The sequence below is a fragment of the Streptomyces sp. S3(2020) genome (assembly GCF_013044505.1).
In the GTDB taxonomy this organism is placed as follows: Bacteria; Actinomycetota; Actinomycetes; order Streptomycetales; family Streptomycetaceae; genus Streptomyces.
Window position 1 is genome coordinate 1 of record NZ_JABERD010000054.1, and the last position, 53,329, is coordinate 53,329.

The following is a 53,329-nucleotide window of genomic DNA, read 5'->3' on the forward strand; positions in this document are numbered from 1 at the left end:
GTGTCGGGGGTGTCGGGGGTTCGGGGGGCATGGTGAGAGAGGCGGTCGACGAGTCTGGTGGCGATCCGGTCCGCCGTCGTGGTGTCGGTCGCCAGCATGCTCAGCGCGTCGGCGGCCTCGGTGTCGTTCCGGCCCTCCACGATCAGGTCGACCAGGGCCGGGACCGCCTCGGCAACGCCCCGCGTCCCGAGCGCCAGAGCCGCATGGCCACGGACCACGGCGTCGCGGTTCGCGAGGGCGTCCCGCAGCCGGGCGGTGGCCTCCTCGCCGGGCAGCTCGGCGAGGGACCGGACGGCACGTTCCCGCACCGCGGCCACCGGTGAGCCGAGGGCCTGGGCCAGCAGGGCCGTGGCGCCGTCGCCCGATCGCGCCAGCGCCCAGCGAAGGGCTCCGGCGACGTTCGGCTCCGTCTCCCTCAGTACCGCCTCGACCAGGGCCTCCAACGGAATCTCGGCGGCCGAGGAAAGGGCCGCGCGCTGGCGGGCGGCGGCGCTCTTCGACCCCAGCGCCTGGAGGGACACGACGACCTGGAGGACGTCCTCCCAGCCGGCGGGCTCGGCGGCATCGATCCGGCGGAGCCGCGTCAGCAGCTCGGTCTCGGCCGCGATGCGTTCGCGCGTCTGGCGGATGAGGTCGTCGACGAGCGCGGAGGGCGTGAAACCGGGATCGTCCAGCGCGCGCCCGATCTCACGCAGAGACAGCCCCAGCGACCGCAGGCTCTCGATGTGGAAGATCCGCCGGATGTCGTCGCCGGAGTACTCCCGGTAGCCGGAGCCCGTCCGGCCCGAGGGCCGCAACAGGCCGAGCGACTCGTAATGCCTGAGCATGCGGGCGCTGACTCCGGAGCGTCGCGCCACCTCACCGATCAACACGCCTTATTGTCCCGCCGGGCCGGACCCGCCGAGGGCCACCACACGCTTCGCCTCCTCGATCGCGGACTCGAAACCGGCGTCCGGGTCGCGCAGCAGCCGTTCCGTGGCGAGGGCGTGCGTGCGCACCCGCCGGTCAGCGGCCGTCGTCGCGGCCCGCAGAGCGGGCAGTACGACCTCACCCAGCGCGACCAGCGCCCGGCTGAGACTCAGCTGCGTCTCGCGCCCACCGCGCCCGAGCTGTGTCACCAGCACGGCGGCCAACCCGGACTCCTCGCCGTCCGGCACCAGCACGACCGCGGCCCGCCAGGCACTGCGGGCGACCTCGTCGTCGGCGTCGCACAGGAGCTCCCGCGTGATCGCCGGCCACGCCTGCCGGTCCCCGATCTTGGACATTGTGTGCAACGCCTGACTCCGCGCCTGCGCACGCTCCGAACGCACTTCCCGCAGCAGCCCGGGAAGCGTCACGGACACCGGGTGCCGGGCGAGCGCCCACGTCAGCATGTCGCGGACGAAGAACTCGGGCTCGATCGCGCACCGCTCGATCAGCTTGTCGACGAAGCGCGCCTCCGGCGCCGTCCCCATCACCAGTGCCGCCCGCAGCCGCACGGACGCCCGACCGTCCTCCAGATGCCGAAGCGCTCCCAGCGCATCCGTCCCCTGCCCCGCCATGGTCACCGAGACCACCTCCTCGGCCACCAGTGAAGGCCTTGCCACGGTGTCAAGGTCAAAGCCCGAGCGGTCGACTTCCCGCCCTCAACGGTCTTGGGGCCGGGGTGATCGGCCAGGCGTCCCTGCTCACTCCGGATACGCGGGGCGCGTCAGCGGGCCGAGATCAGTAGAGCCACCGATCCAGAAGCCCGGGCCAGAGAAACCCCTCGTAGCCCTTGAAGGCAGCGGGGTCGATCTCCTTCAGCTCCTCGGCCAGTCGGTTCAGCTCGGCGAGAGCCTGCTCTTCTTCCTCCTCCGAGAGGTACTCCTCGGGGTCGTCCGGCTCGCTGAGAACCGCTGAGGCGGTGACGCGGCTGCCGTAGCGGTGAAGGACGTCGAGCCACACATCGACACCCGAGTCGGCGAACCATGCCTCCCCGTCCGGCATGACGAAGTAGACCGCCCCGGTCTCAGGCTCGACGCCGAACGATGACCGCTCGGCCGGCTCATCGAGGTCCGCCTGCTCGGTGAGCCGGTAGAGCGGGCCACGGGACGTGAGCAGGACCGGATCGACCTCGCTCTGGATCACGACCCGCTCGATGACACGCGGAGCCACCGGAATGCCCACGTTGACGAGCTGCACCTTCATGAAGTCCGGGATCCGCCAGCCGGCCACAACGTCCTCTCTGGCTTGCGTGACATGACTGAGACCGGCCCACTCGGTCAGGTCGTCGAACGTCGTCATAGAGCGATCCTCTTCGGTCGGCCGGGACAGCCCTTGGTCATGCGGACTGCGGCTGCCCATCAGACGCGATGGTGTTGCGGAGTGCCTCGACGGCACCATCGGCTTCCGTCAGGGACGTGGAGATCACCTCCCCGATCACCAGTGCCTGAACGATCACATCGTTCGCCTGACGGGCGCGAGCCATACCCATGATGATCAAGAGGGTCGACACGGCGAAGGCAAGAAGGAACAAGGGGGTTGCCCGTGCGGAGAGGGCAACAGCCAAGACGGCCACGCCGGCGCCGACATTGACGCGTAGGTCGGCCTCCGCCATCAGTCTGTCGTGATCGGCGTAGAGGGTTGAGTTCTTGGCATGGAGGCGTGTGCCCAACTGGCCAAGTTCCTCCAGGACATAGCGCAGGAGGATCCTCTCAGCGACATCACGATGCCGCTCCGACCTGTGGGACTCGAGCCACAGCAGGAGAGGGTTCGTACTCACGTGGGTTTGCAGATCCGCCCAAGCCTGTTGTGTCAGCAGTCCGGTGTCTGCGAAGGCTGGATAGCCGGCTGCAACCGTTGCCGATCGATACCGCATGAGGACAGGGCGCCCCTGAACGACGGGCCATCGGTCAGGGAGCACGTTGCCCGGCTCCCAGGCGTCGTTCGTCGGTTCACGAAGTAGTTGGTTCGCGGAGATGCTCACCACGCTCCCCACGATGTACGCCGTGAAGACGAGAGCGGCTCCAACCCCTGGTCTGCCGACCAGTTCCGCCAGGCCGTAAACCCTGCCGGTGAAGCCAGTGGCCTCGGCACGGCTCGGGAACCGATCGCCGAGGGTGACCCACAGCGTGAGCAGCCAGAGCACACCCGTGGCCAGAGGCGTGCGCAGTTCTCGGAAGCCGGGAAGTATCTGTGTGAGCACGCCCCCCTTGGACCAGGCATCTCGCAGACGCCCAGGATCCATCGTCAGGCCATCGCCGTCACGTGTTCCTGGGTTGTCTTTACCTTCTGCCGTGGCAGTGGGCCGAGCAGAGCGAGGGTGCCCGACGGCGCCCGGAACCTAGGGGAAGTGGCCCGTCATCCGCGCAGGTGCGCAAGAAGCTCGTCTCCAACGGTGTACGCGCGTTCCTCGGGCAGCAGCCGGGCGGCGGAGTCCAGGTCACCACCGCTGACGAGCGCGTGTATCTCGTGGGCGAGTGGGGTCATGTCGCGGATGGCGACCGTCCATTCGTCCGCATACCGTCGGACAGCCTCACCGGAGAGCCCGAGTTGCAGGGAACGGTAGGGCAGCGGCCGCAGATGCAGATCCCGCTCGGGGTCCCACTGCACGCGAGCAGGCGCACGCTTCAACTGACGCTGCCAAGCGGCCCGGTCGGGGTGGACCCCGTGCGTATAGCTCGACAGACACGCGTGCCGCAACGCCCACTCGAAGCCGTCACGGTCGATCTCGACAGCGAGAACGGTCTCCTGCCCCTCCTTCGTGGCCCAGCCGCAGCGGTACATCATCCACAGAAAGCTGGGCTTGATCCACGTCATCCTGTCCCGCTTCCACACGGCGGGGAAACGCCCGTCGCGGGCGGCCGGCAGACCGATTTCCGGGGAGTACGCCTGGTAGACGGTGACCGTGGATTGCGAGTGGGCCGCACGGATCCTGTGTTGCGGTTCTTCCATGGCGTACAGCGTGGGGTCGGCCGGTTCAGGCGGCCACCGATTTTCGCCCGCCGCTCGCCGCGCCGCCACCAACTCGCACGCGGTGTAGGTGTGGATCAGCCCACGACTGTTCCGGAATCCGAGAGGTCAGCGAGCAGGGCGCGCAACGGAGCGGTGTCCGGCGTGTCCGCGACGGCCGCGTCCACGGCGCTGTCCATGCCCTCCTCCCACGACTCGGGGAGGACCAGACCGGGCTGACCCGACCAGGCGATGTCCGGTTCGGCGCGGCCGGATTCGGTGAGGCGCAGGTGGATCATGCCCGCGAGAGCGTCGAAGACCCTGGGCCGGATGAAGTTGCGTGCGGACGCCCCGGTCAGCCGCGCCGCCTGATCCGGCTTGGGCAGGCGGTCGGCGACCTCCGTCCACAGCAGGCCGCGGTCGAACGTGTCGAGCAGGTCGACCGGCTCTCGCCTCCTCGCCGGTCCCTCCCGTCGTGGACGGAAGCGGTGCCGTGCCCGACGGCCCGGCACCGTATTCCTCAGTGCGGCAGTGTCGCCGGGCTGCCGCCGTTCGCCTCGTAGCCCGCCACCGCCAGTGCCCGGTAGACGGCGAACTCGGCCGCCGGGTCGGGCGAGAGGGTCCATGGCAGGGCGCCCACGTGGCCGTCGATGTGGATGAGCTGGTTCATGGCCTCCTGCCAGCGCTCGCCGCGGACCAGGAAGAAGACCAGCATGTGCCGCACATGCGCCAGCATCGGATCGTCCGCTCGGGCCGAGTGCACGGCGTGCAGCGCCCCGTGCATCGCCTTGGTGACGGTCTCGCTCTGGTAGAAGCCGCTGACCAGGTTCACCTCGGGCAGGTGCTCGAAGACCGCGAACAGGGGCATGCCGGCGAGGAGCGAGCCCTGCGGGGCGCGGGCCGCGGCCGCCTCCGCGAAGGACATCGCCAGCTCACGCGAGCCGTGCCACTTCTCGCACCAGTAGTGGAGCGCCGCCAGATGCGCGCCCATGTGCGTCGGGGCACGGTCCAGGATCTTCAGCCACAGCTGCTCGAACTCCGCCCGCGGATACGCGAGGCCACGGGCCACCGACAGCTCGACGATGTACGGGATCGGGTCACCGGGCGCCAGCAGCGCCGCCTCGCCGCACGCCGCCCTCGCCTCCTCCATGATGATCCGGAACGAGTCCGTGCCGGGCGTCGCCGTCCGCCACGCCTGCTGCACCAGGAACTCCGCGTGGATGGCCGCACCACCCGCGTCCTTGGGCTGCTCCGTCCGCCACACCCGCAGCCACTGGCCGCCCGGCGACTCGCTCACCCCGCCCGGCCGCTGCGCCAGCTCCAGGGAGGCCGCGCCCGCGAAGGCCTGCACCCGCTGCCAGCGCAGCTCACCCGCCGCCTCGGTGCCCGCCAGCAGCTGGGAGGCCGCCCGGTAGTCCTGCGTGCGCTGCACCAGGTCCAGGACGTCCAGCAGGTCCTGGTCGGGGCCGGGCATACGGACGTCCAGCTCCTCCTGCCGTACGAAGCCGTAGTCCGCGGGGTCCGCGGCGTCCGGGTGGCCCGGCGGGACCTGCTCGATCATGCCCCGGCGGCGCCGCAAGAACGGCAGCAGCACGAAGCCGAGCATGACCAGCGCCATCAGGACCCAGAGAATTTCCATGCCTCAAGCGTTCCAGACACCGCCGACAATTGGCCAACCCGATCCCGGGCCTGTGGAAAACCTCCCGCCCCGACTCCGCACGCCTGGGGACAAACCTCCCGTCCTCGCGCCGCGGCCTGGGGAAAACCCTTCTCCAGCCTCGCTGGGCGACGCCTGCCCCGCGAGCGGACTACCCTCGGTGCCCATGAGCGACAGGCACATCAGTCAGCACTTCGAGACGCTTGCCATCCACGCGGGCAACACGGCGGACCCCCTCACCGGTGCGGTCGTCCCGCCGATCTACCAGGTCTCGACCTACAAGCAGGACGGCGTCGGCGGTCTGCGCGGCGGCTACGAGTACAGCCGCAGCGCCAACCCGACCCGCACCGCCCTGGAGGAGAACCTCGCCGCCCTCGAGGGCGGCCGACGGGGCCTCGCGTTCGCGTCCGGACTGGCGGCCGAGGACTGCCTGTTGCGTACGCTGCTCAGCCCCGGCGACCACGTGGTCATCCCCAACGACGCCTACGGCGGCACGTTCCGGCTCTTCGCGAAGGTCGTCGCCCGCTGGGGCGTCGAGTGGTCGGTCGCCGACACCAGTGACCCGGCCGCCGTACGGGCCGCCATCACCCCGAAGACCAAGGCCGTATGGGTGGAGACCCCCTCCAACCCGCTGCTCGGCATCACCGACATCGCCGCCGTCGCGCAGATCGCCCGGGACGCCGGCGCGAAACTCGTCGTCGACAACACCTTCGCCACGCCGTACCTCCAGCAGCCGCTGTCGCTCGGCGCCGACGTCGTCGTGCACTCCCTGACCAAGTACATGGGCGGCCACTCGGACGTCGTCGGCGGCGCCCTGATCACCGCCGACGAGGCGCTCGGTGAGGAACTGGCGTACCACCAGAACGCGATGGGCGCGGTCGCCGGGCCCTTCGACTCCTGGCTGGTGCTGCGCGGCGCCAAGACGCTGTCGGTGCGGATGGACCGGCACAGCGAGAACGCGACCAAGGTCGCCGACATGCTGACCCGCCACGCGCGCGTGACGAAGGTGCTCTACCCGGGTCTGGAGGACCACCCCGGGCACGAGATCGCCGCCAAGCAGATGCGGTCCTTCGGCGGCATGGTCTCCTTCCAGGTCGCGGGCGGCGAGGAGGCGGCCGTCGAGGTCTGCAACCGCGCCAAGGTGTTCACGCTGGGCGAGTCCCTGGGCGGCGTGGAGTCCCTGATCGAGCACCCCGGCCGTATGACGCACGCGTCGGTCGTCGGCTCGGCCCTGGAGGTCCCCGCCGACCTCGTACGCCTCTCGGTGGGCATCGAGAACGTCGACGACCTGCTGGAGGACCTCCAGCAGGCGCTGGGCTAGTCGCCCGAAGGCTCACCAGCCGGTCAGCGGTGGAGTCGTCTCCGACGGCGGCTCCACCCACGGGCGGACCATCATCGCCCAGACCACGAACGCCACGCCGGCCGTGAACATCAGGAACCACATCAGCCGTAGCGCCGCCCGCCTGCGCCGCAGCATGCGGCTGCCGCGGCGCACCACCTCGTCGTGGAGCTCCGGTGGTACGGAGGACGGCGCCTGATCCATGATCCGCCGTACGGCGGCCTCGCGCTCCGGCCGGTTCACGACGCCACCACCTTCGCGCCTCCCACCGCGGGGGCGGGCCCCCGAGGCGGGTGCAGCAGCGTCGCTGTCGCGCGGTCGCAGATCGCGCGGACGCGTTCCGTGGCCAGTCCCAGCAGGGCGGCCGTCTGCTCCTCGGCGACACCTTCGTAGAGCCGCAGGACGAGGACGAGGCGCTCCTGCGGGGCCAGCGCGGCCAACGGGCTCGACGGGTGCGGCCGGGCGCCGCCCAGACCGCCGTACTGGTGCCAGGCACCGCGGGCGAAGCGGGTGGCCAGGTACTGGCGGGTGCGGTCGTACGGGTCCTCGCCGCGCAGTCCGTCCCAGCACGCGTACGTGTGGGCGAGCGCCAGCGTCAGCAGGCGCCGCGCGCGTGGGTTGTCGTCCGGCGCCTCCGCCGTCAGCAGCGTCGCGGCATGCAGCAGCCGCCCGGCGGCGCCCGCGACGAACGCCTTGAACTCCCGGGCCCGGCGGGCGTCTTGGGACGCATGCCGTCGTCGCACCGCGCCTCCCGCCTGAGGGCGACCTATGAGGGAACCGGGGGCCCGCACCGCGTACGGATACGCAACCGTGTACGAGTTAGGGACCCGATCTCATATGAGGCCAGGGGTGGCCTTTCGGTCAAGAGCCGCGCACTCGTCGAGAGCCGGGCAGTGTGAGAGCCGCGCACCCTGAGAGCGGTCGTGCCACGCGCGCGTGAAGGATGCTCAGGACGCCGACGGCGCGTCCGCGCCCGGCAGACCCTGGGCCGCCATCCGGGAGGAGAGCGCGGTGTTGAAGCGCGTGAGGAGCGTGCAGAACGCCTCGCGCTCCTCCGGTGCCCAGTCGTGTGTCAGCTCGGCCATCAACTGACGTCGGGAGGAGCGCACTTCCTCCAGCCGCGACAGCCCACGCGGGGACAGCTGGAGCACCACCGCGCGGCCGTCCTCCGGGTGGGAGGTGCGCTTGACGAGCCCGGTGTCCACGAGCGGAGCCACCTGACGGGTGACCGTCGACGAGTCGATGCCCATGCTCGCCGCGAGCGCCTTGACGCCCATCGGGCCTTCCTTGTCGAGGCGGTTGAGCAGCAGATACGCGGCGCGGTCCATGGAGTTGCGCACCTGCCCGACCCCGCCGAGCCGGGTCTGTTCGGCACGCCGGGCGAAGACCGCCACTTCGTGCTGCAGCGTGTCGAGGAGACCGGTGTCACCGACGGTCGTCATGTCCATCGACATTTCAGGTGTTGTGGGCATGGCCGGGGGCTCACTTCAGATAAGGGGTGCTGGGTTGGGGGACAGGGTACGCGGCCGGAAGGCGGGCCGTACCGGCGCTGCGGAAACCGGTCTCGGAGGTTGGTCACAGCGGCCGCTCGCGCCTGTGAACTGCGATGCTTGTGTCATGAGCTATGGCACGGCTGACTCCTTGCACTATCTGCGGCCCGTCACTCTCGACGATGTGCGCGGCGCCCAGAAGATGCTCATGGGGGTGGCGCGGGTGACCGCGATGGAGGGCAGCCGGCACCTGTCCCAGCTGGTGGGCTCACCGGTGCACTTCAAGTGCGAGAACCTCCAGCGCACGGGCTCGTTCAAGCTGCGCGGCGCATACGTCAGGATCGCCGGGCTGCTGCCCGAGGAGCGGGCCGCCGGGGTCGTCGCCGCGAGCGCCGGCAACCACGCGCAGGGCGTCGCGCTGGCGTCGTCCCTGCTCGGCGTGCGTTCCACGGTGTTCATGCCGAACGGCGCCCCGCTGCCGAAGATCAGCGCCACCCGGGAGTACGGCGCCGAGGTCCGGCTGCACGGGCAGGTGGTCGACGAGACCCTGGCCGCCGCGCGGGAGTACGCGGAGCGGACCGGCGCGGTGTTCATCCACCCCTTCGACCATCCCGACATCATCGCCGGTCAGGGCACGGTCGGCCTGGAGATCCTGGAGCAGTGCCCGGAGGTGCGCACGATCGTCCTCGGCATCGGCGGCGGCGGTCTCGCGGCCGGGGTCGCGGTCGCGGTGAAGTCGATCAGGCCCGATGTGCGGATCGTCGGCGTCCAGGCGGCGGGCGCCGCCGCGTACCCGCCCTCGCTGGCGGCCGGGCGACCGGTGTCCATCGAGAACCCGGCGACGATGGCCGACGGCATGAAGGTCGGTCGGCCCGGCGATGTGCCGTTCGAAATCATCGGCGAGCTGGTCGACGAAGTGCGTACGGTGTCGGAGGACGAGCTGTCCGCCGCGCTGCTGCTGAGTCTGGAGCGGGCCAAGCTGGTCGTCGAGCCCGCCGGGGCGAGCCCGGTCGCGGGGCTGTTGAGCGATCCGGGTGCCTTCGAGGGGCCGGTCGTGGCGGTGCTGTCCGGCGGCAATGTCGACCCGGTGCTCCTGCAACGCGTACTGCGCCACGGGATGTCCGCGCAGGGCCGCTACCTGGCCGTACGGCTCAGGCTGACGGACCGGCCGGGCGCCCTGGCGACGCTTCTCGGGGTGTTGTCAGTGGTGGACGCTAACGTCCTCGATGTGAGTCACGTACGGACCGACCCACGGCTCGGGCTCACGGAGGCGGAGGTGGAGCTGCATCTGGAGACGAAGGGTCCGGAGCACTGCGCCGAGGTCGGCCATGCCCTGCGGAACGCGGGCTACACGGTCATCGACTGAGCCGCCGGAGCACCGAACTCCCAGCTCAGGAGCTTCTCCATCACTCGTTCGGGTAAGTCCGTTGAGGGACGCGATACATCGCGTTATGGTGTGTCTCACGGCCGGATCGCCGCCGTCGCTCCGCCACCCATCAGGCGGAACGAAACGTACAAAACTAGGCTTTTCGAAGAATCCCCGACGACGTGGAGACTCATATGCCAGGCGCCATCTATGCCGAAGGTCTGGTGAAGACCTTCGGCGACGTAAGGGCTCTGGACGGCGTCGACCTCGACGTGCCGGAGGGCACCGTCCTGGGCCTGCTCGGGCCGAACGGCGCGGGCAAGACGACCACCGTCCGCTGTCTGACGACCCTGCTGCGACCCGACAGCGGCAAGGCGGTCGTCGCGGGCCTCGACGTGCTCAAGCACCCCAACGAGGTGCGGCGCTCGATCGGTCTGTCCGGCCAGTTCGCGGCGGTCGACGAGTATCTGACCGGCCGCGAGAACCTCCAGATGGTCGGCCAGCTCTACCAGATGAAGGCCAAGGACGCGAAGGTCCGGGCCGGCGAGCTGCTCGAACAGTTCAACCTCGCGGACGCCGCCGACCGCCCCGCGAAGACCTACTCCGGAGGCATGCGCCGCCGCCTCGACCTCGCGGCCGCCCTCGTCGTCTCCCCGCCCGTGATGTTCATGGACGAACCGACGACCGGCCTCGACCCACGCAACCGCCAGCAGCTGTGGGAGGTCATCAAACAGCTCGTCTCCGGCGGTACGACCCTGCTGCTCACCACGCAGTACCTGGAGGAGGCCGACCACCTCGCACACGACATCGCGGTCGTCGACCACGGCCGTGTCATCGCCCGCGGCACCTCCGACCAGCTCAAGGCCCGCACCGGCGGCGAGCGCGTCGAGGTCGTGGTGCACGAGCGCGAGCACATCCCGACCGCCCGGGAAGTCCTCGCCGGGTTCGGCAAGGGCGACACCACCGTCGAGGAGCACACCCGCAAGCTCACCGTGCCCGTCACCGGCGGCGCGAAGCTCCTCGCCGAGGTCATCCGCGAACTCGACGTGCGCGGCATCGAGATAGACGACATCGGCCTGCGCCGCCCCACCCTCGACGACGTCTTCCTCTCCCTGACCGGCCACCACGCCGAGGCCGAGGACGCCAAAGAGGCCAAAGACGCCGAGGGCGCCAAGGATCGCCGCCACAAGAAGGAGGCCGGCCAGTGAGCGCCGTCACCGACGCCGTACGCGTCACGCCCGCCACGAACCCGATCAGCCAGTCCATCCGGGACTCGCTGGTCGTCGCGAAACGCAACCTGATCCGTATGTCCCGGATCCCCGAGATGGTCATCTTCGGGCTCATCCAGCCGATCATGTTCGTGGTGCTGTTCAGCTACGTGTTCGGCGGCTCCATGAACATCGGCGGCACCACGGACCCCTCGGTCTACCGAGAGTTCCTGATGGCCGGCATCTTCGCCCAGACCGTCACCTTCGCCACCGCGGGCGCGGGCGCCGGAATCGCCGACGACATGCACAAGGGGCTCATCGACCGCTTCCGCTCGCTGCCCATGGCGCGCGGCGCGGTGCTCACCGGGCGGACCCTCGCCGACCTGGTGCAGACGGCACTCACGCTGTTCGTGCTGGCGATGGTCGCCCTGCTGGTCGGCTGGCGCACCCACACCAGCATCGGTGAGGTGCTCGGCGCCTTCGGTCTGCTGCTTCTGCTCGGGTACGCCTTCACCTGGGTCGGCGCCCTGATCGGACTCTCCGTGCGGACCCCGGAGGCGGCCACCTCGGGCGGGCTGATCTGGCTCTTCCCGGTCACCTTCGTGTCGAACGCGTTCGTGGACTCCAGCCAGATGACGCCCTGGCTGCGTCATGTCGCCGACTGGAACCCCTTCAGCGCCACGGTCCAGGCCTCCCGCGAGCTCTTCGGCAACCCCGGGGTCTCGACGTCCGACGCCTGGCCCATGCAGCACCCGGTGTGGGCGTCGCTGATCTACTCGATCCTGATCGTCGTCGTCTTCAGGACGCTGGCGGTGCGGAAGTACCGGTCCGCGACCGCATGACGAGACCCCCGGCGCCGGTAAGGCGCCGGGGGTCTGTCGGGGCGATGCGGGGGAAGGGGATCAGGCCCTGTAGGGCTCGGCCTTGAGGATCTTCACGGAGGCCTTCCTGCCGTTCGGCAGCTCGTACTCCGCATCCTCGCCGACCTTGTGGCCGAGCACGCCGGAGCCCAGCGGGGACTGCGGCGAGTAGGTCTCGATGTCGGAGCTGGCGTACTCGCGGGAGGCGAGCAGGAAGGTCGTCGTGTCGTCCTCGTCGCCGTCGAAGGCGATCGTCACGACCATGCCGGGCGCCACCGCGCCGTCGGTGGACGTCGGGGCCTCGCCGACCTTGGCCTTCTCCAGGAGCTGGGTCAGCTGGCGGATGCGGAGCTCCTGCTTGCCCTGCTCTTCCTTGGCCGCGTGGTACCCGCCGTTCTCGCGCAGGTCGCCCTCCTCGCGCGCGGCCGCGATCTTCGCGGTGACTTCCTCGCGCGCGGGACCAGACAGGTACGCCAGCTCTTCCTTGAGCTTGGTGTACGCCTCCTGCGTAAGCCAGGTGACGTCTTCGCTGGTCTGGGTCACAGGTGCTCCTCGTAGGTACTGGGAATACAAAGCATCGCCCTACCCAGAAGAATGTTCCTTCACGGATGGGCGAAACCACGAGCCTAACAATTCAGCGGCCCGAGGGGGAGGACATAAGCCGTCAGAATCACGTCAACGCAGGTCAGCGTGTACGTAATGCGGGCTGTGCAGGTCGGAGTCAGTCGGCGTGACAGCCGAGGAGCTCCGCGGTCGTGCCCGGTGACGTCGTGCGCAGTGTGACGAGCCTGTCGATACGGGTGGCGTCCCCGTCGAAGCGGAAGTCGGCCCGGCCGACCTCGGCACCGCTCTCCGCCTGGGAACGCACGGTGCAGTAGCCGCTCGCGCCGGCGTCCTTGCGGACCTCCAGATGCACCTTCACGGCGTCCTGCTCCTGCTCGAAGCTGATCACCTCGGCGCTGATCTTGTTCTGGCCGACGTAGTAGTAGGCGAAATAACCCACCAGCGCGAGCAATAGCGCCCCGAGTACGGCACCGGCGATCTTGAGCTTGTGGTCGGCGCGCTCGTCCGAGGAGCGGCCGTAACGGCCCTCGGGCAGTCGCGTGCTCGCCGTACTCATGATCGTCCTCTCGGCAGGAAGCCGGACCGAAGCCGGACCCCGGAATTATTCGTCCCCCGATTCGGTCACTATAGAAGCCCCGATCGCCCCGGTTGACACCAGGGGCGCCGACTTACCGAGGATTGAGTCTTGACTGACCAGCTGCGACTGATGGCCGTCCACGCCCACCCCGACGACGAGTCGAGCAAGGGCGCGGCCACCATGGCGAAGTACGTGTCCGAGGGGGTGGACGTGCTGGTCGTGACCTGCACGGGTGGGGAGCGCGGCTCCATCCTCAATCCGAAGCTGCAGGGCGACAAGTACATCGAGGAGCACATCCACGAGGTACGCAAGAAGGAGATGGACGAGGCCCGCGAGATCCTCGGCGTGGGGCAGGAGTGGCTCGGTTTCGTCGACTCCGGTCTGCCCGAGGGCGACCCGCTGCCCCCGCTCCCCGAGGGCTGCTTCGCCCTGGAGGACGTCGACAAGGCGGCCGGCGAGCTGGTGCGGAAGATCCGCTCGTTCCGTCCGCAGGTGATCACGACGTACGACGAGAACGGCGGCTACCCGCACCCCGACCACATCATGACCCACAAGATCTCGATGGTGGCGTTCGAGGGTGCGGCGGACGCCGAGAAGTACCCCGAGGGGGAGTTCGGCCCGGCGTACCAGCCGCAGAAGCTCTACTACAACCAGGGCTTCAACCGGCAGCGCACCGAGGCGCTGCACAACGCGATGCTGGAGCGCGGCCTGGAGTCGCCCTACGGAGAGTGGCTCAAGCGCTGGAGCGAGATCGAGCGCACCGAGCGCACGCTGACCACGCACATCCCCTGCGCCGACTTCTTCGAGATCCGTGACAAGGCGCTGATCGCGCACGCCACGCAGATCGACCCCGACGGCGGCTGGTTCCGGGTTCCGATGGAGGTCCAGAAGGAGGTCTGGCCGACGGAGGAGTACGAGCTCGCGAAGTCCCTCGTCGATACCTCCCTCCCCGAGGACGACCTCTTCGCGGGCATCCGGGACAATGCCTGACATGAGCGCAAGCGTGAGCCTGGCAATGACCCACTTCGCGACCTTCGCCAAGGAGGTCGACGAGGACAAGGTCACCCCCGGCGTCCTCGGTTTCATCGTCTTCGCGGCGATGGCCCTGGCCGTGTGGGTCCTGATGAAGTCGATGAGCAAGCACATGGGCAAGGTCGACTTCCAGGAGTCCCCGGAGACGGAGCCCACCACGGCCGACGCGAAGGCCACCGGCCGGGCGGAACCGCAGAAGGGCTGACCCACCGCACTCCCGGTGACCGGGAGTGCGGGACCCGGCGGAACGCGGACCTCAGCCCCGTACCGAAGCCACCGGCACCCCCATCACCTCCCGGGCGTGGCGGTTGGGGACCATGCCCAGGCGCCAGGCCTGCCAGCCGGCCTCCAGGTTCACGCCGCGTTCCAGGAGCAGTTGGTACGCCTCGACGTAGTCGTCGAGTTTCTCGTCCCGGAGCGGATGGCCGGTCCGGCCCAGTTGGGACAGGTCCTCCTGGGCCACCGCGGTGCCGACCTCGACGCCGCCCGGTGCCGCGTACGGCAGCAGGGTGCAGCGCAGGAAGCGGGCCCAGTCCTCGCCGCGGCGGTCTCCGTACGAGGTGAAGAGGCCGATCGCGTCGTCGCACAGGGTCAGTGCCTGCTGGGTGCGGGTGTTGCCGGCGTCGACCACGGCCAGCTCCAGACACGTCCAGGCCTCGCCGTGGGCGACGCCGATGCGCTGGAAGTCCGCGCGCGCGTCGACCAGGAGCTGGCGCGCGAAGCCCGAGTTGCGCAGGGAGCCCGTCTGCGAGGCCCGCTGGTCACGGGTCACCCGGGCCGAGTGGTGCCGGGCGCAGGCCAGGCCGTACACGTCCCGCATCCGGGAGAACATGGTCCTCGACCGCTCCAGCTCCCGTACCGCCAGGTCGAGGTTGCCCGTCTCCTCCAGCGCCTGGCCCAGGTAGTACACCGTCCACGCCTCGCCGCGGGCGTCCTCGTTGTCGCGGTGCCGGGACGCCGCCTGGCGCAGGCCGTCCACCGCGGGGGAGGGGTCGCCGGCGACCAGCCGGGCGCGGGCCAGCTGGGTCAGGGCCCACGCCTCACCACGGGTGTCGCGGGTGCGGCCGTACAGATCCAGGGCCGTGCGCAGCTCGGTCTCCGCGCGCGGGACGTCGCCCATGCGCAGGCCCAGCTGCCCGAGCTGGAAGTGGGCCCAGGCCTCGCCGTGCACGGACTCGCCCGCGCGGTGCAGGACCAGGGACCGGGTGAGGAGGTCCATGGCCTCCGCCACCCTCGCCCGGTCGCGTTCCACCGCCGCCAGCGCGTGCATGGTCCAGGCGCGGTCGGTGGCCAGTTCGGGGGCCGCCTGGAGGTCCAGGGCCTCGTGGAGCTTGGTCGCGGCCTCCGTCAGATTGCCCTGGTGGTGGAGGGTGATGCCGAGGGAGCACAGGGCGCGGGCCGCGCCCGCGTCGTGATGGGCCTCCATGTAGAGGTCGACCACCGAGGTCAGGGTCGTACGGGCCTTGTCCAGCTCACCGAGCTGGCGGGCCGCGATGCCGGTGCGCCACTGGACCGACCTCAGCAGCAGGCCTTGGTCCACCGCCTGCGCCAGTTCGCTGATCTCGCCCAGGCGGTAGAGGTCACCGCGGAGCAGGCAGTAGTCGCACAGGGCGCCCAGGAGGTTGAGCACCGCGCCCTGGTTCACGCCCTCCGCGTGCCGCAGGGTCGAGGTGATGAAGCTCGACTCGTCGTCCAGCCAGCGCAGCGCCTCGTCCAGGGAGGTGAAGCCGTGCGGACTGAAGCGGTCCGAGCGGGTCGACATGTTGCCGTCGACCAGGCGCAGGACCGAGTCGGCCAGCTCGGCGTAGTTCACGATGAGACGTTCCTGCGCGGAGTTGCGCTCCGCCGGTTCCTCCTCGTCCAGGAGGCGGGCCTGGGAGAAGGCGCGGACGAGGTCGTGCAGGCGGTAGCGGTCCCCGCGGACATGGTCGATCAGGCCCGCCCGGGACAGCGCGACCAACTGGCGGGTGGCCTCGGCCTGGTCGGTGGCCAGGAGCGCCGCGGCCGCCGCCGCGCCCAGGGACGCCCGGCCGGCGAGGGCCAGGCGCCGCAGGAGACGGCGAGCCGTGTCCGACTGGTCGGTGTAACGCAGCCACAGCACCCGCTCGACCGGCTCCACCGGACCGTACGCCCCCAGATCCGAGGCGAGCACGCGCGGTGAGCGCGGGCCGAGGGACGAACCCGCGACCCGCAGCGCCAGCGGCAGGCCGCCGCACAGCTCCCGTATCCGCTCGGACGCATCGGCGTCGTACGGGCCCGACGCGTCCTGCGCCGCCGCCCCGAGCAGTTCCTCCGCGCCCGCCGCGTCCAGCGCCTCGACCGGCAACTGGTGCACCCACGCGGGCAGATCGGCGGGCAGGTCCAGAGAGGTGCGGGCGGTGACCAGCACCAGGCTGTCGGAGCGCTCGGGGACCAGGGTGCGGACCTGTTCGGGGTCCGAGGCGTCGTCCAGGACGATCGTCACCGGCAGCCCCGTCAGGTGCTGGTGGTACAACTCGCCCAGCCGCTTGACCTGTTGGTCCGGTGAGGAGCGCTCACGGAAGAGGAGCTGCTCGCGGGGCGCGCCCAGCCGGTTGAGCAGATGCAGCAGGGCGTCCCGCGTCGACAGCGGCGGTTCCTCCGGGCTGTCGCCGCGCAGGTCCACGACGCAGGCGCCGCGGAAGTAGTCCTTCAGGTCGTGGGCCGCATGGAGCGCGAGGGCGGTGCGGCCGCTGCCGGACGAGCCGTGCAGCACGACCACCGTCGGCCGGGTCTCCGTGCTGGCCCGGGCCGCCTGCACCCACTGCCGGATCCGCCCCATCTCCTGCCGCCGGCCCGCGAACGCGGCCACCGGCTCGGGGAGTTGACCGAACGACTGCTGGAGCAGGTTCCGGCCGCGCGCCGCCGCGCTCTTGTCGGCGCCCTTCAGCCGCGGCCCGGTCTTCTTCGGCCCCGTCGAGGCGCTCAGCACCCGCTGCTGGTCGAGGAACGGGCGGATGCCGCGTACCTCCAGCGCCGTCAGCCACGCCAGCCGCAACTGCTCGGGCCCGCCCGGCTGTCCCACCGCGCCCGCCTGATGATGCGCGGCCGGCAGATGCGCGCCGGCGACCTTCACCACGGTCGCCGCGGCGCCCACCACGCCGACGGCCGCGCCGGCACCGAGTGCCGTGCCCGCGCCGGTACCGAGCGCCAGGTCCGTGACGACGGCGGCGAGGGCGGCGACGCCCGCCACCATCAGCGGAGTTCCGCCGCCCTCCTTCGCGTACCGCTGTCCGAACGTGAGCTGGCCGGCCGCCGCCTCGTCCAGCGCGCGCGTGTAGGCCTCGTACTCCTCCGCGGAGCTCTGCGCCATGGCATCCAGTGCTCCCCGTCCTCGCGCCATCAGCACCGGCCCGTCGGTACGCCCGCCGGAGCGCCGCACCTCCTCCTCCACGGCCCGTGCCAACAGCCGCTCGGCGTCCACCCGATGGCTGTCCCGCATGTCACGTCCCCCTCCGGTGACAACTCCTTTGCCTATGAGTGTCCTTCGGGAGGGGCGTGAACGCGAGAGGGCCGCGATCAACGGATCCGGTGCGGTGACCTTGAGATCACTCGATCGTTTCTGTGACTGTCGGGCGAACTGTCGAATGGGGAGCTGTGAGCCAAGGGGCGGCGAACGAGCCGACGGAATGGATTCCGGTGGCGTCCTACGCTCGTACGTCGGAGGACTTCCGGCAGCGGGACGGACACGGGGTGCGCCACCAACTGCGGATCAATGAACGGACCGCCCACCAGCAGGGCTGCCGAATCGTCGCCGTGTACGTCGACAACGGCCGCAGTGCTTCCAAGGAGGGAGTGGTGAGACCCGGATTCGACCAATTGGTCGAGGACTTGGAGCGCGGGTGCACCACGGACGGCCAGGTTGTCGAGGGGGTCGTCTGTGTGGCGGACGACCGGCTGTATCGCCGAGCGGAGGACCTGGCGCGGTTCTTCAGCGCCCTGACCCGTCAGCCGGGACGTGTCCACATCGATCCGCGAGGTGTCCGGGACCCGTACTCGCAAGAGGGGCTGCTGCAAGCCGTGCGATCGCTGGAGGCGGCAGAGACCGAGACGCGGGTCAGGAGTCAGAGGCTGACGAACTGGCACTGGGCACGGGCCGCCGAAGGCGTTCCGCACAGTGGACCACGTCCCTTCGGGTGGAAGGACGACAGGATCACCGTGCACCCCGTCGAAGCGCCACTCGTCGAGAAGGCCATCGCCGACCGTACGGGCGGGCGAACGGTCAGTGCCATCGCACTTGAATGGTGCGCCCTCGGTGTGACTGGAACACGGGGTGGCGGGCCCAATCCGCAGACCGTCACACAGATCATGACCGCGCCCAGAGTGTGCGGCTATCGCGCCAACAGAGGTGAGCTTCTACTGGTGCCGGAAACAGGGCACCCGGTGCTCGGGCAGTGGCAACCGATCGTGACGCCGGACCAGTGGCAGGCGGTGTGTGCGACCTTCTCCCCAGGCAACCTCTACATGCACAGGGGTAGCGGAACTCCCAGACTCACCGAGACGAGGGCTGCTCCCCGTCATCTGGCCAGCGGCATCCTCAGGTGTGGAGCGAACCGGCAGGACGGCACGGTCTGCCGTGGCCGGTTGTGTGCTCAGAAGGGGAGAAGTCGGAGGAGTCCCTACGTCTACTCCTGTCGCGAATGCAGACGGTGCAGCATCAGTGGGCCGTTGGCCGACGAAGCGCTCGAGCGGCTCCTGTTCTCCGAAGCGGCGGGACAAGCGCAGCCGTCCGAGGCCGTTCGGCGTCGCTGGCACGCCGGGGAGATGGATCTCCAGGAGAAGCGAAAGATCATCGCGACGGTGTTCACCCGCTGTGATGTCCGGCCGGGTGTGAAGGGCGAGCCTTCCTGGGACTTCTCACGAGTCGAACCCGTGTGGTGTGGAGGGCATCTCCGTCCCCCAGTCAGTCCGGGCTCTCAGGCAGGATGGACCCATGCCGAACCGACTGGCCAATGAGACATCCCCGTACCTCCTCCAGCACGCCGACAACCCCGTCGACTGGTGGCCCTGGTCGGAAGCGGCCTTCGCGGAGGCGCGACGCCGAGATGTTCCGGTGCATCTGAGCGTCGGGTATTCCAGCTGCCACTGGTGCCATGTGCTGGCGCGGGAGAGTTTCGAGGACGAAGCAGTCGCCGCCTACATGAACGCCCACTTCGTCAACATCAAGGTCGACCGCGAGGAACGCCCCGACATCGACGCCGTCTACATGGAGGCCGTCCAGGCCGCCACCGGGCAGGGTGGCTGGCCCATGACCGTGTTCCTCACCGCGGACGCCGAACCCTTCTACTTCGGCACGTACTTCCCGCCCGAGCCCCGGCATGGCATGCCGTCCTTCCGGCAGGTTCTGGAAGGTGTGCACAGCGCCTGGAGCGACAAGCGCGGTGAGGTCGCCGAGGTGGCCGGGAAGATCGTGCGGGATCTCGCCGGACGGGAGATCGGCTACGGCGACGCCCAGGCACCCGGCGAGGAGGAGCTCGCCAAGGCGCTGCTCGGACTGACCCGGGAGTACGACCCGCAGCGCGGCGGATTCGGCGGGGCGCCCAAGTTCCCGCCGTCCATGGTCGTCGAGTTCCTGCTGCGGCATCACGCCCGCACCGGATCCGAGGGCGCGTTGCAGATGGCGCAGGACACCTGCGAGCGGATGGCCCGGGGCGGGATCTACGACCAGCTCGGGGGCGGGTTCGCCAGGTACTCCGTCGACCGAGAGTGGGTCGTGCCGCACTTCGAGAAGATGCTCTACGACAACGCCCTGCTCTGCCGCGTCTACGCCCACCTCTGGCGCACCACCGGCTCCGAACTGGCCCGCCGGGTGGCCCTGGAGACCGCCGACTTCATGGTGCGCGAACTGCGCACCCCGGAAGGGGGGTTCGCCTCCGCGCTCGATGCCGACAGTGAGGACGGCAGCGGCAGGCATGTCGAGGGGGCCTACTACGTCTGGACGCCCGAGCAGCTCACCGAGGTCCTCGGTGCCCAGGACGCCGAACTCGCCGCGCACTACTTCGGCGTCACCGAGGAGGGCACCTTCGAGGAAGGCGCCTCCGTCCTTCAACTCCCGCAGCATGAGGGTGTGTTCGACGCCGGGCAGATCGAGTCCGTCAAGGGGCGGCTGCTCGGGGCGCGGGCCCAGCGCCCCGCTCCCGGCCGGGACGACAAGGTCGTGGCCGCCTGGAACGGGCTCGCGATCGCCGCGCTCGCCGAGACCGGCGCGTACTTCGACCGGCCTGACCTCGTCGACGCCGCGGTCGGGGCCGCCGACCTCCTCGTACGGCTGCATCTCGACGAGCAGGCGCGGCTCTCGCGTACCAGCAAGGACGGTCATGTCGGGGCCAACGCGGGGGTGTTGGAGGACTACGCCGATGTCGCGGAAGGGTTCCTCGCCCTGGCCTCCGTCACCGGTGAAGGGGTCTGGCTGGAGTTCGCCGGCTTCCTGCTCGACCACGTCCTCGCACGGTTCGTGGACGCGGAGTCCGGTGCGCTGTTCGACACCGCCTCCGATGCCGAGCGGCTGATCCGGCGTCCGCAGGACCCCACCGACAACGCGGTCCCTTCGGGATGGACCGCCGCCGCGGGCGCCCTGCTGAGCTACGCCGCCCAGACCGGTGCCGCACCCCATCGCGCCGCCGCCGAGCGGGCCCTCGGGGTCGTCAAGGCGCTCGGGCCGCGGGTGCCGCGGTTCATCGGGTGGGGGCTCGCCGTCGCCGAGGCGCTGCTCGACGGGCCGCGGGAGGTCGCGGTCGTCGGGCCCGCGCTCGACGACCCGGGCACAAAGGTCTTGCACCGTACGGCACTTCTGGGCACCGCGCCCGGTGCCGTGGTCGCCGTCGGGGCGACGGGGAGTGACGAGTTGCCCCTGCTCGCCGACCGGCCCCTCGTCGGCGGTGAACCGACCGCGTACGTCTGCCGTAACTTCACCTGTGACGCCCCGACGACCGACCCGGACCGGCTGCGCGCCGCGCTGAGCGGCTGAAACGTCTTCACCCTGCCGTCATCCGGTGTTCGGATTCGCCCCTAAGTCACCACACTCCTCCGAAACATACTATTTATTGGAACAGATCCCACAGTTCACAGATCACCCATAACCTCTCCACAGTGATCACGGCGGATGTGACGGACCGTCGTGACAGGGGGTTTTCGGGATCTGGGGGGATCTGTTGCTGACGTCTGTCTTCATCGCCGCCGTCTCGCTCGCCTTGTTCTGGATGGCGGCGTTCACCCTGTGGTGGCAGATGCACGCGTGGCGTACGCCCGAGGTGCTCGCCTCCACCCGGTTCAGCAGGCCGGACGGCGGCGAGCACGTGTCGTTCTCGCTGCTGCTGCCCGCGCGGCACGAACAGGCCGTGCTGGACCACACCATCCAGCGGCTGCTGGAATCCAGCCACACCGACTTCGAGATCATCGTCATCGTCGGGCACGACGACCCGGAGACCACGGCGGTGGCCGAGCGGGCCGCGGCGCGTGACCCCCGGGTCCGTGTCGTCGTCGACACCCACGAGAAGAAGAACAAGCCGAAGGCCATGAACACGGCGCTGCCGCACTGCCGCGGCGATGTCGTCGGGGTCTTCGACGCCGAGGACCAGGTCCACCCCGAGCTCCTCGCCCATGTCGACCACGCCTTCAGGACCACCGGGGCCGACGTCGTCCAGGGCGGAGTGCAGCTCATCAACTTCCACTCCAGCTGGTACAGCCTGCGCAACTGCCTGGAGTACTTCTTCTGGTTCCGCTCCCGGCTGCACCTGCACGCGCAGAAGGGGTTCATCCCGCTCGGCGGCAACACCGTCTTCGTACGGACCGACACCCTCAAGGAGGCCGGGGGCTGGGACCCCGACTGCCTCGCCGAGGACTGCGACCTGGGCGTACGGCTCTCCAGCGTCGGCAAGAAGGTCGTCGTCGCCTACGACTCCGACATGGTGACCCGGGAGGAGACCCCCGGCTCGCTCATGTCGCTGCTCAAGCAGCGCACCCGCTGGAACCAGGGCTTCCTCCAGGTCTACCGGAAGGGGGACTGGAAGCAACTCCCCGGTCTGGGACAGCGGTTGCTCGCCCGCTACACCCTCATGACGCCGTTCCTCCAGGCCTTCTCCGGTGTCGTCATCCCGCTCAACGCCGCGATCGCGCTCTTCCTCGACGTGCCCGTCGGCGTCGCCTTCATCACCTTCCTGCCGGCCGTCACCGCCCTGGTCACCTTCGTCTTCGAGGTCGTCGGACTGCACGACTTCGGCAAGCAGTACGGCCTTCGCGTCCGCTTCGTCCACTACCTCAAGCTCGTCGTGGGCGGCCCCTTCTACCAGGTGCTCCTCGCCGGGGCCGCCGTCCGCGCCGTATGGCGTGAGCAACGCGGCCGGACCGACTGGGAGTTGACCACTCATGTCGGCGCGCATCTGAACGAGACACCGGCAATCCGAGAGGACGTCCCTGCGTGACCTCCACCCTCCCCGCGGTGACCGCTCCCCAGGTCCCCGCGCAGCGGCAGCCTGCGCCTGAAGCGCGTTCGACCAGTCGAACGACGCCGTCGGTGCGCCCCGACCTCCTCCTCTGCGGTGTGCTCCTCGTCGCGATCCTCACCGTCCAGGGCTGGAACATCGCCGACTACCCGACCCTCAGCGACGACGAGGGCACCTACCTCGCCCAGGCCTGGGCCGTCCAGGAGGGCAAGGGCCTGGCCCACTACACCTACTGGTACGACCACCCGCCGCTCGGCTGGATCCAGATAGCCCTGCTCACCTGGATACCGAAGATGCTCAGCCCCGAGTCGATGACCGTCGGCTCGATGCGCGCCACGATGCTGCTGATCAGCGGGATCAGCGCGGTCCTCGTGTACGTCCTCGGACGCCGGCTCTCCCTGCCGCGCTGGGCCGCCGGGCTCGGCATGGCCCTGTTCGGGCTCTCCCCGCTCTCCGTGGTCCTCCAGCGGGAGATCTTCCTCGACAACCTCGCGGTGATGTGGACGCTCCTCGCGTTCACCCTCGCCGCGTCCCCGAGCCGCCACCTCTGGCACCACTTCGGTGCGGGCATCGCCGCCGCGACGGCCGTCCTCACCAAGGAGACGATGCTCGTCGTCCTGCCCGCGCTGCTGCTCACCATGTGGCGCCACAGTCACCGGGACACCCGTAAGTTCGCCCTCACCGGCGCGATCACGGCGTGCGCGCTGATCGGCTTCGCGTACCCGCTCTTCGCCCTGCTCAAGGGCGAGTTGCTGCCCGGCAGCGGGCATGTGTCGCTCTGGGACGGGGTCAAGTACCAGATGACCAGGCCCGGTTCGGGCTTCATCCTCGACCAGGGGTCCGGCTCGCACGGGGTGCTCCAGTCGTGGCTCTACTACGACCGGGTCCTGCCCCTGGGCGGTCTCGTCGGCGCGCTTCTGCTGCTGGTCACCTGGCGCTGGTCGGTGACCGCCCGCGCGCTGGCCGGACCGGCCCTGACCGTCGCGATCCTCGCCGCGCTCGCCCTGCGCCCGAGCGGCTATCTGCCCGCGATGTACGTCATCCAGGCCCTGCCGTTCCTCGCGCTCGTCCTGGCCGGGGGCACCGCCTCCGTCGCCCACGCCGTCCTGCGCAGAAGCCACCGGCTGCCCCGGGGAGGCCGGTACGCCCTCGCCGCCGTCCTCGCGATCGGCGCCGGCGCCTATGTCGTACCGCGCTGGTACGACGGCGACCGCACCGCCGTCACCGCCGACGCCAACGCGCCCTACCAGGCCGCCTCCAAGTGGCTGGCGACCGAGGTGGAGCGGCCGGAGAAGGCGCGGGTACTCGTGGACGACGCGCTCTGGCTGGACCTGGTGCACGCCGGGTACCGGCCGGGGCTCGGCGCCATCTGGTTCTACAAGGCCGACCTCGACCCGGCGGTGACCAAGACGATGCCGAACGGCTGGAAGGACCTCGACTACGTCGTGGCCTCCCCGACCGTGCGGCGCGACGCGGCCGACCTGCCCAACGTCAAAGCCGCCATCCAGCACTCGACGCCGGTCGCCGTCTTCGGCACCGGTGCGGACCGGATCGAGATCCGGCAGATCCAGACCGTCTCCGGAGGCGTTCGATGACCCACGAGTACACCGCGCCCGTCCCGGACGTACGGGCGACCGAGATCCCCGAGCCCGGTGCCGTCACCATCGTCGTGCCGACGTACAACGAGTCCGCGAACATTCGTCAACTCCTGCGTCAGATCACCGAGTCGGTGCCGTCCCGGCTGCCCTGCGAGGTCGTCTTCGTGGACGACTCCACCGACGACACCCCCGAAGTGATCTACGAGGCCGCCAAGGACTGCCCGTTCCCGGTGACCGTGCTGCACCGGGACGAGCCGGTCGGCGGGCTCGGCGGGGCGGTCGTGGAGGGAATGAAGGCGGCCGGGTCGGACTGGGTCGTCGTGATGGACGGCGACTGCCAGCATCCGCCGTCCCTGGTACCGGAGTTGGTCGCGACGGGAGAGCGGGCGAACGCCGGGCTCGTCGTCGCCTCCCGGTACATCAAGGGCGGCAGCCGCGCCGGGCTCGCCGGCAGCTACCGCGTCGCCGTGTCCAGAGCGGCCACCTGGCTGACCAAGTCCCTCTTCCCGCGCCGGCTGCACGGCATCAGCGACCCGATGAGCGGCTTCTTCGCGATCCGCCGCAGCGACATCACGGCCGACGTCCTGCGGCCCCTCGGCTACAAGATCCTCCTCGAACTCGCCGTCCGCAGCCGCCCCCGCGCGGTCACCGAGGTGCCCTTCGTCTTCCAGGACCGGTACGCGGGCGAGTCCAAGTCCAGTGCCCAGGAGGGGCTGCGCTTCCTGCGCCACCTGGTCGGTCTGCGCACCGCCTCGCCGGTCGCCCGCATGGTCGGCTTCGGCCTGATCGGCGCGACCGGCTTCGTGCCCAACCTGCTCGGGCTGTACGTCCTCACCGTCCTCGGTATGCACTACGTACCGGCCGAGATCCTCGCCAACCAGCTCGGCGTCGCCTGGAACTTCCTGCTGATCGAGCATCTGCTGTTCCGCGACCGCCGCCTCCACCGGCGCTGGTGGGACCGCGCAGGGCGGTTCGCCCTGCTCGCCAACGCCGACCTGGTGCTGCGCATCCCGCTGATCGCGCTGTTCGTGCACCGGTTCGGGATAGGCGTGCTGTCGGCCACCGCGCTCGCGCTGGTGACGACGTTCGTCCTGCGCTTCGTCGGGACCGAAGCGCTGGTCTACCTGCCGCGCAGAAACAGGAGCCGCACCGTATGAAGCTCAGACGGAGAACCGCCCTGCTCGGAGTGGGCGCCCTCACCGCCGGCCTTCTTCTGATCACACCTCAGCCCGCCTCGGCCGCCAACCTCATCCAGAACCCCGGCTTCGAGACCGCCGGCACCGGCGACATGCCGTTCTGCTGGGAGAAGTCCGGCTGGGGCGACAACGACTTCACCTTCACCACCACCTCCGACGCCCACTCCGGCTCCAAGGCCATGAAGGTCGAGCTGACCCGCCGGGCCGACGGCGACCGCAAGGCCCTGATCACCGAGTCGACGGCGTGCGCCCCGGTCGTCACCGCGGGCAAGCAGTACGACCTGAGCCTCTGGTACAAGTCGACGACCCCGGACACGGCCCTCACGCTGTTCCGGCACGACACGACGGCCGGCTGGCAGTACTGGACGGACCTGAAGACCCTGGAGCTCGCCGGGAGCTGGACCGAGGCGAGCGTCCGCACGCCGGAGGTCCCCACCGGTACCGACCGCATCACCTGGGGTGTCTCCGTCTACGGCACCGGATCCGCCACCACCGACGACTACACCATGGAGCAGGTCGCCGACCCCGTCCCCGTACCGCAGTGCACGGGCACCGCCGAGCAGTGCGCCAACGGCCGCTGGGACGTGCTGCCCACCCAGAACCCGGTGCGCTCCATGCACTCCGTCGTCCTCAACAACGGCAAGGTGCTGCTGATCGCGGGCTCCGGCAACAGCGAGGAGCAGTTCAACGCGGGCACCTTCACCTCGGCCGTGTACGACCCGGTCAACGGCACCTACAAGGTGATCCCCACCCCGAAGGACATGTTCTGCTCCGGGCACGTCCAGCTCCAGGACGGGCGCGTGCTGGTGATGAGCGGGAACAAGGCGTACCCCGTCGCCGGCGGACACGGCTACGAGGGGTTCAAGGACTCGTACGTCTTCGATCCGGTCACCGAGACTTACAGCAAGACCAACGACATGAACGACGGCCACTGGTACCCGTCGGCGACGATCCTCGGCAACGGTGACGTCATCTCCTTCGGCGGGCTGCGCGAGGACTCCACCGGTTCGGTGACCGCCGAGCTGTGGTCGGACGCCGAGCAGAAGTGGCTGGAGCTCTGGAAGGTCAACCAGACCTGGTCGTACTGGGGTCTGTACCCGTCGATGATCCTGATGCAGGACGGCCGTCTCTTCTACTCGGGCAGCCATGTCTTCGGCAACAACATCCCGGGCACCGGCAGTGCGATCTACGACTACGACGCCAACACGATCACACAGGTCCCGGGGCTCCAGAACAAGGACGAGCGGGACCAGTCGGCGAGCGTGCTGCTGCCGCCCGCGCAGGACCAGAAGGTCCTCACGATCGGCGGCGGCAACATCGACTCCAACCCGGACGCGAACCGGCTGACCGACGTCATCGACCTCAAGCAGGCCGGCCCGTCCTATGTCGCCGGGCCCCCGCTCCCGCAGGGCACGGTCGACGTCGGCAACGGCAAGCAGGCGCAGACCGGCAACCAGGGCAAGATGTACGTCTCCGCCGTACTGCTGCCCGACGGCAAGGTGCTGGAGACGGGCGGTGCGCTGCACAACCGGGCGGACCCGGTGTACGAGTCGTCGATCTACGACCCCGACACCAACACCTTCGACCCGGTGGCCGCCGACCCCGAGGCCCGCGGCTACCACTCCTCGGCGTTCCTGCTGCCGGACGGCCGGGTGATGACGACCGGCGACAACCCGGGCAACGGCACCTGGAACCACAACGTGTCGATCTACACCCCGCCCTATCTCCTCAAGGGCGCGCGTCCGGCGATCACTTCGGTCATCGACACCGAGTGGACCTACGGCGACACCCAGCGGATCACCGTCGACCGGCCCATCGCCAAGGCCGAGTTGATCCGCCCGGCCGCGGTGACGCACTCCTCCGACCCGAACCAGCGGTTCGTCGATCTGCCGCTGTCGGTGGACGGCGACAACGTCGACCTGAACGTGACGAGCAACCCCGACCTGGCCCCGCCCGGCTGGTACATGCTCTTCGCGGTCGACGCCAACGGAGTGCCGTCGGTGGCCAAGTGGGTCCATCTGCAAGGACCTTCGGCGCTCAGCGCGACGGACGCCTCGGCGCATGTGCACTCCTTCGCGGACTCCCTCGAAGGCAAGGTCACCAAGCCCGGCAAGAAGCGCGCCTCGCAGAAGGTCCCGGTCACCGTCTCCGGCTGCGACCGGCACTACGGCTCGATCAACGTCTGTGTGCCGACCGACTTCCCGCCGACCGTGAAGGCCACCACCAAGGCCCGCTGCGACTGGCTGAGGAAGAACGACTACGGCCGCCTCAAGGTCAACGGCAAGGACGACCCGCTGCGGCTCGACCGCAACGGGGACGGGATCGCCTGCGGAAAGGCGGACCTCAGGAAGCGTTAGGGAAGTCCGCCAGGGCGCGCGCCACGATGGCCTCCAGCTGTTCGTGGTGCGCGCCCTTCCAGTACGCGCGCCCGCACTGGGTGCACTGCGCGAACACGTCGTACGACCGGTGCGTGCCGCCCGCCAGCTGGTCCGCCACCTCCTCCTTGGTGGCCTCCCTGAGCAGGCCGTTGCAGGCGGTGCAGCGCGTCCAGGGCCGTAGCTCGGGGCGGAACCGGTCGAGGATGTCGCGGAGCTGCTCCTCGGGGCGGGTGCTGTAGACGTAGGCGCCGGCCCACAGTTCGCGGCGGCGCAGCAGACCCCGGTCGCGGCTGAGCATGACCCGCTGCTGGACGGCGGAGCGGGTGGCGAGGGCCGGGTCGCCGATGTCCGTCGACTCGTACGCCGTGTCCACGCCGAGCAGCCGCAGTCGGCGGGCGAGGGTGCCGAGGTGGACGTCGAGGAGGAAGCGCAGGGGGGCGCCGGGCACCCGCTGGGGGCGTTCGACGTCCCGTACGGCCACGGAGTCGCCGGCGGCGGGGACGTAGGACCTGGGTACCTCGCGGCCCGCCACCAGGAGGGTGCCGACCTCGGTCAGGGGTACGCCGAGGGACTCGACGACATGGCCGAGGGTCGAGACGCCGTCGGTGATGACCGTGGTGGAGCCGTGGCGGCGTTCGTGCGGGACGAACAGGGCCAGCCTGAGGGCGAATTCGACGTGGATCTCCGGTCCGTTCACCCGGTCAGGATGTCACGGCCGAAGGGTGCCGCCTCAGGTGTTTTTCGTGGGGAGGCCGTGGTCCATGACGTGCAGGGCGCGGTCGAGGAGAGCGTGCAGATCGTCCTGCATGCCGTTCTCCGCCCAGTACTGGTAGATCTCGGTGAGACCGCCGATCAGGGACATCGTGTAGACCCGTACCTCCAGGTCGTCCGCGTCCCGGCCGGTGCGTTCGGCGATCGCCCCGGCGAGCAGCCGGCCGGTGACGGCGTTGCTCTCCATCATGCGGGCGCGCACCGCCGGCACCTGGATCATCAGATGGGCGCGCAGCCGGGTGATCTCGTAGTCGATGTCGGAGAGATCGAGGGCCCGGTGCAGGATGTACCGCACGGACTCCATCCACGGCTCGCCCTCCGGCCGGGCACGCAGCTCCTCCAGCATCACGGGGTCGTACTCGTCCGTGAGGACGATGTCCTCCTTGGTCGGGAAGTAGCGGAAGACCGTGGACGGCGACACCTCGGCGCGCTCCGCGATCTGCTCGACCGTGGTGGCCTCGTAGCCCTGTTCCTCGATCAGCGCGTAGGTCGCGTCGCGGATCGCCGTCCGGGTCTTGATCTTCTTCCGCTCGCGAAGTCCCAGCTGGGGGGCGTCGGTGAGCGGGAGGGGGCGTGCGGGTGTCATGGGTTCATTGTCGGGCATCTGCCTGCGGGGCCACCATGTCCGGGGTGTCCGCGCTCTCGCCGGCCTTCTGCTCGCCCGGCAGGAACGCCGCCGCGAGCAGTGCCGACACGAGGGCGGCGGCGCCGCAGACCAGCAGTACGACGCCCATGCCGTGGACGTAGGCGCTGTTGGCGGAGGCCGCCAGGTCGGCCGCAGCGGTCCGTTCGGCGACGAGGTGCGCGGCGACCACGGACTCCCGTGCGGTGTCGGCCGCCCGGTCCGGCAGGCCCGTCACGTCGAGGCGGTCGCGGAAGGCGTTGGACAGCAGGCTGCCGAGCAGGGCGATGCCGATCGCGCCGCCGACCTGGCGCAGTGTCATCAGCAGCCCGGAGCCGCTGCCGGCGCGGTCGCGGGGCAGGGCGCCCAGCGCGTTGCCCATGGCCGGCATGAGGGAGAAGCCGAAGCCGAGGCCGGTGACGGTGAGCCACAGGGCGGTGTAGCCGTAGCCGGAGTCGACGGTCGTACGGCTGCCGAGGAACGCGGCGAACGCCAGGACGACCAGGCCCGCGCTCACGGTGGCGCGGCCGCCGAAGCGGACGGCGGCCTGCGGGGCGGTGCGGGAGGCGATCAGGATTCCGCCCATCATCGGCAGGAGCCGTATGCCGGTGCCGAAGGCGTCGTTGCCGAGGACGGCCTGGAGGTAGGGCGGCAGCACGAAGAGGAGGCCGGACAGGACGAACATGACCAGGGTCGCGGCGATCGTGTTGAAGAGGAAGCCGCGGTGGGCGAGCAGGGTCATGTCGAGCATGGGGCGCTCGACGCGGCGTTCGCGCAGGACCAGGGCGGTGATGAGGGCGACGGACGCCGTGAGCATGGCCAGGACCAGCGGGTCGCCCCAGCCGCGGGTGGGCGCCTCGATGATCGCGTAGACCAGGGCGCCCAGGCCGGTCGCGGTGAACGAGGTGGAGACGGTGTCCACCTTGGGGGAGGCGGGGTCGCGGGTCTCGGGGAGCAGGAGGACGCAGGCGGCGATGCCGATCGCGGCCATCGGGACGTTGACGAGGAAGACCGAGCCCCACCAGAAGTGGTTGAGGAGCCAGCCGCCGATGATCGGGCCGAGCGGCAGGCCGAGGGCGGAGGCGGCGGAGACGATGGCGGTGGCCTTGGGCTGCTCGTCGCGGGCGAACAGCGTGGGCAGCACGGAGAGCGCGAGCGGGGTGATGAGGGCGGCGCCGACGCCCATCAGCGCGCGGGCCGCGATGACCCAGTTCACGTCCCCGGCCAGGGCGCCCACCAGCGAGCCGGCGAGGAAGACGCCGAGCCCGGCGATCAGCATCCGCCGCCGTCCGAAGCGGTCGCCGAGCAGTCCGGCGGGGAGCATCAGCGCCGCGAACACGATGACGTACGCGTCCGCCATCCACTGCTGCTGGCCGGTGGAGGCGCCGAGGTCGGCGGCCATGGTCGGCAGCGCCACATTGAGGATCGTGGTGTCGAAGCCGAGGGTCAGCATGCTCGCGACGAGTGCGGCCAGTGCCCACCAGCGGCGGGGATCAGAAGTGGAAGTTTCCATGAAATGAGAGTAGCTCTCAAAAAGTAGTTCCTGTCAACAAAAAGAGGGCCACGGCTTGAAGCCGTGGCCCTGCGATGTGGTGTTCGGTGCTACGCGTGCTGGTACGCCACCAGCGAGATCCCGACGTAGTGGACGACGAAGGCCGCCAGTGTGAGCGAGTGGAAGACCTCGTGGAAGCCGAAGAAGCGCGGGGAGGGATCCGGGCGCTTGAGGCCGTAGATCACGCCGCCCGCGCTGTAGAGCAGGCCGCCGACGATCACCAGGACCAGGACCGCGATGCCGCCGGTGCGCATGAAGTCGGGCAGGAAGAAGACCGCCGCCCAGCCCATCGCGATGTAGCAGGGGGTGTAGAGCCAGCGTGGGGCGCCCACCCAGAAGACACGGAAGATGATCCCGGCCAGCGCGGCACCCCAGATGCCCCACAGCAGCCACTGCCCCTTCGCGCCGGGCAGGAGCAGCATGGTCAGCGGGGTGTAGGTGCCCGCGATGATCAGGAAGATGTTGGCGTGATCCAGTCTGCGCAGGACGCCGTCCATGCGCGGACTCCAGTTGCCCCGGTGGTACAGCGCGCTCACGCCGAACAGCAGGCAGGCCGTCAGGGCGAAGATCCCGCAGGCGATACGGCCCCGCGTCGAGTCCGCGAGGGCGGTGAGCACCAGGCCCGAGATGAGCACGGCCGGGAACATGCCGAGATGCAGCCAGCCCCGGAGCTTGGGCTTGATCTCTTGCGGCAGGGAGAGCGCCACGGGGCCGCGGCCGGCGGCCGGCGAGTCCAGAGGCGCGTCGGAGGCGGACGCAGTCATGCACGGCATCGTACCTACGGAACCGTAAGTTGCGGATGAGTGCGGGCCTTGAAAAGGCTGAGAGTGGCCATCATCTCACGGCAGTTGACGCCACGGTCGCGCGGTCAAGGAACCGTCAAGTGAACCCAAAGTGTGTGGATGGCGCCACCCTGTAAACACCCAGGCACGTGGCAATCCTCACTCCGCTCAGGTGTGAGGCCTTCTGGACAGATGGGCACTCGGGACGCATGATCAGATGAGTGCGGTCGGCACCGGATGAGCGCCAAGGTCACCACCGAGAAGCATCCGGGTCGCAGCCCCCACGGGGCCTCCAACAAAAAATCCCTCATTTAGGAGCAATCGTGGCGCGCGACATCGCGGCTCCCCCCGTCATCCCCACCCAGCACAAGGAACTGGTCTCGTGGGTGAACGAGATCGCAGAACTGACGCAGCCGGACAGCGTGGTCTGGTGTGACGGATCCGAGGCCGAGTACGAGCGCCTGTGCGGGGAGCTCGTCGAGAAGGGCACCTTCCGCAAACTCGACCCCATCAAGCGCCCGAACTCCTACTACGCGGCCTCCGACCCGACCGACGTCGCGCGCGTCGAGGACCGCACCTTCATCTGCTCCGAGAAGGAAGAGGACGCCGGCCCCACCAACCACTGGAAGGCCCCCGCCGAGATGCGGGAGATCTTCGCCGGCGACAAGGGAGTCTTCCGCGGCTCCATGAAGGGCCGGACGATGTACGTCGTCCCGTTCTGCATGGGCCCCCTCGGCTCGGACCTCTCCGCCATCGGCGTCGAGATCACCGACTCGGCCTACGTCGCCGTCTCCATGCGCACCATGACCCGTATGGGGCAGCCGGTCCTGGACGAGCTCGGCTCCGACGGGTTCTTCGTCAAGGCCGTCCACACCCTCGGCGCCCCGCTGGCCGAGGGCGAGGCGGACGTCCCGTGGCCCTGCAACTCCACGAAGTACATCTCCCACTTCCCCGAGAGCCGCGAGATCTGGTCCTACGGCTCCGGCTACGGCGGCAACGCCCTGCTCGGCAAGAAGTGCTACGCCCTGCGCATCGCGTCGGTGATGGCCCGCGACGAGGGCTGGCTCGCCGAGCACATGCTGATCCTCAAGCTCACGCCCCCGCAGGGTGAGTCGAAGTACGTCGCCGCCGCCTTCCCGAGCGCCTGCGGCAAGACCAACCTCGCCATGCTGGAGCCCACGATCTCCGGCTGGACCGTCGAGACGATCGGCGACGACATCGCCTGGATGCGGTTCGGCGAGGACGGCCGCCTCTACGCCATCAACCCCGAGGCCGGCTTCTTCGGCGTCGCGCCCGGCACCGGCGAGCACACCAACGCCAACGCGATGAAGACGCTGTGGGGCAACTCCGTCTTCACCAATGTCGCCCTCACCGACGACAACGACATCTGGTGGGAGGGCATGACGGAGGAGACTCCCGCCCACCTCACCGACTGGAAGGGCAACGACTGGACGCCGCAGGCAGGCGTCCCGGCCGCGCACCCCAACGCCCGCTTCACCACCCCCGCCGCGCAGTGCCCGATCATCGCGCCGGAGTGGGAGAGCCCCAAGGGTGTGCCGATCTCCGCGATCCTCTTCGGCGGCCGCCGCGCCACCGCCGTACCGCTGGTGACCGAGTCCTTCGACTGGAACCACGGGGTGTTCCTGGGCGCCAACGTGGCCTCCGAGAAGACCGCGGCCGCCGAGGGCAAGGTCGGCGAACTGCGCCGCGACCCCTTCGCCATGCTGCCGTTCTGCGGCTACAACATGGGCGACTACATGGGCCACTGGGTCGACGTCGCCAAGGACAAGGACCAGGCGAAGCTCCCGAAGATCTACTACGTCAACTGGTTCCGCAAGAACGACGAGGGCAAGTTCGTCTGGCCCGGCTTCGGCGAGAACAGCCGAGTCCTGAAGTGGATCGTCGAGCGCCTCGACGGCAAGGCCGAGGGCGTCGAGACCCCCATCGGCGTGCTGCCGGCGAAGGGCGCGCTGGACACCAAGGGCCTCGAACTCTCCGAGTCCGACCTGGACTTCCTCCTCACCGTCGACAAGGAGATCTGGCGCGAGGAGGCCGCCCTGGTCCCCGAGCACCTCAACACCTTCGGCGAGCACACCCCGAAGGAACTGTGGGACGAGTACCGGGCGCTGGTGCAGCGCCTGGGCTGAGCCCGCCCACCGAAGACTCCGCGGCCGGTTGGGATATGCCCTGACCAGCGATCGTCACGACCGGCCGCGGTGACAGCCGACGAGGTTCCGTACAACGGCGTACGGAACTTGAGGCCTGTCGTCGCTCTCCCGTCCGCCCCGACGGGAGAGCGACGACAGGCCTTCGTCTTTTTCCCCCATCACCTCTGTGCGGACCGGGATTTCGCGGGACACTCGGGACATCCTGCAACGAACCCCGAAATGAGGTGAACGGGGTGCGCACACCGGTCAGCGATCCCTTGAAGGTGGGGCCCTACCGCATCGTCGGACGGCTCGGGTCCGGCGGCATGGGCTGGGTGTATCTCGGGCGGTCGCCCGCCGGACGCGAGGTGGCGGTCAAGGTGGTGCGCCCCGAACTGGCGGCGGAGTCCGAGTTCCGGGAACGCTTCGCGCGCGAGGTCGCCGCCGCCCGGCTGGTCGGCGGCGCGTACACCGCGGCGGTGATCGACGCCGACACCGAGGCCGAACTGCCCTGGCTGGCCACGATGTACGTCCCCGGCCCCTCGCTCGCCGAGGCGGTCCGCACGGACGGGCCGCTGCCCGAGGACCAGGCACGCCGGCTCGGCGCGTTCCTCGTCGAGGCGCTCCAGGCCGTGCACGCGGCGGGAGTCGTGCACCGCGACCTCAAGCCGTCCAACGTGCTGCTGGCCTCCGACGGACCGCGCGTCATCGACTTCGGGATCTCCCGCGTCGACGGGGCGCCCGGCCTCACCAGGGTCGGACTCGTCGTGGGCACACCGCCGTTCATGTCGCCGGAGCAGATGAAGGGGGCCCGGGTCGGGCCGGAGAGCGATGTGTTCTCCCTCGGCGGAGTGCTGGTGTACGCACTGTCCGGCCGCCCGCCGCACGGGACGGGGGACGCGGTGCGCTACCAGGTCGTCTTCGGCGACCCCGACCTGGACGGCGTACCGCACGCCCTGCGTCCGCTGATCGCGCGCTGCCTCGCCAAGCGGCCCGAGGAACGGCCCCGGCTGGCGGGGCTGCTGACCGAACTGCTGGAGGAGGCCCCGCAGTCACCCTCGTGGCCACCGCCCAAGGTGCGGCGGACCATCGAGATCCGGGTGGGCGAGCTGGCCGCGCGCCGCGCCTCCGGTACGAGCGTGTCCGTGCCCTCCTGTCTGATGCTGCACGCCCAGGCGCTGCTGGACGCCGGACTGACCGATGCGATGGTCGCCCGGGCGGTGGGCCGTGGCACCGTCTGAGCCCTCGACCGGCCCGGCCCATGAAATCGGCACGCACTGGCGGCAGTTGGTACGGAACTGGGGTACCGGGCGGAATTTCCATGCCGTGACCGACACCGATTCCGTGTCCCTGCAATTCGATCTCGAGGAAACGGGACGCACGCTCACGGTCAGATTCATGACCACCAAGCGGCTGCTCGTCGCCTTTGTCACGGATGGGAATTATCTGCGCCATGACCAGCTGGCCGTCGCCGCGGCCGCGTCGAACGCGTGGAATACCGAACAGTTGAATCCCATGCTCTCCGTGTGGGATGTGCGGGGGCCGCGGCCGTGTCTCGCGGGGGTGTGCGATCTGCCGCTGACCTGCCGGGTCACCCAGGCGGACTTCGATGCTTTGGCCAGCGATTGGGTGGAACGGGCGCGACAGATGTTCACCCGTTGCCATGAGGTGTTCCAGTTGTAGAAGGGGAACGCGGGAAAGCGTAAACCCCTTTCGGGGAAGGGGTCGTTGGCTCCAATATGAGCGAGGACCGTTTCGGGTCACGGGGGTGTCCATGGGGCGAGTGCTGCGTTGTGCCATGATTCTCGGAATTCTCTTCGCGCTGGTACCCGCGGTTTCCGCGACGGCGGAAGACGGCTGCGACGGGGACTTCGCGGCCCGGCTGAAGTGCTGGACGGAACGGTCCGGCGACCAGGTCGTCACGCTCACCCTCGATCACGCGCTGCGGCTCGACGGCACCAAGGAGGGGCGCGAGCAGATCGTCACGGCCGTCGCGGGGCGGAGCGAGAGGCTGGAGGTCCAGGTACCGGCCGGTGTCTCCACCGGCGAGGGCGGAACCCTGCTGCTCGTGCTGGCGGACCGGGAACGCCGGCTCGTCGACCCGGACGCCAGGATCGACCGACTGTCGTCGAGCACCCTCAAGGAGTTCACCGACGTCTGCACGGCAACACGAAAGCCGCTGTGCGACCTGATCGGCCCCGGAGAGCCGGCGCAGGTGTCCGGCGAAACCCTGATCAACAGCAGACAGGTCACCGAGCACCGCTCCCACGTCGCCGGTTCCCAGGGCGACACGGACAGCGCCGTCCAGAAGTGGCTCCTCCCCGGCACCGCCACCGTCCTCGCCCTCCTCCTCGCCGCCCTCTTCGTCCTCGTCCGCCGCACCCACCGCCCCGCGGTCGCCACCGCCACCGCAGCCGCCACCCCGGACCCCGAGCGCACCACCCGCCTCCGCGTCACCCCGCACCGCCGGACTCCCGCACCCCGCAGCGGCCCCACCCGCCCCGCCGTCGTCCGCACCGACCTGCACCCGCAGGGCTACGTCGAACTCGACCGCGTCCTGTACCGGGCCCTGTGGGCCGAGCCCGGGCAGACGCCGCCACCGCCCGGCTCGCGCGTCGACGTCGCCCCGGAGCCGGACTCCGACGTCCTGCAAGCCTTCCCGCCCGCCGCCGGGCGCCACGCCCACGCCCGTTGACGTACCGCTCCACCAGGAGACGCCCATGTCCAGCGAATACCCGCCCACGCTGCCGGCGGAGTACGCCGACATCGAGTTCGAGAACAACGCGCAGCGGCTGCCGCTGGTGCTGTGTCTCGACACCTCCAGCTCCATGGCGGGCCCGCCGATCCAGACGCTCAACAACGCCCTCGTGGAGTGGACGCGCGAACTCCACGACGACGTGGCCCTCAGCTACAGCGTCGAGGTCGCCGTCGTCACCTTCGGCGGGCAGGGGGTCGCCGCCTGGCGGGGTCCGCAACCCCTCGCGCCCGGCGCCCCGGTGAGCCCCTTCGTGCCCGCGCACATGTTCCGCCCGCCGCAGCTCGGCGCCGCGGGCGTGACGCTGATGACGGAGGCCCTGGAGCTGTCGATGCACATCGTCGCCGCCCGCAAGGCCGAACTGCGCGCCTCCGGACTCCAGTACTACCGCCCGCAGATCTGCCTGGTCACCGACGGCATCCCGACCGACGCCACCGGCCGCCGCACCGACACCTGGCACCGGCTGGTCCCCGTGCTCGCCGACGAGCAGCAGGCCCGCCGCTTCCGGCTGTACGCGATCGGCGTCGGCGGCATCACCGACACCGGCGAGCAGGTCCTGCGGGCCTTCGCCCCGAAGTTCAACGCCACCATCCACGGCTTCCCGTTCCGCGAACTGCTCCAGATGATGTCCGCCAGCGCCAACGCCGAACAGAAGGGCGCGGGCGACGAGGTCTTCGAGAAGATCTTCAGCCAGTTCAAGACCCAGCGCCCCGCCTGGGAGAGCTGAGCGATGGGCAGGGCCGGCTGGCGGATCCACGGCATGAGCGTCGAGGGCTACCGGCACCGCAGGGACGGTCTGCCCTGCCAGGACGCCTGCGCCCACGTCGAGTCGGGGCCGGTCGTGGTGCTCGCCGTCGCGGACGGCGCCGGCAGCCGGCCACGCTCCGACGAGGGCTCACGGCTCGCGGTGGAGCTGGCCGCCGAGCACTTCGTACGACGGGCCGCCGCGGCCGTGGACAGCCCGCCCGGCGAGGCCGTGCACGACCTGCTCGCGGACGCCTTCCACGACGTCACCAAGGTGTTCCTGGACACCACGGGCGCGGCCGCCGCCGACTTCGCGACCACCCTCACCGTCGTCGTGCTGGCCCCGGACTGGCTCGGCCATCTCACCGTCGGCGACGGCTTCGTCGTCCTGCGCGCGGGCGCCGGGGACGGCGAACCGCAGTTCCATCTGCTGCCGCAGGCCGCGGACGCCAGCGAGTACAGCAACGAGACGGTCTTCCTCACCTCGCCCGACGCGGCCCGCTGGATGCGCACCGACTGTGTGTGCGACCCGGGGATCGACGGCGTCCTGCTCTCCACCGACGGACTCGCCCAGGCCGCGCTCTCCCGCACCGGCGGCGGCACCCCGGCCCCCAACGCCTCCTTCGCCGACGCCGTCTTCCGCTCCCTCGACGGCCCCGGACCGGTGTCCGACTCCGCGCACGACAACCTGGCCGCACTGCTCAGGTCGGACCGGCTGACCGCGCTCAACGCCGACGACAAGACACTGCTGCGGGCCGTGCGCAAGGCGCGGCCATGAGCGGCCGCGTGGTCCACCTGGACGGGAAACCCGTCGTCCTCGCCGAGCAGCCCCTGAAGGGCGGCGGCCAGGCGGCCGTCTTCCCCGTCGAGGGCGACCACGCGACGGTCGTCAAGCTGTACCGCGACCCGCCGGGCCCCGACCAGGAGCGCCGGCTGGCCCGCATGCTGACCATGTCCCCCCTCGCGGCCCGCCCCACCGACCGCTCCCAGCCGCCCGAGCTGGCCTGGCCCACCGCGATGGCCCGCAGCCCCGAGGGCGCGTTCCTCGGCTACGCCATGCACCGGTTCGGCGAACCCGAACACGTCCAGCTGGTCGGCCTGTTCACCCGCGCCCAGCGCCTGCGGCTCTTCCCCCAGGCCGACTGGCGCTTCCTGGTCGGCGTCTCCTGGAACCTCGCCTTCATGACCGCGCGTATGCACCACGACCACCTCGTCATCGGCGACTTCTCCAGCAGCAACGTCGTCGTCGACGCCAACGGCTTCGTCACCTTCCTCGACTGCGACTCCATCGCCTTCACCGACCCCGTGACGGGGGAGCCGTTCCCCTGCCTGATGCACACCACGGACTACTCGGCCCCGGAACGCCAGGCGGGCGGCCCCGCCACCCGCTCCAGCGACGACTTCGCCCTCGCCGTCCTCGTCTACCAGCTGCTCACGGCCGGCAACCACCCCTTCGGGGGCGTCCCGCACGACAGCACCTCGGAGTCGACCGTCAAGGACAACATCGCCGCCAGCTGCTCCTACGTCGTCCGCCCCGAGCAGGTCGTCATCCCGCGCGGCACCATCGACCCGTCCGTCCTCCCGCCCGACCTGCTCACCCTGGCCCGCGCCGCCTTCGGCCCCGGCGTCCACGCCCCCGCCGCCCGCCCGCCGGCCGAGGCATGGCTGCGCGCCCTAGACAAGCAGCGCGCGCACATACGGGTGTGCCAGGCGCGGCCGCTGCACGCGTACGGCGCCCATCTGCCGGACTGCCCGTGGTGCGTACGGGCCCTGCGCACCGGCCACGACGTGTTCAACGGCCCCCGCCCGATCCCACTGCCGCCTCCGCCGCCGGTGCCGCAGGAGGTGCCGACGGGAACCGGGTCCGGTGCGCTGAAGGTGGCCTGCCTGCTGTTCGCGCTGGTGGTGTTCCTCGTGATCGCGGCCGTCGCCCTGAACAACGGGAACTAAGCGCTCCGCTGGACGGACGGCGAGGGGGCGTTGTCCGTCCGCGGCGCCGTCGTGGCCGGTCGCGCCCGCGCGGCGGTAGCCGCACATCGATACAGCCCCGCGCCGCTTCGGGGCGCGGCCGAACCGTAGCCGACTTCGCCGGACCCGCTCAGTTCGCCCGGTCCTCCAGGTACCGCGTATGCGATTCCTGCCGCCGCGCCTCCGTCTCGCGCAGCGCCGCCGCCAGTTGCTCGGCCTCCTCCTGGAGGAGGGTGAGCTGTCGCTCCAGATGCCGTTCCGGTGCCTCCTGGCCCGGCGCCAGACGCGTCCACCACCGGGTGCGTACGAAGGTGTCGACGGCCTCGGGAACGTCCTGCCGTACCGCCCGGGAGAGCGTGTGCACGCCCTCCGGATCGTGCGCGAGCAGCTCGGTGGACCAGCCGGGGTCGAGCAACGCGCCCAGCAGTGCGGTGAGTTCGGTGAGACGGCCGGCCGCGGCGGGCGGCAGTTCGATCTCCGCCAGGTACCCCTGAAGGGTCCCGAAGTCGCCGCGCAGGGCGTCCAGTCGGGCGGAGGCGTCCGGGAAGTCCGGCAGCGACGGCCGCTCCGGCGGCGCGATCAGCGCACCCGCGCCGTACAGCCCCGCGACGACGACGGGCCAGTACGGGCCCGCCACCCCCGCGAAGGTCAGCCCCAGCCCGGCGATCCCGCACACGCTGCCCGCGATGTTCTTGCGGGACTCCAGATATCTACTGATAGCCACGGATCTCCTCGAAGGCGCCGTCCAGCGAGCCCTCCTGGGCGTCGAAGAGACGGCCGCCGGTCAGTTCGGCGATGTGCTCCAGCTCCTCGCGGTCGGAGTCGCCGAAGACGATGGGGAAGACCGGGATCTGCCGCTGCGAGGGGCCCAGCAGTCCGTAGAACCCCTCGAACTCCCGCGCCGACCGCCCCGTGGTGTTCTCGCCGTCCGTCATCAGCACGATCGAGGTGAACATGTCCCGTTCGGTGCGGAGTTCGTCGTACGCCTTCTCCAGGGAGGTGTAGATCGCGGTGTCGCCCTCGGCGGTGAGCGTCCGGACGTCCCTGCGGACGTCCTCGGCGCCGGTGCGGGGATCCGGATCCATGGCGTAGCGCCGCACCTCCTTCACCGCTGATCCGAACGGCATCAGCGTGACCTCCTCGCGGCCCCGGAAATCGGCGCTGACCTCGGTGAGCGCCTTCTTCAGCCGTGCCAGCCGGTCGCCCTCCATCGAGCCGGAGGTGTCGAGGACGTACACCGTCCGGGAAGGACGGCGCAGCTCGTTGTCGTACGAGTCGAGCAGCCCGTCGGCGACGGAACGGCTGCCGGGGAAGGGCAGTTCACGCCGTCGGTCGGTGCCGAGGCCGGACGCGGGGGCGACCGAGGGGACCACCGGACGGCGGTGGGTGCGCTCGGTGATCTCGCGCTGGATCTCCGGGGTGCGCAGGGCCTCGGCCAGCCGGCGGACGTCGTCGCGCCGCGCGGCGTCGGCGGAGGCGAGGGTGGAGAGCGGGTAGTCGGCGGTGACGACTCCGTCGCGGGGGCGGATCACGGTCAGACCCGGGATGCCCTTGAGGACGGATTCGTAGTTGATGAGCGCGTCGACGTTGCCGCGCCTCTTGTACGCCGATGCCAGCCAGCCCGACGATCCCGAGGTCAGCTGCTGCCCCTGGAAGAACTCCTTCAGCCGCGGTGCCGCCTTCTCGACGTCCGCGTCGGTGAGAGCGGACTGGGCGCCGGAGAGGGCCGAGGCGACGGAGACCAGCGCGGAGAAACCGGAGTTGGAGACGGTGGGGTCGGTCATGCCGTAGGTCAGCCGGTCGTCCCTGGCTGCCTGCGCGACCTTGGCCCATGTGACGTCGTCGGGCTTCCAGCCCAGTTCACGCAGGGTGGCCGGCTTGACGCCGATGGCGACCGGGCTGGACATGACCGGAGTCTCCGACACCACCCGCCGGGCGGCTTCCGGGCGCAGCCGCAGATAGTCGTCGGAGGACAGCCACACCGCCTGGTACCACTTGTCCGCCTCCCCCTTGGCGAGCGTGTCCACGGCGTCGAGGGTGCCCGTGTAGAACAGCTTGACGTCGACGCCGATGTCCGCGCCGACCCGTTCGACGATCGGTTCCATGTCGCTGAGCTCGCTGGAGGCCAGGATCCACAGGGAGCCGTCGCCGGGCCCCTCCTTCTCCGTCTCCCGCGGGGCGGCGGTGCAGCCCGAGAGCAGGGCGGTCACCGCGAGGACGTAGACCAGCGCTCGTCTCATCCGAGTCCGCCCCCTTCCAGCGCGCCCTGCGACCGGCTGCGCTCCAGATACGCGGAGGCGTGCTGGAGTTCGGAGGTCAGGGACTCCACGGTGGCCGCCATCACCTCGGTCGCCTGCACCTTGTAGGTGTCGATGGCGTCGAGCGTGCGGTAGATCTGCTGGAACGCGGTCCGCAGGGTCTCCGCGCCCACGGCCGGGTCGGCGGCGATGCGCTGGATCTCCCCGCTCTGCGTGGCGAGCATCTCCGCGTTGCCCCGGATGAGGTCCTCGGTCGTCCCACGCAACGCGTTGACCTGCTCGATGACCTTCTTCTGGTTGTCGAGCGCGGACGCCAGCATCACGGAGATCCGCAGCGCCGACACCGTGGTCGTGGCCGCGCGGTCGACGCCCTTGATCAGCTCCTCGTTGTTGCGTCGTACGACGTCCATGGCGAGGTAGCCCTGGGCGCACACCGCGAGCTGGGTCAGCAGGTCCTGGTGCTTCTGCCGGACCGGGAAGAGCACGTCGGCGCGGAGCGAGTCGGCCTGCTGCGGATCGGGGACGGCGCCGATGTGCCGCTCCACGGCCGCGTCCAGGGCCTCGGTGAGGACGACGTACTCCTGGAGCTTGCCCATGCTCTCCCACAGCCGGACCCGCTCGGTCTGCAACGCGGCGTTGTCGCGCCGCAGTTCGTCCTGTCCGCCGCGCAGCGACCCCACGATCCGGTTCAGTGTCCCCTGCGCGGAGGAGTACTTGGCGATGTGGTCGCGCACCTTGTTGCCGCCGGGCAGCCGGGACAGGAACTTCCGTCCCTTGGCGGCCGGGAGGTCCCGCGGGTCCAGGTCCTCCACCACCCGCCGCAGTTCCACGAGCGAGCCCGCGACCTGCGACTGGGCGTCGCCGCCCTGGTCGGGCAGGCTGCGGATGGTCCGCTCCAGCATCCGGTTGGACTGCGAGGCCGCGGTGCGCATCTCACCGGCGCCGAGCGCGGTGATCTCACCGACCTTGCCCGCGAACTCGGGCGAGCGGGCGTCGAGGACGGCGAGTCCCGCGACGTAGTCGGCGGCCTTCTGCGCCATGCCGCTGCGGACGCCCTCGTCGACGGGGACGAGCCCGCCGGCCCTCTCCCGCGGCACGGGTGCCACCGCCTCGGGCGGGGTGAGCGTGAAGACGTCCTCCCCGCTGAGGGTGTGCTGCCGGCTGCTGTTCTGGCTGGTGTTCTGACTGGTGTTGCCGAAGTCGCTCATACGATCGATCCCCCCGTTCATCCCCGCGCCCGTCGCGCCAGCTCGTGCAGCACCGTGGAGGTGGGCACGGGCGCCTGGCGGACACCGGTCAGTTCCTGCTTGAGATAGGTGCCGGCCGAGGCGAACTCGGCGGCCGCGCCCTGCGGACGGAACCCGTGCCGGACCTCCAGCTCGCGCAACTCCGGTGCGGTGGAGAGGAGTTCGGCGAGCGCCCGGCCGTTCTCGGTCAGCGGTACGACGGTGTGGTCGCTGTTGACCGTGGTGTCCGGGTAGAGGACGACCAGGTCGTCGGGCCGCTGTCCGTCCGCCAGAAGGGAGGCGACCTGCGACTCGTAGACGAGGACGAGCGGGTTTCCGGCCCCGCTGACGAAGTCCCGGAACGCCGCGTCGGTGCTGGTCTGCTGGGCGCCCTGGACGCTGATCAGCTTGCGCAGCAGGGGAGTCGACTTCTGGATCTCGGCATCGCCGGCGACCACCTTGCCGCCGTTGTCGACGTAGGAGGCGGCGGCGAGGTAGAGGGCGCCGGAGTTGGAGGACTCCGGGTCGGTGCTCGCGAGGTAGAGCGTGCCGCTCAACTCGCCGTACTTCGCGGCCCCCTTGAGCTGCTGCCAGGTGCGGTCCTCGCGGGCCGCGTCGAGATAGGCGGCCATCTTGAGCGTGCCGCGGTGTCCGGTGTCCAGCGTGGCGAGCCCGTTGCCCGCGAGCACCTCGGCGGCGCTCTGGTGCGCCACGACGACGAGGGGCGAGTAGAAGGGTCGCGGGAGTGTCCCCGACACCTTGTACTTCGCGGCGAGTTCCACGGCCGGCGCCTGGCTGGAGGGAAGGGCGAAGTCGTACCCCTTGAGGTCCAGCCCCTCCATGGCCCAGGACCCGGAGGTCTCGGCCTTCACGGTGAACCCCTTGGCGGCCAGGGCCTTCACCACATCAGGATCGGCGAAGAACTCCGCCTTCTCCGATCCGATCACTCCTCGCACGGTCTTCGTTGCCGTGCTCCTGTCCCCGGTGTCCCGGCCCGCTGCGACGGCTACCGCCACTCCGCCGATCAGCAGGACCGCGAGGACGATTCCGATGATTCGTCTCACACAGGCAGAGTGCTCGCGGAACCCAACATTCCCCGGCGGGGTGAGTGAACGGGGGGTGTCATACCCACTCCAGTACTGCAACGCGGATAGGGGCGCGGGGAACTGCGCGATCAACCACGACGGACGAGCAGTCGCAAGACGACATGAACCCCTACGGCGAGAAGGCGCCGCGGCTCAAGCCAACGCGGTGTGTGGCACCTGGCCCGCGCGTCGCTGCGGGTGCACGCGGACCAGGGCCGTTCTGGGGTCAGCCGGCCGCGGTCAGCTCGCGCGGCTCGGCCAGCGCGGCGGAGTGCGCGTCCATGCGTTCGGCCGCCAGGATCGCCGCCGCCGTGTCCGCACGCGATGCCGCCACCACCAGCGCGCGCCCCGCCAGGGCATGTGCCCGTCGGTGCAGAGACGCGAGCCGGCTGTCGCCCTTGCCGGAGGCGCGGGCCGGAGTGCTGCCGGCGCGCAGACGTGTCACCTGCGCGGCAAGGCGCTCCGCGGCGGCATCCAGCTCGGCCGAGGGCGTGGCCGCCCGCAGCTCGTCGGTCACCGCCAGCAGCGCCGCCAGATGCCCCGCGAGCTGGAACTCCAGCTCCTCCTCGCGGGTCCGGTGCGGGAAGTCGGACGTGGTGCCGGCCATCGTGCTGTGGACCGACTTGGTGCGGATCGGTTCGTACATGGGATGGCCTCCTGTGCTGTCAGGAAATCATCCTAGCTTAGATTCAGTCTAAAGTTGAGCGGCGGGGACGGATTGCGGAGGGATTGCCCTACGGCTGGCTGTAGCCGTCCAGGAAGTTCCCGATCCGCGTCACCGCGTCCCGCAGGTCACGGGCCGTCGGCAGGGTCACGACCCGGAAGTGATCGGGCTCGCTCCAGTTGAAGCCGGTGCCCTGGACGACCATGATCTTCTCGCGCCGCAGCAGGTCGAGGACCATCTGCCGGTCGTCCTTGATCTTGAAGACCTTGGGGTCGAGCCGCGGGAAGAGATAGAGCGCGCCCTTCGGCTTCACACAGCTCACGCCCGGGATCTGGGTCAGCAGCTCGTACGCCACGTCCCGCTGCTCGCGCAGCCGCCCGCCCGGCAGCACCAGGTCGTTGATCGTCTGGCGCCCGCTGAGCGCGGCCACGACCCCGTGCTGGCCCGGCATGTTCGCGCACAGCCGCATGTTCGCGAGGATGGTGAGGCCCTCGATGTAGGAGTCCGCGTGCGCGCGCGGCCCGGAGATCGACATCCAGCCGACCCGGTAGCCCGCGACCCGGTACGCCTTCGACATGCCGTTGAAGGTGAGGGTCAGCAGGTCGGGGGCGACGGAGGCGGTCGGGGTGTGTGTGGCGCCGTCGTAGAGGATCTTGTCGTAGATCTCGTCCGAGCAGACCAGCAGGTTGTGGCGGCGGGCGATGTCGGTCAGGCCCTGGAGCATCGCGGTGTCGTAGACCGCGCCCGTGGGGTTGTTCGGGTTGATGATCACGATCGCCTTGGTGCGGTCGGTGACCTTGCGCTCGATGTCCGCGAGGTCCGGCATCCAGTCGGACTGCTCGTCGCAGCGGTAGTGGACGGCGGTGCCGCCGGACAGGGAGACCGCGGCGGTCCACAGGGGGTAGTCCGGGGACGGGACGAGGACCTCGTCGCCGTCGTCCAGCAGGGCCTGCATCGCCATCACGATCAGCTCGGAGACGCCGTTGCCGACGAAGACGTGCTCGACGTCGGTCTCGATGCCGAGGGTCTGGTTGTGCATGACGACGGCGCGGCGCGCCGCGAGCAGGCCCTTCGCGTCGCCGTACCCATGGGCCGAGGACACGTTCCGGAGGATGTCCTCCAGGATCTCCGGCGGGCACTCGAAGCCGAAGGCCGCCGGGTTCCCGGTGTTCAGCTTGAGGATGCGGTGACCCGCCGCCTCAAGCCGCATGGCCTCCTCGAGAACCGGGCCCCGGATCTCGTAACAGACGTTGGCGAGCTTGGTCGACTGGATCACCTGCATGTCAGGGAGCTTACGGCGGGGTAACGCTCCGTGGGTCGTGTTTTCCACCACGCGAGACGGTGTGGTTTGGGCGGTTATCGCCGGTAGCTGTCCCAGGGGCCCCTCCCGTCCTTACAATCCGCGGCCATGTCGAGGCCGACGGAGCAGGGCAACGGGACGCTTGGCGTGAACGCAGCGCAGACGCCGCCGAGGGTGTACCAACCGCGCAGCGGGGTCACCCCGGCCTACGAGGAGTACGCGGATCCGGCGACGGCACACGGCTGGCAGAACGCGTACGACGAGACGGCCGAGCTGCCCCGGACGGAGCCGGCCGCCCCGGAGCCGACGGCCCCGGGCTCCGGCGGCCGGGCGGACCGACGCCGGGCCGCCCGCCGGGCGGCGAGGGGCTCGGTCCTGCGCAGCGGCGGGGGCGCGGACGCGCCGCGGGCGGGTGCTGCGGATGCGCCGGGGACGGGAAGCGCGGGCTCAGGGGGTCGAGGTGGTCCGGGCCCGTTCTGTGCCGGTGGTCCGGATGCGCCCTCCCCAGGTGATGCGGACGCGCCCCCGGGGTCAGGCGTGGGGGTCCCGGGCCCCGGTGCGGGTGGATCGGGCGGGCTCCCCGCGGGTGACGCGGACGCGCCGCGGGTCGGTGGTGCGGGCTCGCGTCGGGCGGGGCGTCGGGGCGTTTCCCGTTCCGGTGGCCGTGGCGTGTCCGGCGCCGATCGCCCGGACGCACCCCCGACCCGCGCCCCCCGCTCGCGCCGCGTGGCCATGGCCGCCGGTGCGGTCGGAGTGGTGTCCGTGGCCGCCCTGGTCGCGGGCCTGTCGTTCGCGGGCTCCGCCCCCGAGCCCTCGCAGGGCAGGGAGAAGGGCAACCCCTCGGGGACGGCCGAGCCCGCGGACCCGGCGGCTTCGTCCCCCTCGTCCTCTTCGGCGGTCCCCGGCGGGACGGCCTCCGGCGCACCGGCAACCGGCGCGAGCCCACCGGCGGTGGCGCCCACCGGGAGTCCGGCGGGCGACCCGACGGTGAGCGAGAGCCTCTCGGTGACCCCCTCCACCACCACCCCTTCGGCGGCCTCCTCCTCCGGCGCCCCCGGCCCGGGCAACGGCAAGGGCCGCGGCCAGGGCAACGCGAAGGCGCCCAAGTAGCCCCCGCGCTGGGTAGGTTGACCCCGTCGAACGGAAGACGGGGACATGGGATTCGCGCTGCTGAATGACGAGCCGGTCACGGATCCGGCGGCCGATCTGCTCGGCACGGGCCGGGCCGCCGGGCAGCTGGCCCGGATGCTGCACGACTCACGCGGCTCGACCCCGTTCACGCTCGCCGTCGACGCCGGCTGGGGCATGGGCAAGAGCAGTCTGATGCGCCTGGTCGAGGAGGAGCTGAAGCGGGAGTACAAGGACGTCGAGACCGTCTGGTACAACGCCTGGACCTCCACGGGCGCCGACGCCCTGGAAGGCCTGATCAAGTCCGTGCTGGCCCGCTTCGACAAACGGCTGATGCGGCGCGTACTGCACGGCGTGGACGAGCAGGCGGTCCTGGTCCGGGCGGTGCAGACGGTACTGACCGTGGTCGCGGCCCCGTTCGGGGCGGCCGGCATCGTCGACCGGTTCTGGCAGGACCTCTCCGTCGACGCGAAGGCCCGCAACGACATGCGGGAGGCGCTGCGCGACCTCGCCACCCAGTGGGCGGACTCCGCGGCGTACGAGCCCCGACGCCTCCTCGTCGTCTTCGTCGACGACCTCGACCGCTGCTCCGAGGAGACCGTGCTGGCGGTCTGCGAGGCGGTGAAGGTCTATCTGGACATCCCCGGCCTCGCCTTCGTCATCGGCTGCGACCGCTCCGCACTCGGCCCCTCGGGGCTGCTCAGGGATCTGGGGCCGGCGGGATCGGCGTTCATGGAGAAGATCTTCCAGACGAGCTATCGCATCCCGGTGACGGGGGACGAGCGCGTCGAGGAGTACGTACGGCAGTGCGCCGAGCGCTCGGGGGTCCGTGAACTCCTCGCGGACGACACCCTGGTGCGGCTGATCGCGGAACGCTCCGCCCGCAACCCGCGCCGGATCAAACGGCTCATCAACGGCTTCGGACTGGAGTGCGCGCTCAACCCGGTGTGGCAGCAGTTCGACTCGGAAGCCGTCATCCGCACCCTGCTGCTCCAGCATCTGTACGCCGACTTCTACCGGACGCTGCTGGCGAGCGACCGCAGCCATGGGAACGCGGCCTGGGAGTTCCTGGACTACCGGGTGGCCAAGAGGCTGCTCGGGCGGCCCTCGGTGACGCCGGACGAGGAGTCGTGGCAGACCACGGTGAACCATCTGGGCGAGCACGACCTCGCCGCGCCCGACCGGGACGACCGTGAGGAGTGGGGCACCGTCCTGGCCCGGCTGGAGGAGTGTCTGCCCACCGGGTTCCCGGCGTTGGAGCGCGACCAGAACTTCGTGACACTCGTCGGGGAGCTGATGGGCATGGAGGGCGCGACCGAACTGGTGGAGCGGCTCAGACGGGGCGTCGGACCGGTCGCGGTGGTGGCGGCCGGCGACGAGGAACAGCGCCCGTACGCCGGATCGTTGGTGCTCTGGGTCGACGACCATCCGGAGGGCAACACCCGGGACGCCAGGCACCTGGAGTCGCTGGGCGCGCAGGTGGTGCTCGCCGAGGACGCACGACAGGCCGAGCGTGTCCTGGGCGGCTCCGCCCGGGTCGACCTGCTGATCTCCGACGTGGCGCGCGGAATGGACGGCGAAGCCGGGTTCACGATGCTTGAGCGCTGGCGCGACGCCGGCCACTATGCCGGGCCCGCCATCTTCTACGCCGGCCGCATCACGCCCGAGCGTGAACGTCGATGCCGCCATCTCGACGCCGAGATCACCATGTCCAGTTCCGCCCTGCACCAGTACGTCCGCTCCGTACTCGCCCATGATCAGGCCTGACACAACTTCTTGCCCGATTGGCCACCCCTCTTCACAATGCGCATGACAAAATCACGGGCGGCCGGAAGATTTCCGGCCGTCCAAGTCGCAAGAGGGGACCCCCACATGAGAAAGCCTCTCGTCGCCGCACTCAGTGTCCTGGCGCTCGCCGGGATGGGTACGGCACCCGCGGTCGCCGCCGAACCGTCCGTCGCGGGCGTCGGCAAGAGCGTGGACACGGAGACGGCCACGTCCGTCGTGCACGACCTGGTCACCTCCACCACCTCGGCCCTGAAGCAGGCCACGGCACCCTCGGCCACGATCCAGGCCGTGACGCTCGCCGGGACCGTCTCGCTCAGCAACTGCTCCGGTTCGGTCATCCGCTTCCCGAACTCCCTGGACACCGACCCGGCCCTGGTGCTCAGCAACGGCCACTGCCTGACCTCCGGCTTCCCGGATCCCGGCGAGGTCATCACCAACCAGGCCTCCACCCGGACCTTCGGCCTGCTCAACTCCTCCGGCTCCCGGGTCGCGACGCTGCGCGCGAGCAAGCTCGCCTACGCGACGATGACCGACACGGACGTCTCGATCTACCAGCTCACCAGCACCTACGCGACGATCAAGAGCTCGTACAACATCTCCCCGCTGACCGTCCAGGACACCCACCCGACCGCCGGCACCGCCATCACCGTGGCCTCCGGCTACTGGAAGACGCTCTACAACTGCAACATCGACGGGTTCGCCTACCGTCTGAAGGAGGGCGTCTGGACCTGGAAGGACTCGGTCCGTTACACCTCCGCCTGCCAGACCATCGGCGGCACCTCCGGCTCGCCGGTGATCGACCAGGCCACCGGCAAGGTCGTCGCCGTCAACAACACCGGCAACGAGGACGGCGAGTCCTGCACGGACAACAACCCGTGCGAGGTCAGCGAGAACGGCACCGTCACCGTCCGTGAGGGCATCAACTACGCCCAGGAGATCTACAACATCCCGGCCTGCTTCACGACCGGCAACCAGCTCAACCTGAGCGCGAGCACCTGCACGCTGCCCAAGCCGTAGCGATCAACGGGTGGCGTTCCGTCGTACGGGACTACGACGGACCGCCCGTCCCGCCAGTACGTCCGTCCGCCGGCCGTCCTCGATCACGAACCGGCCGTCGATCAGGACGTGCGGGATGCCCGTCGGAAGCGTGCGCGGATCCTCGTACGTCGAGCCTGCCGCCACCGTCCGCGGGTCGAACAGGACCAGGTCGGCCCGGTAGCCCTCGCGGATCAGCCCCCGGTCCGGCAGGCGCAGTCGTGCCGCCGGGCGTCCGGTCAGATGGGCGACGCACTCCTCCAGGGACAGCACCCCCAACTCCCGCACATACCGCCCGAGATACTGCGGGAAGGTGCCGTACGCCCGGGGATGCGGCTTGGCGCCCTGGAGGATGCCGTCGGAGCCGCCGGTGTGGACGGCATGCCGCATGATCGTGCGGACGTTCTCCTCGTGGCCGACGTGCTGGAGGATCGACGGGGCCAGCCGGTCGGCGAGGAGCAGCTGACGCGCGGTCGCCCAACTGTCCAGACGACGGCCCACATGGTCTGCCAGCGAGGGATCCGTGACCCCCGAGATCTCGATCGTGTCCCACTCCATCGGCACCCCGTGGCAGCCGTCCGAACCGATGACTTCGAGATGGTGGCGGATACGCTCGGCGGTCTCGTCGTCCGCCAGCCTCCTGAGGGTCTCCTCCGGTCCGCCCTCGCTCGCCCAACTCGGCAGCATCGCCACGAGAGTCGTGCAGCCGGGGGTGTAGGGGTAGGTGTCGAGGCTGATGTCGGCCCCGGACTCCAGGGCCGAGTCCAGCAGTTCGACCAGTTCCGGAGCCCGGCCCTCGTTCACGCCGAAGTTCATGGTGGCGTGGGCGAGATGGAGGGAGCAGCCCGCCTCCCGGGTCAGGGCCACCATCTCCTCGTACGCCTCAAGAGCCCCCGCCCCGTACGAGCGGTGATGCGGGCAGTAGTAGCCGCCGTACGACGCCACCACCCGGCACAGCTCGGTGAGTTCGGCATCCTTGGCGTACATGCCGGGCGTGTAGGTGAGCCCCGACGACATGCCGACCGCGCCCTGCTCCATGCCCTCGGCGACCAACTGCCGCATCCGGTCCAGCTCCTGGGGGGTCGCCTCGCGGTCCTCCCAGCCGACGGCGAGCATCCGGACCGTCCCCTGGGGGATCAGATAGGCCGCGTTGACGGCGATGCCCCGGCCTTCGAAACCGGAGTCCAGGCGGTCGAGATACCCGCCCACCGACCGCCAGTCGAAGTCGATGTCGTCGCCGTAACCGTTCCAGCCGGTGATGGCGCGGCGGACCTCGGCGAGGGTGCGGTCGTCGACGGGGGCGTACGACAGCCCGTCCTGGCCCAGGACTTCGAGCGTGACCCCCTGCGCGGCCTTGGCGCTGTGGTCGGGGTCGCGCAGGAGGGCCAGGTCGCTGTGGGCGTGCATGTCGATGAAGCCGGGGGAGAGGACGAGACCCTCCGCGTCCAACTCGCGGCGGGCCGAGGGGCGTTGGCAGCCCGCGTCGGCCGCCTCCTTGACGATCGAGACGATCCGGCCGCCGTCGATCACCACATCCGCCCGGTACGACGGCGCACCGCTGCCGTCCACGACGTCCGCGTCCCGGATGACGAGCTCTTCCATCAGCGACAGCCCCCTAGAAGTAGGTGCGGATGTAGTCGACGACCGTGCCGTCCGCCTCGGCCACCGGGATCAGCTGCCACTTGTCGAAGGACGTGCACGGATGGGACAGCCCCAGGCCGAGCCAGTCACCGACCTCCAGATCGGCCTCGGGCCCGGTGCGCAGCCAGGCGTGCTGGTCGGACAGGCCGGTCACCTCGATGCCGTCCGCCGGACGCTCCACGCCCGCCCGCCGTACGACCTGGGCGAACGGCAGATGGAGGTCGTACGCCGCGTCCCGCTTGCCCGCGTTGGCGAAGGCCTGCTCGGGGGAGGGGCGCGAGACGACCTGCGTCCACAGCCGGAACGCCGGTTCCAGGGCGCCCTCCTGCGGGACCCGGTTGAAGGGGGTGATCTCCCGGTAGTGGCCGTCGTCGTGCGAGACGTAGGCGCCCGAGCGCAGCAACTTCAGTACGGGGAGGGAGAGTTCGGGGATCTCCGCGAACACGTCGGCCACCGCGTCGAACCAGGCGCTGCCGCCCGCGCTGACGACGATCTCGTCCGTCCCGGCGAACCGCCCGTCCTTGTCGAACGCGACCGCGAGGGACACGAGCCGCCGCAGCCAGGCGTGCACCCGCTCGGGGTCGGCGTTCGGGACCTCCCCCTCGTACCCGGCGACGCCGACGAGCCGCAGCGTCGGCACGGCGGCCACGGCATCGGCGACGGCGGCGCACTCGGCCTCCGTGCGGACGCCGGTACGGGCGCCGTCGCCGGCGGCGAGCTCGACGACCACGTCGAGGGGGCGGGTGGCCCCGCGCAGAGCCGCGTCCATGAGCTCGACGCCGCGTACGGAGTCGACGTAGCAGACGAGCCGGAAGCCGGGGTCGGAGTCGAGTTCGGCGGAGATCCAGCGGAGCGCGGCCGGGTCGACGAGCTCGTTGGCGAGGAAGACGCGCCGGGTGCCGAAGGCCCGGGCCACCCGGACCTGGTGCGGTACGGCGAGGGTGATGCCCCACGCCCCGTGCTCGATCTGCCGCTGGAACAGCTGGGGTGCCATGGAGGTCTTGCCGTGCGGGGCGAACGCGAGCCCGTGCCGTTCGGAGTAGGTCTCCATGAGCCGCAGATTGTGCTCCAGGCGCTCGGCGGAGAGCGCGAGGACGGGGGTCGTGAAGCCGCCGGTGAAGAGGTTGCGGCGCTGGGCGGCCAGCTCGGTGACGGTGAGGCCGTCGGCGTCCGGGGGGAGCCCCTTGAAGCGGTGGTCGACCCGTTCCTCGACTGTCATGGAGCCTCCCTGATCCGGCGCGTTGCATACCTTGCAACGTCCATTGCGTATATCGCTTACCGCTGTCTAACATCTCGGCCAACACAGGGTCAATGGACCGCCATGACCAGGACCGAGGAGCCACGACGATCGTGACCAACGCCCCCGACCTCGTGGACGTCGTCGCGCTCGGCGAGTCCATGGTCACGTTCCTTCCCACCCGACCGGGCCGCCTCGCCGACGTGTCGTCGTTCGAGCGGGGGATCGGCGGCGCGGAGTCGAATGTCGCGTGCGGGCTGGCCGCCGCGGGGCACTCCGTGCGGTGGGTGAGCCGGGTGGGGGCGGACGGGTTCGGGGATCACCTGGTGTCGACGATTGCTTCGTACGGTGTGGACGTGTCGGCCGTACACCGTGATCCGTCGCGGCCGACGGGCGTGTACTTCCGTACGGCGGGGGACCGGGGGACGGATGCGCACGAGGTCGCCTACTACCGGGCGGGGTCGGCGGCGTCGGCGATGTCCACGGCCGACGTGGACCTGGGAACGAGCCGGGTGCTGCATCTGTCCGGGATCACCGCCGCGCTGTCGGACAGCTGTCTGGAGCTGATGCGGAAGCTGACGGCTCCGCGCGAGGGGCGTCCGCTGGTGTCCTTCGATGTGAACCACCGGTCGGGACTGTGGCGCGATGCGGACGGGCCGAGGGTGCTGCTGGAACTGGCCCGTGGCGCTGACGTGGTGTTCGTGGGGGAGGACGAGGCGGAGGAGGCGTGGGAGGTGACGGGCGGACCGTCGTCGATCCGCGAGCTGCTGCCGGAGCCGGGCGTGCTGGTGGTGAAGCAAGGGGCGACGGGGGCTACAGCGTTCGTGTCGGCTGCGGGTGAGTGCGGGCTGGTCGCGCCCCGCGGCGGAGCCGCATATCGACACGGCCCCGCGCCGCTGAGGTCGGCCGATGACCCCGGCGTGCAAGGCGTGGCTCCCGACCCGAGGAGAGGTGGCACCCCGTCAGCGCGGGCGAGTGAAACCCCTCCCC

General features: G+C 70.3%; 48 protein-coding genes. 23 read left to right on the forward strand and 25 right to left on the reverse strand.

Annotated elements, in window-relative coordinates; translation table 11 throughout:
- From HLK59_RS19095 to HLK59_RS19125, 7 genes are all read right to left on the reverse strand, one after another.
- On the reverse strand, window positions 1–872 hold an 872-nt coding region (locus HLK59_RS19095), incomplete at its 3' end, for a HEAT repeat domain-containing protein (RefSeq protein WP_171142669.1).
- 3 nt (window positions 873–875) lie between these two features.
- Entirely contained in the window at window positions 876–1,547 is a 672-nt protein-coding gene (locus HLK59_RS19100) for a HEAT repeat domain-containing protein (protein WP_171142715.1), read from the reverse strand.
- 157 nt (window positions 1,548–1,704) lie between these two features.
- Window positions 1,705–2,325, reverse strand: a complete 621-nt coding sequence (locus tag HLK59_RS19105; RefSeq protein WP_240982508.1) for an SUKH-4 family immunity protein — start codon at window positions 2,323–2,325, stop codon at window positions 1,705–1,707.
- Window positions 2,303–3,166: a hypothetical protein gene (locus HLK59_RS19110; RefSeq protein WP_171142670.1), complete on the reverse strand. Its 864-nt coding sequence runs from the start codon at window positions 3,164–3,166 to the stop codon at window positions 2,303–2,305. The genes HLK59_RS19105 and HLK59_RS19110 overlap by 23 nt, the downstream gene beginning before the upstream one ends.
- A gap of 155 nt (window positions 3,167–3,321) precedes the next feature.
- Complete coding sequence (locus HLK59_RS19115; RefSeq protein ID WP_171142671.1) at window positions 3,322–3,915, reverse strand: DUF4291 domain-containing protein; 594 nt, start codon at window positions 3,913–3,915, stop codon at window positions 3,322–3,324.
- Window positions 3,916–4,010: 95 nt separating this feature from the next.
- Window positions 4,011–4,424: a hypothetical protein gene (locus tag HLK59_RS19120; RefSeq protein WP_171142672.1), complete on the reverse strand. Its 414-nt coding sequence runs from the start codon at window positions 4,422–4,424 to the stop codon at window positions 4,011–4,013.
- Window positions 4,425–4,432: 8 nt separating this feature from the next.
- Window positions 4,433–5,551, reverse strand: coding sequence for a hypothetical protein (locus HLK59_RS19125; RefSeq protein WP_171142673.1), 1,119 nt, complete (start codon window positions 5,549–5,551; stop codon window positions 4,433–4,435).
- A gap of 184 nt (window positions 5,552–5,735) precedes the next feature.
- Here HLK59_RS19125 and HLK59_RS19130 point away from each other — a divergent pair, with 184 nt between their 5' ends.
- Window positions 5,736–6,890 carry a cystathionine gamma-synthase gene (locus HLK59_RS19130; protein WP_171142674.1) on the forward strand — a complete coding sequence of 385 codons (1,155 nt, stop codon included), beginning with the start codon at window positions 5,736–5,738 and terminating at the stop codon, window positions 6,888–6,890.
- 12 nt (window positions 6,891–6,902) lie between these two features.
- On the opposite strand, the gene HLK59_RS19135 is transcribed toward HLK59_RS19130, so the two are convergent.
- The 3 genes from HLK59_RS19135 to HLK59_RS19145 form a co-directional block, all read right to left on the reverse strand.
- Window positions 6,903–7,151: a hypothetical protein gene (locus HLK59_RS19135; protein ID WP_171142675.1), complete on the reverse strand. Its 249-nt coding sequence runs from the start codon at window positions 7,149–7,151 to the stop codon at window positions 6,903–6,905.
- Window positions 7,148–7,651, reverse strand: a complete 504-nt coding sequence (locus tag HLK59_RS19140) for a sigma factor-like helix-turn-helix DNA-binding protein (protein WP_171142676.1) — start codon at window positions 7,649–7,651, stop codon at window positions 7,148–7,150. Before HLK59_RS19140 ends, HLK59_RS19135 begins: the two co-directional genes overlap by 4 nt.
- 204 nt (window positions 7,652–7,855) lie before the next feature.
- Entirely contained in the window at window positions 7,856–8,362 is a 507-nt protein-coding gene (locus HLK59_RS19145) for a MarR family transcriptional regulator (protein ID WP_171142677.1), read from the reverse strand.
- Between the two features lie 163 nt (window positions 8,363–8,525).
- Between HLK59_RS19145 and ilvA the strand changes: the two genes are divergently transcribed.
- The 3 genes from ilvA (at window position 8,526) to HLK59_RS19160 (ending at window position 11,814) form a co-directional block, all read left to right on the forward strand.
- On the forward strand, window positions 8,526–9,764 hold the full coding sequence (gene ilvA / locus HLK59_RS19150) for a threonine ammonia-lyase (RefSeq protein ID WP_171142678.1): 1,239 nt from the start codon (window positions 8,526–8,528) through the stop codon (window positions 9,762–9,764).
- Window positions 9,765–9,958: 194 nt separating this feature from the next.
- Window positions 9,959–10,972: an ATP-binding cassette domain-containing protein gene (locus tag HLK59_RS19155; protein WP_171142679.1), complete on the forward strand. Its 1,014-nt coding sequence runs from the start codon at window positions 9,959–9,961 to the stop codon at window positions 10,970–10,972.
- Window positions 10,969–11,814 carry an ABC transporter permease gene (locus HLK59_RS19160; protein ID WP_171142680.1) on the forward strand — a complete coding sequence of 282 codons (846 nt, stop codon included), beginning with the start codon at window positions 10,969–10,971 and terminating at the stop codon, window positions 11,812–11,814. Before HLK59_RS19155 ends, HLK59_RS19160 begins: the two co-directional genes overlap by 4 nt.
- 60 nt (window positions 11,815–11,874) lie before the next feature.
- Here HLK59_RS19160 and greA read toward each other — a convergent pair whose 3' ends face one another.
- Entirely contained in the window at window positions 11,875–12,375 is a 501-nt protein-coding gene (gene greA, locus HLK59_RS19165; protein WP_171142681.1) for a transcription elongation factor GreA, read from the reverse strand.
- 178 nt (window positions 12,376–12,553) lie between these two features.
- Window positions 12,554–12,952 (reverse strand): DUF4307 domain-containing protein, encoded by a 399-nt coding sequence (locus tag HLK59_RS19170; protein WP_171142682.1) that lies wholly within the window; start codon window positions 12,950–12,952, stop codon window positions 12,554–12,556.
- Window positions 12,953–13,102: 150 nt separating this feature from the next.
- Between HLK59_RS19170 and mca the strand changes: the two genes are divergently transcribed.
- On the forward strand, window positions 13,103–13,963 hold the full coding sequence (gene mca, locus HLK59_RS19175; RefSeq protein ID WP_171142717.1) for a mycothiol conjugate amidase Mca: 861 nt from the start codon (window positions 13,103–13,105) through the stop codon (window positions 13,961–13,963).
- Complete coding sequence (locus tag HLK59_RS19180) at window positions 13,956–14,210, forward strand: hypothetical protein (protein ID WP_171142683.1); 255 nt, start codon at window positions 13,956–13,958, stop codon at window positions 14,208–14,210. The genes mca and HLK59_RS19180 overlap by 8 nt, the downstream gene beginning before the upstream one ends.
- Window positions 14,211–14,261: 51 nt before the next feature.
- Here the strand turns inward: HLK59_RS19180 and HLK59_RS19185 are convergent, their stop codons facing one another.
- Window positions 14,262–17,465, reverse strand: a complete 3,204-nt coding sequence (locus HLK59_RS19185; RefSeq protein WP_171142684.1) for a tetratricopeptide repeat protein — start codon at window positions 17,463–17,465, stop codon at window positions 14,262–14,264.
- Between the two features lie 197 nt (window positions 17,466–17,662).
- Between HLK59_RS19185 and HLK59_RS19190 the strand changes: the two genes are divergently transcribed.
- The 6 genes from HLK59_RS19190 (at window position 17,663) to HLK59_RS19215 (ending at window position 27,615) form a co-directional block, all read left to right on the forward strand.
- Window positions 17,663–18,979: a recombinase family protein gene (locus tag HLK59_RS19190; RefSeq protein WP_171142685.1), complete on the forward strand. Its 1,317-nt coding sequence runs from the start codon at window positions 17,663–17,665 to the stop codon at window positions 18,977–18,979.
- Window positions 18,957–20,990: a thioredoxin domain-containing protein gene (locus tag HLK59_RS19195; protein WP_171142686.1), complete on the forward strand. Its 2,034-nt coding sequence runs from the start codon at window positions 18,957–18,959 to the stop codon at window positions 20,988–20,990. Before HLK59_RS19190 ends, HLK59_RS19195 begins: the two co-directional genes overlap by 23 nt.
- A 184-nt stretch (window positions 20,991–21,174) precedes the next feature.
- Entirely contained in the window at window positions 21,175–22,443 is a 1,269-nt protein-coding gene (locus HLK59_RS19200; protein ID WP_171142687.1) for a glycosyltransferase, read from the forward strand.
- Window positions 22,440–24,059: a phospholipid carrier-dependent glycosyltransferase gene (locus HLK59_RS19205; protein ID WP_171142688.1), complete on the forward strand. Its 1,620-nt coding sequence runs from the start codon at window positions 22,440–22,442 to the stop codon at window positions 24,057–24,059. Before HLK59_RS19200 ends, HLK59_RS19205 begins: the two co-directional genes overlap by 4 nt.
- On the forward strand, window positions 24,056–25,219 hold the full coding sequence (locus HLK59_RS19210) for a glycosyltransferase family 2 protein (protein WP_171142689.1): 1,164 nt from the start codon (window positions 24,056–24,058) through the stop codon (window positions 25,217–25,219). The genes HLK59_RS19205 and HLK59_RS19210 overlap by 4 nt, the downstream gene beginning before the upstream one ends.
- A complete protein-coding gene (locus HLK59_RS19215; RefSeq protein WP_171142690.1) occupies window positions 25,216–27,615 on the forward strand; it encodes a galactose oxidase-like domain-containing protein in 2,400 nt (799 codons plus the stop codon). The genes HLK59_RS19210 and HLK59_RS19215 overlap by 4 nt, the downstream gene beginning before the upstream one ends.
- Here the strand turns inward: HLK59_RS19215 and HLK59_RS19220 are convergent.
- From HLK59_RS19220 to HLK59_RS19235, 4 genes are all read right to left on the reverse strand, one after another.
- On the reverse strand, window positions 27,602–28,333 hold the full coding sequence (locus HLK59_RS19220; RefSeq protein WP_171142691.1) for a Mut7-C RNAse domain-containing protein: 732 nt from the start codon (window positions 28,331–28,333) through the stop codon (window positions 27,602–27,604). The genes HLK59_RS19215 and HLK59_RS19220 overlap by 14 nt on opposite strands.
- 33 nt (window positions 28,334–28,366) lie before the next feature.
- Window positions 28,367–28,993: a TetR family transcriptional regulator gene (locus HLK59_RS19225; protein ID WP_171142692.1), complete on the reverse strand. Its 627-nt coding sequence runs from the start codon at window positions 28,991–28,993 to the stop codon at window positions 28,367–28,369.
- Window positions 28,994–28,997: 4 nt separating this feature from the next.
- On the reverse strand, window positions 28,998–30,542 hold the full coding sequence (locus HLK59_RS19230) for a DHA2 family efflux MFS transporter permease subunit (protein ID WP_171142693.1): 1,545 nt from the start codon (window positions 30,540–30,542) through the stop codon (window positions 28,998–29,000).
- 89 nt (window positions 30,543–30,631) lie between these two features.
- Entirely contained in the window at window positions 30,632–31,345 is a 714-nt protein-coding gene (locus HLK59_RS19235; protein WP_171142694.1) for a hemolysin III family protein, read from the reverse strand.
- Window positions 31,346–31,686: 341 nt separating this feature from the next.
- On the opposite strand from HLK59_RS19235, the gene HLK59_RS19240 reads away from it, so the two are divergent.
- The 7 genes from HLK59_RS19240 (at window position 31,687) to HLK59_RS19270 (ending at window position 38,959) form a co-directional block, all read left to right on the forward strand.
- Complete coding sequence (locus tag HLK59_RS19240) at window positions 31,687–33,510, forward strand: phosphoenolpyruvate carboxykinase (GTP) (RefSeq protein ID WP_171142695.1); 1,824 nt, start codon at window positions 31,687–31,689, stop codon at window positions 33,508–33,510.
- Window positions 33,511–33,764: 254 nt separating this feature from the next.
- Window positions 33,765–34,751: a serine/threonine-protein kinase gene (locus HLK59_RS19245; protein ID WP_171142696.1), complete on the forward strand. Its 987-nt coding sequence runs from the start codon at window positions 33,765–33,767 to the stop codon at window positions 34,749–34,751.
- Between the two features lie 85 nt (window positions 34,752–34,836).
- Window positions 34,837–35,193 (forward strand): hypothetical protein, encoded by a 357-nt coding sequence (locus tag HLK59_RS19250; RefSeq protein ID WP_240982509.1) that lies wholly within the window; start codon window positions 34,837–34,839, stop codon window positions 35,191–35,193.
- 115 nt (window positions 35,194–35,308) lie between these two features.
- Window positions 35,309–36,205, forward strand: a complete 897-nt coding sequence (locus tag HLK59_RS19255) for a hypothetical protein (protein WP_171142698.1) — start codon at window positions 35,309–35,311, stop codon at window positions 36,203–36,205.
- 25 nt (window positions 36,206–36,230) lie between these two features.
- A complete protein-coding gene (locus HLK59_RS19260) occupies window positions 36,231–36,992 on the forward strand; it encodes a hypothetical protein (protein WP_171142699.1) in 762 nt (253 codons plus the stop codon).
- A gap of 3 nt (window positions 36,993–36,995) precedes the next feature.
- Window positions 36,996–37,787: a PP2C family serine/threonine-protein phosphatase gene (locus tag HLK59_RS19265; RefSeq protein ID WP_171142700.1), complete on the forward strand. Its 792-nt coding sequence runs from the start codon at window positions 36,996–36,998 to the stop codon at window positions 37,785–37,787.
- Complete coding sequence (locus HLK59_RS19270) at window positions 37,784–38,959, forward strand: hypothetical protein (RefSeq protein ID WP_171142701.1); 1,176 nt, start codon at window positions 37,784–37,786, stop codon at window positions 38,957–38,959. Before HLK59_RS19265 ends, HLK59_RS19270 begins: the two co-directional genes overlap by 4 nt.
- A gap of 148 nt (window positions 38,960–39,107) precedes the next feature.
- On the opposite strand, the gene HLK59_RS19275 is transcribed toward HLK59_RS19270, so the two are convergent.
- The 6 genes from HLK59_RS19275 to HLK59_RS19300 form a co-directional block, all read right to left on the reverse strand.
- A complete protein-coding gene (locus tag HLK59_RS19275; RefSeq protein ID WP_171142702.1) occupies window positions 39,108–39,701 on the reverse strand; it encodes a hypothetical protein in 594 nt (197 codons plus the stop codon).
- Window positions 39,688–41,217: a VWA domain-containing protein gene (locus HLK59_RS19280; RefSeq protein ID WP_171142703.1), complete on the reverse strand. Its 1,530-nt coding sequence runs from the start codon at window positions 41,215–41,217 to the stop codon at window positions 39,688–39,690. The genes HLK59_RS19275 and HLK59_RS19280 overlap by 14 nt, the downstream gene beginning before the upstream one ends.
- Complete coding sequence (locus tag HLK59_RS19285; protein WP_171142704.1) at window positions 41,214–42,443, reverse strand: toxic anion resistance protein; 1,230 nt, start codon at window positions 42,441–42,443, stop codon at window positions 41,214–41,216. The genes HLK59_RS19280 and HLK59_RS19285 overlap by 4 nt, the downstream gene beginning before the upstream one ends.
- Window positions 42,444–42,460: 17 nt before the next feature.
- Entirely contained in the window at window positions 42,461–43,525 is a 1,065-nt protein-coding gene (locus HLK59_RS19290) for a hypothetical protein (protein WP_171142705.1), read from the reverse strand.
- A 247-nt stretch (window positions 43,526–43,772) separates the two neighbouring features.
- The gene (locus tag HLK59_RS19295) at window positions 43,773–44,192 is read right to left on the reverse strand and encodes a hypothetical protein (protein WP_171142706.1); all 420 of its coding nucleotides are present in this window, start codon (window positions 44,190–44,192) and stop codon (window positions 43,773–43,775) included.
- Window positions 44,193–44,280: 88 nt separating this feature from the next.
- A complete protein-coding gene (locus tag HLK59_RS19300) occupies window positions 44,281–45,492 on the reverse strand; it encodes a pyridoxal phosphate-dependent aminotransferase (RefSeq protein WP_171142708.1) in 1,212 nt (403 codons plus the stop codon).
- Between the two features lie 687 nt (window positions 45,493–46,179).
- On the opposite strand from HLK59_RS19300, the gene HLK59_RS19305 reads away from it, so the two are divergent.
- The 3 genes from HLK59_RS19305 to HLK59_RS19315 all read left to right on the forward strand — a co-directional run bounded on the left by HLK59_RS19305 (window position 46,180) and on the right by HLK59_RS19315 (window position 49,443).
- Window positions 46,180–46,620, forward strand: a complete 441-nt coding sequence (locus HLK59_RS19305; protein WP_171142709.1) for a hypothetical protein — start codon at window positions 46,180–46,182, stop codon at window positions 46,618–46,620.
- Between the two features lie 45 nt (window positions 46,621–46,665).
- Window positions 46,666–48,405, forward strand: coding sequence for a P-loop NTPase fold protein (locus HLK59_RS19310; protein WP_171142710.1), 1,740 nt, complete (start codon window positions 46,666–46,668; stop codon window positions 48,403–48,405).
- A gap of 105 nt (window positions 48,406–48,510) precedes the next feature.
- Window positions 48,511–49,443, forward strand: coding sequence for a serine protease (locus HLK59_RS19315; protein ID WP_171142711.1), 933 nt, complete (start codon window positions 48,511–48,513; stop codon window positions 49,441–49,443).
- A gap of 3 nt (window positions 49,444–49,446) precedes the next feature.
- Here HLK59_RS19315 and HLK59_RS19320 read toward each other — a convergent pair whose 3' ends face one another.
- Window positions 49,447–51,063, reverse strand: coding sequence for a D-aminoacylase (locus HLK59_RS19320; RefSeq protein ID WP_171142712.1), 1,617 nt, complete (start codon window positions 51,061–51,063; stop codon window positions 49,447–49,449).
- Between the two features lie 13 nt (window positions 51,064–51,076).
- A complete protein-coding gene (locus tag HLK59_RS19325; protein WP_171142713.1) occupies window positions 51,077–52,321 on the reverse strand; it encodes an amino acid deaminase in 1,245 nt (414 codons plus the stop codon).
- Window positions 52,322–52,500: 179 nt separating this feature from the next.
- On the opposite strand from HLK59_RS19325, the gene HLK59_RS19330 reads away from it, so the two are divergent.
- Window positions 52,501–53,329: sugar kinase (locus tag HLK59_RS19330; RefSeq protein WP_240982512.1), on the forward strand; the 829-nt coding region annotated here is incomplete at its 3' end.

Bases quoted from the DNA above. Each gene is read 5' to 3' on its own strand.
- HLK59_RS19125 (WP_171142673.1), bottom strand. From the start codon at position 5,551: ATGGAAATTCTCTGGGTCCTGATGGCGCTGGTCATGCTCGGCTTCGTG.
- HLK59_RS19235 (WP_171142694.1), bottom strand. From the start codon at position 31,345: ATGACTGCGTCCGCCTCCGACGCGCCTCTGGACTCGCCGGCCGCCGGC.
- mca (WP_171142717.1), top strand. From the start codon at position 13,103: ATGGCCGTCCACGCCCACCCCGACGACGAGTCGAGCAAGGGCGCGGCC.
- HLK59_RS19105 (WP_240982508.1), bottom strand. From the start codon at position 2,325: ATGGGCAGCCGCAGTCCGCATGACCAAGGGCTGTCCCGGCCGACCGAA.
- HLK59_RS19215 (WP_171142690.1), top strand. From the start codon at position 25,216: ATGAAGCTCAGACGGAGAACCGCCCTGCTCGGAGTGGGCGCCCTCACC.
- HLK59_RS19270 (WP_171142701.1), top strand. From the start codon at position 37,784: ATGAGCGGCCGCGTGGTCCACCTGGACGGGAAACCCGTCGTCCTCGCC.
- ilvA (WP_171142678.1), top strand. From the start codon at position 8,526: ATGAGCTATGGCACGGCTGACTCCTTGCACTATCTGCGGCCCGTCACT.
- HLK59_RS19180 (WP_171142683.1), top strand. From the start codon at position 13,956: ATGCCTGACATGAGCGCAAGCGTGAGCCTGGCAATGACCCACTTCGCG.
- HLK59_RS19185 (WP_171142684.1), bottom strand. From the start codon at position 17,465: ATGCGGGACAGCCATCGGGTGGACGCCGAGCGGCTGTTGGCACGGGCC.
- HLK59_RS19195 (WP_171142686.1), top strand. From the start codon at position 18,957: ATGCCGAACCGACTGGCCAATGAGACATCCCCGTACCTCCTCCAGCAC.
- HLK59_RS19315 (WP_171142711.1), top strand. From the start codon at position 48,511: ATGAGAAAGCCTCTCGTCGCCGCACTCAGTGTCCTGGCGCTCGCCGGG.
- HLK59_RS19225 (WP_171142692.1), bottom strand. From the start codon at position 28,993: ATGACACCCGCACGCCCCCTCCCGCTCACCGACGCCCCCCAGCTGGGA.
- HLK59_RS19285 (WP_171142704.1), bottom strand. From the start codon at position 42,443: ATGAGCGACTTCGGCAACACCAGTCAGAACACCAGCCAGAACAGCAGC.
- HLK59_RS19210 (WP_171142689.1), top strand. From the start codon at position 24,056: ATGACCCACGAGTACACCGCGCCCGTCCCGGACGTACGGGCGACCGAG.
- HLK59_RS19325 (WP_171142713.1), bottom strand. From the start codon at position 52,321: ATGACAGTCGAGGAACGGGTCGACCACCGCTTCAAGGGGCTCCCCCCG.
- HLK59_RS19300 (WP_171142708.1), bottom strand. From the start codon at position 45,492: ATGCAGGTGATCCAGTCGACCAAGCTCGCCAACGTCTGTTACGAGATC.
- HLK59_RS19155 (WP_171142679.1), top strand. From the start codon at position 9,959: ATGCCAGGCGCCATCTATGCCGAAGGTCTGGTGAAGACCTTCGGCGAC.
- HLK59_RS19145 (WP_171142677.1), bottom strand. From the start codon at position 8,362: ATGTCGATGGACATGACGACCGTCGGTGACACCGGTCTCCTCGACACG.
- HLK59_RS19310 (WP_171142710.1), top strand. From the start codon at position 46,666: ATGGGATTCGCGCTGCTGAATGACGAGCCGGTCACGGATCCGGCGGCC.
- HLK59_RS19115 (WP_171142671.1), bottom strand. From the start codon at position 3,915: ATGGAAGAACCGCAACACAGGATCCGTGCGGCCCACTCGCAATCCACG.
- HLK59_RS19255 (WP_171142698.1), top strand. From the start codon at position 35,309: ATGATTCTCGGAATTCTCTTCGCGCTGGTACCCGCGGTTTCCGCGACG.
- HLK59_RS19265 (WP_171142700.1), top strand. From the start codon at position 36,996: ATGGGCAGGGCCGGCTGGCGGATCCACGGCATGAGCGTCGAGGGCTAC.
- HLK59_RS19260 (WP_171142699.1), top strand. From the start codon at position 36,231: ATGTCCAGCGAATACCCGCCCACGCTGCCGGCGGAGTACGCCGACATC.
- HLK59_RS19130 (WP_171142674.1), top strand. From the start codon at position 5,736: ATGAGCGACAGGCACATCAGTCAGCACTTCGAGACGCTTGCCATCCAC.
- HLK59_RS19230 (WP_171142693.1), bottom strand. From the start codon at position 30,542: ATGGAAACTTCCACTTCTGATCCCCGCCGCTGGTGGGCACTGGCCGCA.
- HLK59_RS19170 (WP_171142682.1), bottom strand. From the start codon at position 12,952: ATGAGTACGGCGAGCACGCGACTGCCCGAGGGCCGTTACGGCCGCTCC.
- HLK59_RS19280 (WP_171142703.1), bottom strand. From the start codon at position 41,217: ATGAGACGAGCGCTGGTCTACGTCCTCGCGGTGACCGCCCTGCTCTCG.
- HLK59_RS19320 (WP_171142712.1), bottom strand. From the start codon at position 51,063: ATGGAAGAGCTCGTCATCCGGGACGCGGACGTCGTGGACGGCAGCGGT.
- HLK59_RS19295 (WP_171142706.1), bottom strand. From the start codon at position 44,192: ATGTACGAACCGATCCGCACCAAGTCGGTCCACAGCACGATGGCCGGC.